Raw genomic sequence first — 57,671 nt, forward strand, 5'->3', positions numbered from 1 at the left:
AAATATTAATCTGTGTTCTAAAAACTATTTTAAACCTGAGAAAATAGTATTAACTATCTCTAAATTAATTCAACCCAAACATAAAGTTTCTTTAATTATAAAGGCTTGTGTCCAAGACTCTGAAATAATTTATCAGGCTGTAAAACACATTACTAAACAAATTGCTTCGCCTAATATCTTTGATGAAAAAATTATTACATTAGATAATCGAGAATCAAATTTTTTAAGAGAATACAATAATCATAATACTTGGAATGACTTAATTACAGAGGTTACAAAATTAAAAAAGCAAGGAATTATAGATGATTACATTATTCCAAATAATGAATCTACTACAGAGACTAATGAAAAGTATTTCGATCTAAAATCTTATGCCTCACACACCTACAAAGGTGTTCCTGTTACTTCCCAATTATATGCTTTCGAAATTGCTAAAAATGATTATATACTTCAGTTAGATTGCGATGCTATTATTGGAAGGTTAGACAAAAAGCATTCTTTTTTAGAAGATATGATTTCTGAAATAGAGACTAATGAAAATGTGGTTTCAGTAGGTTTTAATATCTATAAAGGCAAATCCACAGGTTTTACACCTTACTTTGGTTTTGAAAACGGTGGTTTTGTTCCAGAAGTTAGGTTTTGCCTATTAAACAGAGAACGTTTACATAAAACATTACCACTACCAAATGAAATTTTTCAGAACAACCTTAAATTTAGTTGGTATCGCTCTTTAGAATTGAAACAAAAAGAGACAAACGTATGCTCTATTAGAGGAGGTTCTTCGAAATCTTTTTTTATTCATCCTCCAAATTTTAAGAAAAAAGATAAAGATGTTTGGTTCACCAAAATAGATAGAACAGAACAACTAGAAATCCCTAAAACACAAATTAATCAATTTGATCTAATAGATTCTTATTATGATTGGACTAGTCCTAAACGTAATGAAAAATTAGTAATTGTGTCTTCTTTCAGAGATATTAGTTTATCTCGATTTCTAAGATATTGGTATTCTTTAGTGAGCCAATCTTACCAAGATTGGGGACTTATATTAATAGATGACCAATCTGAAAATGGTATTTCTTATTTTATTAAAGAACTTATTAAGCCTTATAAAAATAGAATCACTTTTATCAATAATAAGTTCCAAATGGGAGTTGCACATAATACTTATAAAGCGATTCATTACTTTATGAGTAATCAAGACTCTATTGTTACTATAATTGATGCAGATGATTCATTAATTGGAAAAAATGCGTTAAAAAACCTTTATGAAAAGTACAATTATAATAATGCAGATGTAGTAGTTGGTAAAATGTATAGAACTGATAAGTTACATGCGCATTACAAGTACACTCCTAATTTCACCAACCCTAGATTGTATGGTGGCAATGTTTGGCAACATATTAGAAGCTTTAAAAAGTATTTATATGATTCCTTAGGTTTTGAAGACCTAAAAATTAAAAATCAAAAACATCAATTAGATGATATTTTATTATCTAAAAGATTTAGTCAAAAAATGGTATTTCCAGAACATTGTACAGATTATACGTATATGGTTCCAATAGTAGAGATGTCTTCTAATCCAATATGGATTAATCATTTTAATATTTTACATGATAGAACTACAATAAATACACCAAAAGTTAAAAAGAGAAAAAATGAAATTATTAATGAGGTACTTTCAAAAAAAGCAAAATCACCTCAAGATGTTTTCTTTGGTAGAAAAACGTTTTTACCAAACCTAAAAAAGATTGAAATTGACATTACTTATGAGTGTAATTTAAAATGTATAAACTGTAATAGATCTTCAACGCAAGCTCCCATAAAAGAAGGAATGTCTTTAATTCAAATTCAAGAATTTATACAAGAATCTACTACATTAAATAAAAAATGGGAACTTATTAATCTATTAGGCGGAGAGCCAACTATTCATAGAGATTTCATTGAAATTGTAAATTCAATTTTAAATAATTATATAATTCCCTATTCACCAGAAACTATTCTTCAAGTGACTAGTAATGGGTTTGGAGATATTGTTCAAGCTAAGTTAAAACAACTACCTCAGCATAAAAACCTAATAATTGACTATGCTTCGTTTAAGGATGAAAGAGTAGTTCCTTACTTCTCTCCATTTAATGATGCTCCAATAGACAATAAGAGCTTGTCTTATCAAGAATATAGTAAAGGTTGCTGGGTTACTTCATATTGTGGTATTGGACTAAATCAGCTAGGTTATTATCCTTGTGGTGTAGCAGGTGGAATAGACCGAGTTTTTGAAAAAAATCTAGGTGTAAAAAAATTAGTAGAAGTTGATGAATCAATATATAAACTATTAAATGATTTTTGTAAATACTGTGGAAACTTCACTGATTATGGCGTAAATCAAGGGAATTTTATTCCTAGACATGAAAAGGCGTCCGTAAGTAAACCCGAAATTTCTACTACTTGGAAAAATCAATACAAAAAATATAATGCAAAAAAATAAAGTAATCTTATTGTTAAGTGGTGGTATTGACTCAACTACTCTATTAGCTAAGTTAAAAGCAGAAGGAAAAGAGGTTATTGCTATTAGTTTTTTTTATGAACAAAAACATGCAATAGAACTTGAATATGCTAAGGAAAATGCAAAAAAGTATAATGTACTCGAACATAGAACAATTCAACTAGACAGTCAACTATTTTCCAGTTCCGCTCTTGTAAATAACAATGAGAAATTATCTACTTATGAAAATGGAATAAAACCTGAAGGACAGGAAAATGCTTATGTTCCCTATAGAAATTTAGTCTTTTTAAGTTTAGCACTTAGCTTAGCTGAAACTAAAAACATTAATGATATTTACGTTGCTTTTAATAATGATGATTCTATTAATTTTTGGGATTGTACTTCTACGTTTTTATCACAAATAAATACTATTTCAGGCACTTCAAAAACTAAAATACATGCTCCACTAATCAATCTTTCTAAAAAAGAAGTAGTTCGTTTAGCAAAAAAAATTAATGTTAATCTTGAAGAAACAATTAGTTGTTACCAACCTACGGACAATAATGAGTGTGGTAAATGCCTAAGTTGTTTAGTTAAGAATGACGCTTTAAATAGACAATAGGTCTTTAACTGAATACAACCCTATGTTAAACAATTAAAATTCTAATCAAGTATATCTTTGCTCGAAACAGATTTAATTAATTTTAAAAAACAAACCCAAGATCTAAATAAAATAGAGATTGGCTTCTATTCAAATCAAAAAACAACAATGTTTAGAATCACCATTAATAGCATTTACTAAACCTTGAGCAAAATCAAAGGTATGTGAACTTTCTTAATAGAAAAGAGTCAATATAAGAGCTCTTACTAGCTCCCTTAAACAAATTATATACCTTCCAAAAATTAATATCTCGTACTTGTTTGGACAAAAGCTATCATTTAAATAATAGACCTTGGTTATTATAAAAATATGTCCATCATTAAGAATTAATTCTAGAATTAGAGTCTTTTCTTCTTTAGGGAAAAAAGTTAGATAACCGAGCTCTACCTATAAGCTTAATAAATTCCTTTTTCATTAAATTATGTTCAGGTAGTTGCTTTATTTATTGCAAAGCAAATAGTTTTTTTCACCCTATAACATCCCATGTATCTCGTTAGAACAACAAAGGTGAGTCATTGGTTAAGTCTTTAAATAGAATGAACCAACATTTGGAAGCAGCTCGTTATTTCACTAACAAATTAAAGTGTAGAACCGTCCAAAAATGACACGACTCCTGTAATACATTTCGTAAAACAAAAATCCAAATGATTATTCAACTAAAAGCATTACATTTATAAATAAATTAGAAGCAATAGGTTATATCTTAATGTTGTGCATAATTATGAAAACAGTACTAAAATCAATCTTTCTGCTAATAATAAGCTTCTCGTGTTTTAGCCAAAACAGCGGAAAAGAAAACTTGAATTTGGTCTTTTATGATGACTGCTCAAACCAAATAATTAAACCTGAATTTGAGGTATTATATATGCCACATTCGACTTACGACCTCATAACAGTTTTTAAGGAAATAGAGGATTGGACACTTCAATTCTCAACTACTTTAAAAACAAAAAATGACACGATACGAATTCCGAAAATTCTGTTCGCTGGAGGAAATGAATTACATTCAAAACGTTGGACTTACCTAAATTGCGAAAAAGTATGCGACGGAAAAGAAACGGATTTTTATGCAAATGGAAATAAGCGGACTCAAGGAACATACGAAAACGGAAAACCAATTGAAATCAAAGAGTTTCGCAAGAACGGAACTTTGCGAGCTCAATATTTTTATAAAAATCTGACATTAAATTACGAAAGAGTTGATTATTATGATGAAAATGAAAATCTCGAGGAATATGAGATTTATAAGAACAAAAAAAGGAAAACAATAATCAAAACTTTTGACAAGAATGGCAAGCTGACTAATAGAAAAACTGAAAAACATTATATTGAACGGAATAAATAACTATGCACAACACCGTATATAATTTATTGCTGGCTTATCGCTTACTTACGAAAATCCTCGCGGATTTCCTATTTGGTTTATATTTGCTAAATTAGGTACTTAATCACGCAACAAACCATATACAAACACGTTACCCAACATTAAAAACACAACTATAAAATAATGAGTACAGGAAAAATTTTAGGAGGAATATTAGTCGGAGTTGGAGCAATAGCTGCTGCACCATTTACAGGTGGTGGTTCTTTATTTGCAGCTGGAGTATCATTATCAGCAGCTCTTGGAGGAACTGCAGCCGCAGCCGCTGTTGGAGCAGGAATTGCCGGTGGAACAGCTGGAGCTGTAATTGCTAATAAGGAAAAAAAAGAAAAAGAACAGGCTAATAAAAACCATTTCAATGAGGGTGTTAAATCTGGCGAGAATAAAGCAAAACAAAAATTCAATACCATTCTAAAAACACAAAAAGAAAGAGATGAATTAATGTTGATTTCTATAAAAATAGGTGTTTATGTTAGCAAAGTTGATGGTGTCATCGATAAAAATGAATTAGAAGAACTGAATAAATTATGCCTTTTTATTAATCAAAACCCAACAACACCTCAATTTATAAAAGAAGAGGTAAATAGAATAATAAACTCCAATATAACTTATTCAGAATTAAATATTGAAATCGATAAATTTTTGGAAACAAAATCTGAAAATTACAAATCACAAACAATTATCTTTTTTGATAAATTAATAGCAACAATTATTAACGCAGACAAATATGAACACACAAAAGAATCTGAGTTTTTAAAGAATTGGAGAAAAAAATATCAAAATTAAACTTATGCAGAATAGTTTAGATAAATACTATGACATATCATTAAACAACAAAGATATTAAAGAGTTAAACAAAACTCAATTTGAAAACAGTAAAAAAGTAACTTCACAATACGAACTTGATAATGTAGAAAAAATAATTTGCTGGATAACAGGACTTTCTGCAGGTTTAGTAGATGCCTTTTTTGTAACAAACTATAAAAACCTTAGTACAGAAAATGTAACTAAAATTAAAGATAATTTACACTTAAAAGATACTGGAAGTATTAATAATGCTGTTGACAATAGAATTAAAAATTTATTTTCACAAGCTAAGATTTCAGAACTAGAACAAAAATTTAAAGTTCCATACGATGCATCTTCAAGTAAAAATTTAAGTGACTATGTGAGTGGTTTAAATCCTAAAACACATAGAATTCAATCTTTAGGGCACGATCCTATTTTAGGGTTTTATTATGGTATTAGAGATATTTTAAGTGGTCAATTTACTGCAATTGATAATGCAGGAGATTTAATTACTCAAAGTATTACAGGTAATAATGCTATTGGCATGAATTTATTTAAAGCAATTGCTTTACAATTTGGACATTTATGCTCTGACATTTCTACTCCTGCTGGACTTCCTATACCTTTTATGTCTCAACTATTAAGATTAAAAGAAGGAAATGTTGAGGGTTTTTCTTACAATAGGTTAATTAAAAATATGTACGCAAAAGGTTATAATTTTAATCACTTATTATCAATGAGTGTACCTGCTTTAATTATAGAAGTTTTAACCAGATTATCTTATTTTGTTTATTCCTTATCTAAAGGTTTAAGTTTTAAAGAATCAATCCCAATCAATAAAGTTAAACTAGATAAATTACTTTTCAATTCTTACTTAATCGCATCTGGTTGTAATGGTGTTAAAATGATAGCTACCAACGGAAATATATTTGCTTTTAATCCAGTTCTTTGGGCTGGAACTTTAAGATATGGTTTTACCGAATTTAAAAGGTATTTAAAAAATGAAAAAGAAGTCGAAAGACACAAATATGTATTTGAAATTTACAAACAGAACGAAGCTGAATTAGACGTTTCAATTGAAGAGAATATTAAGTACTATAAACAAAATAACGTTGGGTAACACCGTATATAATTAATGGCTGGTTCTTGCTTGTTCACAAAAATCCTCGAAGATTTTCTATTCGGTTTTTATTTGCTAAATTAGATCCTTAACCGCGCAACTAACCATACACAAACACATTATATGCAAGCTAAAAACGCCAACCAAAAACCAACTTTTAGAATAAATGAATTATATAATAGAAATATGCGTAGCGATTGATATTGCGATTTTGGGTATTGCCTACCCAATATTAATCGACAAAATCTCTAACATAGGACAAAAATATAACTCTGAATATTTACCAAACGTCTTTGATTTTGAGTATCCTGACAACAAAATAATTGGTAAGATTTCTTTCTTTCAATTTATTCTTATTCTAGCACTATTAAGTTTCATTTTTAAAATATTTCCGTTAGAACCTATTGAATATTTTAAAGGTAATAATTTAATCGAAAATTCAGCCGACATTTTAGTTTTTACACTAACATTAATATTGACAATATCGTTTTTTTATTGGGTTAATAAAATTATGCTGTTTCAAGGTAAGGCATCTGAATTATTAAAATACTTGATAAGCAAATACGATAATAAAAAAGAAGATGACCAATCAAAAACCTACCTTTTAAAAACAATTAATGAGTTTGCAATATTCGCAATTGAAAATCAAGATATTCATATACAAGAATCTTTATTAGACTTTTATTTTAAACAATTTCGTCGCTTTAAAGAAAATTTCAAGGAAGATATAGGTCCTGAATTTCCTATTGATTTATACAATGTCACTAATGAAATAATTGAAACATCAATAAGTAATCAAAATAAGAAACTAAAAGCATTAGAGCATCGAGCTTCTTCTGGAACTTGGCTTTTCGGAGAAAGCTTCAAATTTGCTAAAATTTCTAAATCTACTTATGTTTGGCTTTGGCGTAATTTGATTACTTCAAGCGAACACAAAACTTTAATATCTAATTATTGGTCGTCAGCATCTCAATATTTCAACTATAGCCTATCTGGAATAACACCTGAATATGATGACAACGGAATAACTAATCAATCTGAAATAGATAAAGTAGAGATAGAAAGAAAGCGTTTTTTAGAATTTAATTATGCTCTTGGTGGTCTACTCTACTATAAAGATGAGTATAATACTCTGAAGTATATTCTTTCATTTTCTCAATCACAACCACCAAGTTATCCTTTGTTGCCACAAACAATGGATGAAATTTTCTATTGGTTTGACCAATTTAGCAATGAATTTAAATCACGAGCTGAACCAATAGAATATAAATATTTTTTCCCTGAAATAGATAATTTAGGTATTAGTAGAAATGTTTCTCATAACATATGTTTATATATCTCACTACTATTTGTTCGACAGTTTACTCAACAGACCATATATGTTTATCAGAACTTTAAAATATTTCACAGGCTTACGGATGACCTTCAAGAATTATATTCTTACAACGATAGATTACCATATTTTAAAAACTGTATTGAGACAATTCTATCCAATAAAATACTTCTAGACACTTTAAATTATAAAGTTGAAATAGAAGAAGTAATTAAAACTTTTGATGATTTAGATAAGAAAATTAAGGAAAAGATTGATATAACAAAACTGAACGCAAATTTATCTACAGATAAGATTCAGACTTTCAAAAATTCAACAAAACAAAATATTAAAGACGCATTAGATAAATATAAAATAATTGAAAATAAAAACGATTTTAGCAATGTAGACGATAGTATTGTCACATCTATTAATGGAGAATTAATCGTTTCATCAAAATCATCTTTCACGGATAATGACATCCCAAATATGAATTTTGATTCTGTCTATTCACAACATATTGCAAATAATAAAATCAAATATTTTTTACCCAACAGCTTCTTATTAGCTAGAACGGAAAAATATCTAATTGAAAGAAAACAGTTAATAGCAGGTTTTGAAAGAATAATAAAAGATTTTAAGGATAAGATTATCGTTGCTATCGGACTAGGTTATGAGTCAAATCAATTAATTACTGCATCAAAATTTAAAGATATATTAGTAGAGATACCATCTACAAATAATAGTTTAAGCGACACATTTTTCATTTTAGATAAAAAGGATTTGCCAAAATTTGAATCAAAAGATTTACCTCAAAAGGAAATTGACAAATTCGACTTAACACTTCTAGATAAAAATTATAAATTATATTCAAATGTTATTGATATCAATTTACCAAAAAACAGTTCTTTAAAAGAAGAATATAGCACCAAAGACGAAAAGGAATTAAAGGTATTAATACTAATTTCATTCATATTGTTGATTAAATGGAAAAAGGATAGAAAAATAACTATGTTAAGTTTAACAAGTCCTTTCCAAGAAAGAGGTATCGTTAATGAATTAGACGATTTGAAAGAATTAAAAGCCAGCACATAGCACCGTATATAATTTATTGCTGGCTTCTCGCCTACTTACGAAAGTCCTCGCGGACTTTCTTGGTCAGTAATTATTTACTAAATTAGTACTTAAACCACGCAACTAACCATACACAAACACGTTAGCCATACAGCAAAACCACCTTCATAAAAGTTGAACCATAAATTTATAATAAAACTAAAAGAGCGCAAAATAACATCTTAATTGCGTTAGCCTTTTGTTCTCTTATCCTTATCGTATTATCAGTTATTATATCCTTCTATTCAGGCCTATACCTCATTGGAATTTTAACCTTTGCAATAAGCCTTTCTATAATTGCACCTTTCTTCGATATGCCTTCCTTAAAGAAAAGTGGAAAACTCATTTATTATTCACCTTTATTCATTGCCGAGAAACCTAAAAACGGACTTATCAAAATTCACGGCGGAACATTATTTGATTACTATTTTGTAATTGACAAAACAATGAATGGCAAACAAAGAACCGATTTTATCATCCAACAGTATTTGGATGGACTATTGCGCCTTATCGAAAAGTACGAAAAGGCCCCCAGCATGACGATTAGAGGAACAAGCTATATCTTAAATAAAAGAACAGCAGAAAAAATGGGGTTTGAAATTGTGGAAACTGACGTGTTGCAAAAAATAATCTTAATCTATAACTACTTCAATATTCTGATTTCAACTTCAATCGCTAAAAATAAATTAGCCTTTCCGAAATTAAATAATACCAAAACATTTGAAGCGGATGTGCGTCAACTACTTAAACGAAAAGAATATATTGAGACCTTAAACAAGGCCTTAAAAAACACTAGGACTAACAACACATACAGTTAACTAATGGATTCAATTAGAAACTGAATACGAAATGATCCTGGCAAACCTCAAATGAAAATTCAGTAAGGTTTATTTAATTCCAAGTAGTCTGTTAAAGGCTTTTAATTCACACTGGTAAAATTGCATCCATTTTTGTTTAAATGATCTTAACAAATTTTTCATAGCTTAAGGTATTTACGTTTAATTGTAAGACGTTAAAATATTGAATTTGTTACAAGTACCTTCTGAATGATATATCAGAATCAAATTGCTTTTGCATTTAGTATGCTTAAAAATTTCACCCTTATTCCGAATTGCTTCTATTTTGAACTACCCCGTTGCTAACTATGGACTAAATTACATAACACCTCCTATCCAAACACCTCAGCTAGAATCTTCAAAAAAATTCTTCTGAATAAAGTTTGTAACGTTTATGACTAAAAGCCTACAAATAGTATTAGAATCCGTATAAACCTGATTCTTTATTCAGACTCCACCTCAAAAAACGTAAATAATTAAAATCTTTATGAAGAAAAAAAACAAATTAGCTCGTGGAATTGCCATCGGAATTGCAATTGGAACCGCTGTTGGAGTTGCCACTGGAAACCTAGGCTTATGGCTCAGTGTTGGAATAGCCCTTGGAGTTGGAATTGGAACCACACTCGATAAAAAAAATAATTCAGAAGAAAATGATAAACCTTAATCGCGTTTCAAATAACTAGAGCTAACAAGGTCTAAAATGAATGACGAGGTTCAAGCCTAATACCTACAATTCTTACAGAATTTTACGGGTTTAAAAGGACTTGAACAGGTTTGTTACCATAGCTATAACACCAGCCAATGACCCCAACACCAAAGCTTGGCACCAAGTTAAAACCACAAGGCGTTAGGAATATTTCTCTACGACTAAATCTCCCCAATCCGCTATAGATTGAATTAAGGGAATCAAAGTTTTTCCGAAATCTGTGAGAGAATATTCAACTTTTAAAGGTGGTTTTGAGGTATACACCTTTCTTTTTAGCAATCCATCTTCTTCTAAAGCTTTTAGCTGTAAGCTTAATGTTCTTTCGGTAACCGTTGGCATGGCTTTTCTCAATTCGTTATATCTCAATTTTTCATGCATCAAGTGAAAGAGAATAACAGTTTTCCACTTCCCCCCTATTAATCCCATGGTTAAACTTGCACAGCAAGGATATTCTTGACCTCTAAATTTGAGCATTTTTGGTTGTTCTGATTCCATATATTTTATACTATCATTTTTGACCGTTATTGCAAAGGTATAAAACTATACTTATTTTTGCTACTATAATTAATATAGTATAATAAAACAGCTAAAAAATGAACTTAAAAGAAACACTAAACTGGAGGTACACGACTAAGGAATTTGACCCAAGTAAAACAATATCGGATTCCGATATGAATGAAGTTAAAAACTTATTGAGAATGAGTCCATCTAGCGTAAACCTACAACCTTGGCATTTCATTATAGCCGAATCAAAAGAAGGTAAAGAAAGAATAGCAAAAGGAACGCAAGGTTTTTTTCATTTTAATGAACCCAAAGTATTAAACGCTTCTGCAGTGGTCGTTTTTTGTTCAAAAATTGATGCTGATAAAACGTATTATCAACATATTGCCGATACAGAAGATGAAAGCGGAAGATTTCCGAATAAAGATATTAAAAATAGATTTTTAGGGGCTGTAAAAGCCTTTTCTGAAATTCATAAATTTGATTTGAAAGACTTGAATCATTGGATGGAAAAACAAGTTTACTTAAACCTTGGAAGTTTTTTATTAGGTGTGGCAAGTCTAGGAATCGATGCGACACCAATGGAAGGTATTGATGTAAAAGCCTTAGATGAAGAATTTGGACTAAGAGAAAAAGGTTACACGTCTTTAGTCGCTGTTTCTTTAGGTTATAGAGCAACTTCTGATTTTAATTCTACCGACAAAACACCAAAATCTAGATTAGCCGAAGGTGAAATACTCACCATAATCTAAACATAGACATCCTAAAAAAGTATTCTATATTTATCAGTTTGACCTCCGTGAACACGTGCAACCGTTGAACATGAGACCATAGAAAAACAGCAAATACAATTTAGGATCGTATAGAGTATTCAACGATTAAACGGATTTAAGCTGAGAAATAAAATTTGTAAAAAGTTCTTCTTCTACATCGCACAGTTATAAGTCAACTATAAAACTATTTTGATGAAAAGGAATTTCAATCATCAGGATGTAGATGAAGAACCTATACGGTTGGTATTAGGTCATTTTTGGAGACAACCCGAAGGCGAATTCTTAAGCCGTGTATAATTCGTTGCTAGTTATAGCCTACTTACGAAAGTACTCGCAGACTTTCTATCTGTGATTTATTTACTAACTTTAGAGCTTAAACACACAACAAACCATATACAAACACGTTGTCGTGTATGTGATAAAATCCTGAAATATGATAAGAGACTATTGGAATGAAGACTGGAAAGTTATTGAATTTGACGATGGAATTGCCGAAAATGAAAAATTTAAAATCTCCAATTATGGGCGAATTTTAAATTGTAAGGGCGAAACCGAATTTGAAGTTAATAAATCATACATTAACGGTTACCAAAATCTTCCACTGAAACAAAAAAGCGGAAAATTGACAAGCAGATACGTTCATAAACTTGTGGCTGAACATTTCCTCGAACAGAATGATGGGATTTATGTAATCCACCTGAATTACGATAAAACCGACAATCGAGTGGAAAACTTAAAATGGGCAACCAAAAGAGAAAAGGAACTACATCAATTTAATAATCCGAATTGGGAAAAAATTGTAGAAAAAAGAAGTAAAAAAATCGGAAAATTAAATGAGGGAAAAGTTAAAATCATTAAGCGGCAATTGAAAAACAAAAAGAACAGAATTAATATGATTGCGAAGCGTTTCGGAGTTTCGAACACGCAAATTAATAGAATAAAAAAAGGTGAAAATTGGAGTCATGTAAGCGAATAAAAAAATGCACTACAACGCCGGGTATATTTAATTGCTCGGTTCTTCCCTACCTGCGAATATTCCTGCGGAATATTCGCAGGTTCGTTACTGCGTACTAACTTAGTTGTCCAACCACGCATCTAACCATACACAAACACGTTGTACAACATTAAGAAAAAACTCAAATGCTGAACTTATTTAGAAAACAAAAAAAAGAAATCCCATCATTTGAAATTTTACAAAATTCAGAGTTTAAAGATAAATACTTTAGTCGTTTATCTCCTTGGGATTGGATGGATAATAAAATGATTCATGTCTTTGATAAAAATTCGCCAAGAGTTGTTACAATGGATCCTTGGCCTCAATTAATATATTTAGAAGCTACTGGACAAATTACTGTTTCTGAATTTGTTTATAAAATGGCTTCAAGTTATAATCGTAAAACACCAATTCCAAAAGAATTAGATACTACAATCATTTCTGTTCTAAACGATTTAATTGAAGATAATTTGATAGAATTAACTCTTGAAAAGCAAAATCTCACTAACGATATTCAATATCCAAAATCTGAACAATAATTTGTTTTACAACATTAAAGAAAATGAAACTCGATTAATAATTTTGCTGATATTAATATCATTTCTTTCATGCAAAGAAAAATCCGAATTCTTTACTAACTGCGAATGCAAAAAAATTGATATCAAAAATGGAATTAAAGTGACTGATAATTTAGATAGATTTAAAGTTACTTATCCTGACGAAAGTTGGGAACCTAATTTACATACTGACAATCTAGGAAATGGAATTATCGGTGTTTTACTTGATGGAGAAAGTTTTAAGTCTTTCGGAGTAACTGAATTAACTAAAGCTGAAAATTGGATGAATAAAAAAGAGCAACAAACTGATATTGAGTCAAAGTATAATGTTATAGAATCTGGTATAACGAAAATAAACGGAATAGAATCTTTATGGAATTTAGTTGATTTTGATACTGATTCAATTCCATCGTTAACATTTTATGTAACTACTGAGCATCCAACAAAAAATCTCTTTTACACTATAAATTTATCTGTTAGTAAAGACAAATATGGAAAACAAGATATTTGTGAATTGGAAAGCCTAATGAAAACTTTCAAAACACATTAAACGTTGTACAACAACGTTTATAATTAATTGCTAGTTCTAGCCTACTTACGAATATTCCTGCGGAATATTCTATCTGTGTTTTATTTGCTAAATTAGTTGCTTAAACAACGCATCTAACCATACACAAACACGTTATGTGCAATTTTGAAGCAACATTGTAACATATCGTATAATCATTCTACTAATCAATCAAAACAAACAGAAACTCCGAACATTAATGAAACTCAATTATAAAGTCTTTTTAGTATGTACACAACTACTTTTTTTTATTACTAACTTAAAAGCTCAAAATAATTTAAACTACAGTTTCGATGTAAATAAAATATCGGATAAAATCGATAGTCTTTTAATGGACTACAATAGCAAAGAAGCTGGAATGTCCATTGGAATTGTTATCAACAATAAATTAGTCATTCAAAAACAATTAGGTCTTGCCAATTTAGAACACCAAATTCCAATCACAAGAGAAACATCATTTCACGTAGCGTCTGTTTCCAAACAATTTACCGCATTTGCAATTTTACAACTCGAAAATGAGGGTAAACTTTCATTGCATGATGATATTAGAAAATACGTACCTGAACTAAACGAATTTGAGAATAAGATAACTATAAACAATCTTTTAAACCATACCAGCGGAATTAAAGACCAATGGAACTTATTGAGACTTTCTGGATGGCGCTTAAATGATTTCATAGACAATAACCACGTTCTCAATATTCTCTACAATCAAACTTCATTGAATTTTGAGCCTAACAAAGACTTTATGTACAGTAATTCTGGCTACACTTTATTAGCAGAAATTGTTACACGAGTTTCGGGTATGCAATTTTCAGAGTACACAGAAAAATACATTTTTAAGCCATTGAAAATGCATAACACGCAATTCGTAGATAAAGAAGGTCAAATAATCAAAAATAAAGCTAATTCATACTATAAAGATGGCGAGTACTATATCGAAGATGTATTCAATAACACCAGCTATGGAGCGACAAATTTGTCAACTACCATCGAAGACTTAAGTAAATGGATAATAAATTTCAACAAAAAAGAGGTTGGCGATAGTAGTTTGTTTGATAAAATGCATTCCCAAGAAAAGTTGAGCAATGGGAATACTTATGGATACGCAAATGGTCAATTTATCAATGAGTACAAGGGAATAAAAAGAATTTCACATAGTGGACAAGATGCAAGTTATCAAGCCTACATTGGCAGATTTCCAGATTTAGACATTAGCATAATTTTCTTTAACAATAATTCTGAAATAAATGGTGGTAAAGTTGTAGATCAATTAACTGAAATATGTTTATCAGAGTTTTTGGAAACCGAAAATTATAAACCAAGGTCAAAAACTTTACTCAGCAAAAAAGCAACAATTATTAAAGCAGTAAAATCACTAAAGAATTATGAGGGTTATTATTGGGACGACAAAGACAGATATTCACGTCAATTGAAAATTCAAAATGATACCTTACAGTATATCAGAAATGACGGTGATAAAACAGCATTAATTCCTGTTGGCGAAAATGAATTTGAAATGGCAATTGATGAGTATGTCTCTGTATCATTGCAATCTAATCAAATGGTTTTAACATTTAGTGATGGCTATCAGATTACTTTGGATAAATACATTCCCGCTGATTATAATTCAAGTTCTTTAAAACAGTATAAGGGTAAATATTACAGTTCGGAATTAAACACTTTCTACACTATTTCGGTAGAGGATAATATTTTAATTGCGAATCATACAAGACTTGGAAATTTTAAACTAAAAGCAATTGAAAAAGACTTTTTCATAGGAAATAAAGGTTCGATTCAGAAGGTTGTATTTTTAAGAAATGAATTTGGAAAAATTGTTGAACTCCATATATCAAGCAGTAGAGCTAAAAATGTTAAATTTAATAAATTGAGTGAATAAAAAACTGCACATAACAATGGCTAAAAGTAATTGCTTGTTCTCGCCTACTTTGGAAATTCCTGCAGAATTTCTAACTTGGCGTCTACTTGAAAAGTTAAGTGCCAAACCACACAACTACTCATAGCGGAGACCGTTAAAGTTAATTTTAAAAAACACTTCATCCTTGAAAAAATACAGTTCGGAAATAGAAAATTTCGAAATTAAACAAGGATATTTAGATTTGAGCAAACAAATTTAACTCAATGAACAAGACTTTTAGAATATTAAAAAAGGCAGTCTTATATACCTTCTCAATCCTTTTACTTCTTTCAGTTGCAGGTTACGTTTACCTCTATGTACTTCCAAAAGGACCTGAAATTACAGCAACCCAAAAAATCAATAATGGAATAGACTCTTTTGTGCTATACGCTTATGAAGGTAGTGAGCGAAAATCGATTAAAGTGTGGACTTATAAACCTGAAAATTGGAATGACAAAGACAAAATAGTTTTTGTAATGCACGGCGGAGGACGAAATGCAGATGACTATCTAAATGCTTGGGTTAAATTAGCCGACAGTAATAATCTACTTATAGTGGCACCTGAATTTGAAAATAAGTTCTCAAAATATACAACGAACGATTATCAAGAGGGAAATCTATTTACCTTTTTTGGAACTAAAAATCCAAAAAGCGAATGGGCATTCACGGTAGTTGAAAACATATTTGACCATATCAAATCGGTTAACGGCATTACAAACGAGCAATACGATATTTTTGGACATTCAGCTGGGGGACAGTTTGTACATCGAATGGTAATGCTAATGCCCGAATCGAGAATTGGAACAGCTATCTCTGCAAATTCTGGATTTTATAGTCTACCAGACGAGAAACTTGAATTTCCGTATGGCATTAAAAATACAGGAATAGATTTGCAAAAATCTTACAATAAAAGATTGATTATTCTATTGGGAGAATTAGATAATGACCCTAGTTTAGGAACTTTTAGAACAACGGATTTGGCGATGGAACAAGGAGCTCATAGACTGGAACGTGGAACAAATTTCTTCAATGCGAATAAGGAATTAAAAAACAAAAATAATTGGACTTTTAATTGGGAAATTTACACGATTAAAGATGTAGGTCACGACTATAAAAAAATGTCTAAAAGTGCAATTGAGTGGATAAAAAACGAACTCTAACACCATGTATAATTAATGGCTACTTCTTTCGTACTTTCAAAAATTCCTGCGGAATTTTCACGGGTTCGTAAAAGTTAGCTAATTTAGTTGCTCAACCACGTAACTAACCATATAAAATTAAGTTAAAGGAATTTATGACCCGTCCTGAAATAAGGCTACATAATTTTAAACATTATGTACAAAAATGACAAAGTAATTAGACGGTATTCAGAACCTTTTAAACTGAAAATTTTAGCCGAACTTACAACCGGTAAACACACAAAGAGCGAACTTTGTAAACTCTACTCTATCGCACCTACGACGGTAAATGTGTGGATTAAAAAGTATAATCGTAAAGACTTAATGAATACCAGAGTGAAAGTGGAAACAAAAGACGAAATATCTAGAATTAAAGCACTTCAAAAAGAGGTTGAACAGCTTAAAAAGCTACTACTTAAAAAGGATCTTGATGCTATGGTACAAGATTGTTATCTTGAAGTAGCAGCTGAAGATCTCGGCTATAAATCAGTTAATGAACTAAAAAAAAAGCTAAGTATAAAGCCTTAATTAAAGCTAAAAAGAGATCTAAGGGATTTGCTTCTTTGACAACGATAACTCATTGTTTTGGACTTAAACGCAATGCTTATTACAAGCATAAAAATAGAGCTGATAAGCGTTTAAACCTAGAACAACAGATTATAGATATTGTTAGTAAAAGACGCAAATCCCTTCCTAGAGAAGGCGTACGTAAACTTATTAGGTCTCTAAATAAAGAATTTGTTAATGCTAATATTAAAGTTGGGAGAGACACTTTATTTAAAGTACTTAGAAAGCATAACATGCTTACACTTAGAAAGAATACAAGTGCTAGAACCACCAACTCTTATCATCGTTTTTATAAATATAATAACATCATAAAAGACTTAGAAGTTTCTAGAGCTAACCAAGTTTGGGTATCTGATATCACATACATTAGAACCGTAAAAGGTTTTTGTTATCTGGCTTTAATAACAGATATGTATTCACGAAAAATAGTGGGTTATGATATTAGTGACAGCTTGGAACTTAAAGGATGTGTAAGAGCCCTAAATAAGGCTGTTTATCAAGCTAAAAACATTAAGCATCTCATTCATCATTCAGACAGAGGAATACAGTACTGCAGCAATCAATACACACAAATACTCAAAAGAAAAAAGATAGATATTAGTATGACAGAAGAAAATCATTGTTATGAAAACGCTATGGCTGAGCGTGTAAATGGTATCTTGAAAGATGAGTTTTATCTCGACCAAACCTTTGATAGCGTAGATCACGCTAAGAGAGCTGCAAAAAATGCAATTAATTTATACAACGAAATAAGATTACATTTATCTTTAGACTATAAAACACCTAATATGGTTCACAAATTATCAGCGTAAAACCAATTTTAACCTGTAGCCGTATTTCAGGACTAGACATTATATAGAATATAGGGATATTGAGAGCAACCCTAAATATTTAATTAGAAAAGAGTAAAAACAAAAAAATTATAAGAAGACGGATTTCCCTTAATAGAATTGATAGTTTATGAAATGCAAAATATTGAAAAAAATTTTAACTCAAAACTTCATCACAAAAACAGATACAGCTCAAATTTCACTTTAGCCACTCCTCATGCCAAGATTAGCACACATATAGAATTCCTAGTCTCCGTAAGCCTATAATGCTCCTAAGTGCCTTAAAAAACGGCGTACGGATCTCATAGTCTTGTTTTGGGAATAAACCCGAAAAATCACCTTCTTTACAAAGATTTAAAAACGAATCTTCGCGTCTTCAACCATTTTTCTAAATGGATTGATACGACGTTTATAACGTGAATACAAATTAGCCTTTGAAGTTTATACTTTAATCACCATCGCTATACCAAAAGCTTGTCTTTTTAATTTTTGAGTTTTGGGATCACGATAAGAATACTACACCTACCAAGCTTTAGAAAGTGCTGCTTTTTGTTCAGACTTTTTAGTGAAGACCATTTAGAAACAACACCACCTGTGTATATTTTAGGAGCTGTGTAGGTTAATTTCATGGGAAATCGTGTACTGTATCGTGTACTGCACGTAAAAACACGAAAAATGAAGGCATAAAAAAACGGACTGTGAAACACAATCCGTTAGTTATAATGGCTTTCGCCTTGTAGCGGGAACTGGACTCGAACCAGTGACCTTCGGGTTATGAGCCCGACGAGCTACCTACTGCTCTATCCCGCGATGTTAATCAAAAAACAATATTCTTAGCTTTTAACTTTCGGTTCATAATGCCGACATATCGTTTAGCGACTGCAAAGATAACACTTATTTTCAATTACCAAAGCATAAATCAAAAAAAATGCTCATTTTTTTTTATTGAGCATTTTTAAAGATAGTTATCATGGCTAATAATTAATCTTCGTCGTCTTCAGTATCTAAGGTCGCTAATGCCCCTTTACTGTTTGTTTCATCTAAATCAAAGTGTACAATATTAGGAAGTTGCGACTTCAAAGCAGCAAAGTTTCCTTTAAATTGATTTTGACCTAATAGTAAGGTTTTTAAGTTGGTAAGCTGTGCCAATTCATTTGGGATTTCACCATAAAAGGCATTATTAGAAAGTACTAATTCTTCTAAAGCGGCTAAACCACCTATTGATGAAGGAATAGTTCCTAGTAAGCGATTGTCAAAAACACTTAAAACCTTAAGCGATTTTAAACCCGAAAGGCTCGCTGGTAATTTTCCTTGTAATTGATTGCTGCTTAATAATAAGTTTTCAAGTTGCGTAAGGTTCCCTAAACTTTCAGGAATCTCCCCATTGAAATCGTTGTTATACAACTCAAGCGATTTTAACTGTGATAAACGTCCTAAGCCTTCTGGAATTTCACCATTAAAACGATTCGAAAATAATTTGATTTCCTCCAAGCTCGTCATACTTGATAAGGCCTTTGGTAATTCGCCCTCTAATTGATTAAAGGCTAAATTTAAAATTCTTAGGCTGTTTAAATCTGAAATAGATTCTGGCAACTCGCCTTTTAAGTTATTAAAACTTAAATTAATGGCCACTACGGCATCTTGCTCTAAAGTAATGCCATGCCAAGTGCTTACCGGCTGATCTAAGTCCCATGATTGGTTCCAAGCCTCACCTTGCGTTGCTTTGTATAAATCTATTAGTGCTGATTTTTGACTTGGACTGACCTCTGCGAAGCAAAATACTGACATTAAACAGAATAACAGTGTGATCTTTAATGTTTTCATAAGTGTTGGTTTTTTGCGTGGAGGGACACAAATACACAACGAATATAGACGCAAATACTTTAAACGGCAAATTTTTTCGACGAACGGTAATATGTTTGTTAACATTTTACGCGTTTGTACAAAATCTTAAGCGCATTTATTGCTCTATATTATCGGCTTGAAAACTTAAGATATTTTGATTTTCGGTTTGAACCGAAATTTGAATGGGATTACAACAGATTTCACAGTCTTCAATATACCGCTGCGTTGTTTGGAACACATCAATAAGCATGGAGATGGTTTCCCAACAATAAGGACATTGAAAAAAATGTTCGTGCATCGCGGTGTTTTAAAATTGAACGTTTAAAAGCTCTCCACTAAGCTTGAGGACTTCTAACTCGGATAGCTTGGCTTCAAATTTTGCCGCATTTCTACTCAACTCCACACTTAATAAATTAAGTTGGGCTTGTCTGAACTCAATAGAATTAACTTGCCCTATTTTAAATTTCTCTTCGGTACGTTTAAAATTATTTTCAGCCGTTATAATATTCTTCTCCTGAATATTATAAATTTCTAGTTTGTTCATATAATTATCCCAGGCATTATTAAAATCGCGCTCAATACTTAAAAGAATGCTTTCCTTTTCTAATTTCTGAGTTTCTAAATTCACCTTAGCATTTCTAACCGCTATCATTGTAGAACCGCCATCAAACAAATCCCAACTTAAATTTAAGCCTCCAGAAAGTCCTGTATTGGTAGACACCGCCACAAAGGACGCAGCGTTATTGTTACTCTTATTCCAGCCGTAAGTTCCCGTCAATCCAATGGTAGGCAGATAACCCGATTTGCCTGAACGAATATCTAACTCGCTAATGGCAATATTAGTTTCGGTTTGCAACAAGGCCGTATTACGAGCCTTTGCTTTTTCAAACAAACTATCTTTTTCTAATTGTATTAAAAAGTCCACCTCGGTTTCAACCTCATAATCCAAGGTATAGTTAGCGCCTAGAACCAGTTTTAAGTCGCGCTTTGCATTTTTAATATCTTGCTTAATATTAATGATGTTAATACTATCGTTATTGATATCAACTTCAGCATTTAAAACTTCTAATTTGGTATTTTGGCCGTAATCAAACTGATATTCGGCGCGTACCAATCTATCCTTAGTAATCCTTAAAGTCTCCTCTAAAGTGTTTAAGTTATCTGTGAGTTGTGCCACATTATAATAAACCGAAAAGAGTTGTAATATGGTATTCTCAATGGTTTCTCGGGCTTGTAGTTCGGATAATTTATAGGCTTCCTTTAAACGCTTATAATTATAATGTCTACCTAAACCATCAAACAAAGTGTAGTTTACATTAATACTAGCGTTGTAATTAGAACTCTCGGCGCCATCTAAAATCGTACTGGTCCCATCAGAAAATTCGGCCTCAGTATTATTAATATTATAGGTGGCCCCCGCATTACCTGTTACGGTAGGTAAAAACCCCGTATTTAAAATACTGGTATTATTCTCTGCAACTGTTACGGCATTTTTGGCAATTTTAACCCCATAATTGTGCTCTAAAGCTAAAGCTACAGCTTCGTCTTTTGTTAAAACCTCTTGTGCATGGATACTAAAACCATAGCACAGACATAGCGTAATGAATTTAAATTTAGTGCTCATTTTCTTCTTGTTGTTCTTTTATTGCACGTTCTACCTCTTCTTTAGTCACCGAATTTCCAGTGGCTAACCATTTTGCGTTCTTCTTTATAGTGTTACTAAAAGAGAGAAATAATGGTAAAACCAATAAGGTTAGTATGGTGGCGTAAGCAATTCCGAAGGAAATAGAAATCGCCATTGGTTTTAAAAATTGGGCTTGTCTACTTTTTTCTAATAATAAGGGTGCTAATCCTGCTATTGTGGTTAACGATGTTAAAAAGATCGCTCTAAATCTCGATTTCCCTGCTTCAGATATAGCCAAATCAAACGCCATACCTTCTTTTAGATTACTGTTGAATTTGCCAATTAAAACTAAACCGTCATTAACCATAATCCCAATTAAAGCAATTATACCTAATAGACTCAACACATTAACCTGAAAATCTAATAACCAATGTCCCCAAGCCACAGCCGTCATACTAAACGGAATAAGCAGTAATAATAAGAAGGGTTGTGAATAACTTCTAAATGTAAAGGCAATAGTAATATAGATTAAAATCAAGATAATTGGCCCGGCCACACTCAGCGAACTAGTAAGCTTAGAAGCCTCTCTATTCTGACCTTCGTACGAGGTATTTATAGTTGGGTATTTGGATTGTAACTGCGGAATAAAATCTGTTTTAATATCTTCAATGATATCCGTAGCACTAGAACTTGGGTCTTTTAAATCGGCATACACCTGAATTTCACGTTTTCCTTCTAAGTGATTAATAGCCACATCTCCCCTAACGATGGAATATTGCGCAATGTCGTTTAAAGTAACGCGTTCTCCTGTTGGCGTTACAATACGCATGGCATCTAAATCGTTAATAGAACTTCGATTATTTTTATCGTAACGAACCCACACTTTAATTTCATCTTGTCCTCTTTGAAAACGTTGGGCTTGAGCTCCAAAAAATCCTGAACGTATCTGAGCCATTACCGTTTGTAAATCTAAACCTAGTAAATACGCACTTTCTTTAAGTTCTAAACGAATTTCTTTAATCCCCGCCGGATCATTATCTCCAATATCTTTTAATAAAGGATTGGTTTCCATATATTTTTTAAGCTCTAATTTTGACGCTTTTAATTCTTCAATATTATTACTCAATAAGGAAACAGACACCGGACTTCCCCCAAAGTTTCCTCCTGATCCATAAATAAGACGTTCGGTACCTATCACCGGCCCTACTAATTCTTCTAAACGGTCTGTAATTAAATTGGCTTTAATTTCATCTGGACGCTCTTCTCCGGGTAGCAAATTAATTCGTAATCGCGCACTAGAGCTACTATTGATCTCAACAATCGTGTTTTCAAACAATTCTTTTCCTGTGCCTTTAAGGTATTTTTCAGTAAGCTCTTTATTGACAATAAAGGACTTCTCTTCAATCATAGAAATGATAGAATCTGTAATCTTTACATTGGTCCCTGCCGGCATTACGAGTTCAATATTAGCAGCATCACTTGCAATTCTAGGAAAAATAGTAATACCAATAATCCCACCTAATAAAGAACCAAAGGTTAAAACCAACAAGGCCACAAATACCCCCAATGAGAATATTTTAAATCTTAAAACCAGATCTAAAAGTGGCGTATACACTCTGTCTCTTAAAAAAGACATCAGCTTATCACCTCCTTTATTAATAAACCTCATAAAGGAGAAGAAGCGTTTTATTTTAGAAGGATTTTCATCTTTCTTCTGAACGCGTAAGGCTTTAGAATGGGCTAAATGCGCTGGTAAAATGATAAGGGCTTCTATTAAGGATACAATTAAAGTTAGAATAACAATCACCGCCACTTCACTAAAGAATTCCCCGATTCTACTATCTAAAAAGAAGAATAGAGAAAAGGCTAAAAGGGTTGTGATAATGGCAGACACTACCGGCGGAATCACTTCAATGGTACCATCAATAGCCGCACGTATTGGGCTTTTCCCTTTTTCGTAGTGTTGATAAATATTTTCAGCAATTACAATACCGTCATCCACAAGAATTCCGATTACGATAATCATTCCAAACAGGGATAATACGTTTATTGTAACATCAAACTGTGCCGCAAACATAAACATTCCTAAAAATGAAATCGGTAAGCCAAAAGCCACCCACACTGCTAAACGGGTATTTAAAAAGATAGACAGAAAAATTAAAACCAATAGCATTCCTACAATGGCATTTTCTGTTAATAATTGGGTACGTTGTTTTAAGGTTACAGATAGATCACGGACGACATCTAAACGAATGTTAGCGTGCTTCTGATTGTAAGCCTCCATATAGTCATTAACCTTATCTGCTGAACTAATAAGATCTTCATTATTAGTACTGGTAATGGCAATGTTAACTGCTAATTCTTCGTTAAAATAAGTGGCATTTGGTGTTTCTGAGAAACGATCTCTTATGGTCGCCACATCTTTTAGTCGCACCACTTTTCCGTCTGAAGATGCTCTAACCACAATATTAGATAATTCACTACCATAATATTGTTTGTTATTGGCACGGATTAAATATTCTTCAGCCTCGGTTTTTACATTTCCACCTGTAACTAAGATATTAGCGCGGCTCACCGCAGCTGCCACCTCACTAAAGGTGATATTGTAAGCTAACAAATCAATTTCATGAACAGCAATCTCTATTTCTTCATCGGGGAACCCGGATAATTCAATTTGAGAAATCCCATCAATAGCTCTTAAATCGGTTTCAACTTGTCGTGCTAATTGTTTTAAGGTAACTAAAGGAATGTCCTTTCCACTAATGGCGAATGAAATGGTTTCCCGTACAATTTCCTGTTTAGAGACCACCAAAGGCTCCATCCCTGTTGGGAAGGTAGGCACCCGATCTACAGCGTTTTTAACTTCAAGAAGCATGAAATCAATATTCTCTCCTTTTTCTATTTCTACGGTAATAGAACCGCTATTTTCTTGTGATGTGGACGTGACACGGTCTACGCCTTTAAGGCCTTTTAAATTGTCTTCAATTTGAAGCACAATCCCTTCTTCTATTTCCTGTGGTGATGCCCCAGGATAAGCAATAGAAATATTAATGATTTTGGTTTCGGTTAAGGGGAAATATGACGACTTCAATGAAAAAAGCCCTATAAAACCGAAAATTACAAATGCAACAATAAGAACGTTTACCGCAACATGATACCTAATAAAATACTCAATTAACTTCCTCATTATTGTACAGCTTCAGGGGTTTCAGAAGTATTGGCAGCTTTTACATGCATTCCGGCATAAGCTCCAGGTACAGGCTTTTTTAAGATCACAGTACCGTTAGGGACGTTTTTTAAAACCACCTTTTCATCAGAAAAATGCACGGGCTTCACGCTAATCACATCGAGTAAGCTGTCTTTAATAACATATATTTCCTCGCTATCTAATAATAAGTTTCTATCCACTTCAATGGCATTTTCAACCTTTTCAGCATCGAGTTGCGCTTCAAGATACATACCTTCTTTAAGATCCTCATGTTTCACTTCAATATAAACCGTAATGGTCTGTGTTGTGGCATCTATACTTCCGTTAATACGGGAAACTTTCCCTTGGTAGTCTTTTAAATTATCTAAACTGGTTAAACGAACCGCTTCACCTTCCTTTAAAACATCTGCGAAAGATTTACTTATGGCCACTTCCATTTCATACACAGAAGGATTAATAAACTCACCTAATTTCTGACCACTTCTTACTAGAGATCCTTCAGTAACTAAAGCTTCGGTAAGAATACCGTTAAAGGGGGCTGAAATTCTATATTTCCCTAAACGTTGTTCTAAATTCTTTACGTTATAATAGGCACTAACAATACCACGACCGGTAATAAAATAGTTTTCTTTTTCTGCTGAAATTTCAGGAAGTTTCGGGGTGGTTTTATTTAAATCGAAACTATTAAGGTAGGTTTGCCATTTCTGATAAACTTCTGGAAAGTCTAAACGTAGGTCAGGCATAATAGCCGCAATACTATTGTACAAATCACTTTTGGCAGATTGTACACTGGCATAGTATTCTGAAGCATCTAGACGAATTAAGGTTTCGCCTCTATTAAATTTTTGCCCTGGTTTAAATAATTTAGAACCCCTTTTAAAAATACCTTGAACTTCAGAGTACAACTCTACACGTTCTTTGGCTACCAAATTACCATTAGCCGCAATGACCAAAGGAACGGTGGTATTTTGCACATTTTGAACCAAAACTGTTTTTACCACTTTGGGCACTACAGGCTTTGGTTTATGCTTATTAGCAATTAAATAATTAGCTACTAAAAAGGCCCCTAAAATTAGGGCGACTCCTAAAACGGATAAAATTATTTTTCTCAACATAAGGCAGTTAATCGTAAGTAATTTACAAAACTAACCTTATAGCGAAGTGAATGCGTTAAAAAAATCTTAATATAAACTAAGAAAGCCGGTCTAAATCTTCTTGTACCACTTCCCAGTCGCTCATAAGCTGTTCTAATTTTTTCTTCTTCCCTTGGTACTCATCAAAAAACTTAGGGTCTGAGGCCGTCTTATCGTAGTCCGTTGCCAACTTAACATCATCAGCCTTAAGCTCTTTTTCTAACTGATTAATTTTAGACTCTATATTACTGAGTTTATTATTTAAAGACTTTAATTTCTTTTGGTCTTCATAACTCTGCTTGTTGCTCTCCTTAGGTTTATCAGCAATCACTGTGCGTTTTTCAGCTTCTCTTAGGTTTTCTAGATTACGCTGCTCTAAATAAAAATCGATATCGCCTAAATACTGTTTGATATTCTGATCTTTAAATTCATAAACCGTATCGGTAAGCCCTTGAAGGAAATCCCTATCGTGAGAAACTAAAATTAGCGTCCCTTCAAATTTAATTAAAGCCTCTTTTAAAACGTTCTTAGATTTAATATCAAGGTGGTTGGTAGGCTCATCCATTATTAAAACATTTAACGGCTGTAATAATAATTTCGCTAAGGCTAAACGGTTACGTTCCCCTCCTGAAAGTACTTTAACATACTTCTCTACTTCTTCTCCTCGGAATAAAAACGATCCTAAAATATCACGTACTTTACTTCTATTAGTTTCATTGGCCGCATCAATCATGGTATCTAACACGGTTTTATTACCGTCTAAATACTCTGCCTGATTTTGTGCGAAATACCCAATTTGAACATTATGCCCAAGGGTTAATTGCCCTTCATGCTCTAAATCGCCTACTATAATTTTAGCCAACGTCGATTTTCCTTGACCATTCTGTCCTACAAAAGCAGTTTTTACATCGCGGGCTACAGATAAATTCACATTATGTAAAACTTGAAGATCCCCGTATTTTTTAGACACATTTTCCATTTCGACCACCACTTTTCCTGGCGTAATAGAAACCGGAAAGTTTAAGGTCATAACACTATTATCATCTTCATCGACCTCAATACGATCAATCTTGTCTAACTTTTTAATTAGGGATTGCGCCATGGTAGCTTTAGAAGCTTTTGCTCTAAACTTTTCAATAAGCTTTTCGGTTTGCTGAATTTGCTTTTCTTGGTTTTTCTGTGCCGCCAGCTGCTGGGTTTTCATCTCCTTACGCAATACCAAAAATTGCGAATAGGGTTTATTATAGTCATAAATACGCCCTAAAGAAATTTCAATGGTACGGTTGGTTACATTATCTAAAAACATTTTATCGTGAGATACGATAACTACAGCACCGCTATACCCTTTTAAAAAGTTTTCTAACCAAATGATAGATTCGATATCTAAGTGGTTGGTAGGCTCATCTAAAAGTAGTAAATCATTATTCTGCAATAATAATTTCGCCAATTCTATACGCATACGCCATCCGCCGGAAAAGGTATCGGTGAGTTTATTAAAATCTTCTCGTTTAAACCCTAGACCTTGTAAAATCTTCTCAGTTTCACCTTGATAGTTATAACCGCCTAATATTTCGTATTGATGTTGTACATCATTTAAGTCTACCATAAGTTGATGGTAGGTGTCACTTTCGTAATCGGTACGTTCTGCTAATTGAATGTTGATATCTTCCAGTTGCGCTTCACAAGCCTTAATTTCTTTAAAAGCTTCGTAAGATTCTTCTAAGACCGTTTTTCCGAAGTCAAAATCAATATCTTGCTTTAAGAATCCAATTTTTAAACTCTTATCCGCAGCAATCTGACCCGTATCGGGTTCTTGCTCTTTAGAAAGAATTCTTAGCATGGTGGATTTCCCCGCGCCATTTTTACCAATTAAACCAATACGATCGCCAGGACCTAGTTTAAATGTTATTTCTTCAAAGAGGTATTCGCCTTGAAAGGATATAGAAAGATTGTGGATGTTTAACATAGATATTATAAATATGACAAAAGTCTTTAGGTGACAATTGTTACAATGGATCGGCAATAAAGTTTTATCTTTACTGCGTCTTAAAAAACGTAAAAATAAAGGTTTTAGTTATGATTAGAAAAGGAATGAAACTTTATAGTATTCTTTTTGGTGTTTGCCCAAAATGTCATCAAGAATCCATGTACGTCACCAAGAACCCTTATGTCCTTTCTGATGTGATTAAAATGAAAGAGAAATGTTCGCATTGTCATACCAAATATGAGATTGAACCTTCTTTTTTCTATGGTTCAATGTACGTAAGTTATGCGGTAGCGGTTGCGTTTGCGGTTGCTGCTTTCATCATTACTTTTGTAATTTTAAACTTTTCTTTGACCGTTGCTTTTGTGGCCATTGTGCTCACCTTAATCGGTTTTATGCCTATTATTATGCGTTTATCTCGTAATATTTGGATTAACTTCTTTATGAGTTACAACAAAGATTTGGTGGCGAAAAGTAAAACCGAAAAAGACCTCGCTAAGAAAAGCGCTTAATATCAATTTCAGGATTTAAAGCCTCTCCAAATTCAATATATCTAAATAATTGTTGTGCCACATACGGTGCAATCATAACCCCACGGGTCCCTAAGCCATTTAACACATAGAGTTGTTGATGTGTCTCATGCTGCCCAACTAAAGGTCTACGATCTTTTACCGTAGGTCTTACGCCTGCCACATGATCTACAATCTCAAAATCGCAGGTAACAAAGCTTTTTAATTTTGAAATTAATTGGGCTTTAGCCGCTTCTGTAGGGGTATTGGTTTTGTCCTCGTTATTATAAGTCGCCCCTACATGATACAAGTCGTCACCTAATGGAATGACAAATACGGACGATTTAAGCGCTTTGTCTAACTTTAATTCTGGCACTTTAATGGTGAGTATTTCCCCTTTAGATCCGGCTAAAGGAATGGTTTTAAAATAAGGATTATGCTTTACCCCAAAGCCTTCCGCAAAAATAATCTGTTTTGTACTTATGCTTTCATAGCCCAAAGTTTCACCTTCAAATTGAATAAGATCATGCTTAAAAGTCGCTTCTATAAGCCGATCTTGTTGCTTTAATGAAGCCTTGTAGTTCGCTATAAGCGTTTCGGTATCAATCCGACCAGCGTGGAGCACTTCTCCAAATCCAAAAGGAGCGTCTACAGAAGGGTTGTTGTTCTTAACTAATGAAGTCGATAGATAAGGCTCTAAAAGTGGCTTATCTGAAGCCGTAAACCATTTGTTCTGTTCTTCAATAGACGTAAAGCGTCTTAAGATAGGCAGTTTATAATCGAAGTGACTTTGGGTCTCTGCTTCAATCTTCTCATAAAGCGGTGCGGCTAAAGCGAGTTGTTCCTTGGCTTTCCAAACGGCTGAAAATCGTTTTAAGATTACCGGATTATAGAGTCCGGCAGCCACCTTAGACGACCGTTGAGATTCATCATCAAATACCACAAAACTTTTATCATTAGCCTTTAACATTTCGCAAAACGAAATGCTTGCTAAGCCACAACCTACAACAATATAATCGACATTTTTCATGCTTACAAAGGTAAATAAATGTTTGCCAAGATTCTTGTGATAGGCGCCCTAATCTTTAGGATATAAAGGAGATCTCTTTTAAAATAAGACCAAAAAAAACGCCCACTTAAAAAGTGAGCGTTTATATGATTTATGTCTTAGCTAATTAGTAGCTCCACATATCTTGTTCAAAGTTTCTGATTTTGTCTTTGATTTGTTCTGACTCTAATAATTGCATTAGAGAGTTTTCAGCAACGTAATCTTTAACTTCTCTATCACCGTAAACGTTAGCTTCTTTATAAATAACAGAGCTAAAACGTCTGCTGTTTAACAAGTGATCAAAAGATAATGGCACTGCGCTATTCTTATTATTAAACGCTTTAGCATCATGAAGAATATCTCTTATTTCTGGAAAAAAGATCCAGAATAATCCGATAGGTTCTTTATTAGCTTCGTCATCAGAATCAATAAAGTTCACATCTGGAGCTGCAGGTGCAATTCCTAAAATACGATACTTTAATTCCCCTTGACGCTTATCAAAATACCAAAGTCCTTTAACTAAATAAGAGTTGATATCAGCTGGTCCAATTTCTCTACGGATTACGTACTCTTCAGGAATTAAAGACGTGTCAGAAACCCCTTCGGCGTTCATCCAGTCAATCCCTTCATCCATAATTTCCTCTTTTCTTAACGTCGGTAATAAATCCTCCATAGTACGCTCTTCTGTAAAATAAGAATCTGCATATACTTTTGGAATATTTCCATTGTTAACATTTTCCATGATAACCATATATAAAGACTTTCTGTCTTCACCTAAGTTATCTTCGATAGGGAAATATAATGGGAAGTTTGCACGCTCATCTAAAACAATCTTTTCCCAAGTCATTTTAGAAAATAAGATATCTCTATCACCAACATATCCATATTCTAAAGGCTTGTCGTTATCTAGAAGTAACTGTGCTTCAGTTTTCATACCAATTTCTTCTGGTATTTTGGCATTAAGGATATTAGCTTGAGCAAACATAGTGTTTGCGGCCAATACACCTATTCCTACACATAAAAAGCTTTTTAAATTCATCTTATCTTTTATTATAATTTGGGATTTTGTTTTAAGGACAATAGCTAATTTAATTCTTAGTTTGTTACCTCAACCGTTACAGGGTTCACACCTTTTAAACGGTAAGAGCTATTTCCTTTAATTTTCGCTTGAATATCAAAGATTGTTACAACATCTCCAGAACGTGCTCTGTTGATTGCTGATTTTGCTTGACTATTCATTTTAGTTCCAGCTACAACTACTGTAGGCTGCCCAGGTACTTTTACTTTAAATGACGTTACGTTGATTGGTAAATCAAAAACAAAGTCATCTAACTTAGCACCAACAGTACCAATTGATAAGTTACGTTTAGGTAATTTTACTAAACCATCTTTACCTGCAATTGTTCCTGTAGGCTTTGGAATATCTTTAATTCTAAAAGTTTGCTTATCGCCAACTTTTGAACCGTCATCTAATGTTGCAGTAACACTAATAGTTACTTCTCTACCAGAACCAGGATTCATAGTGTATTTACCAATACCTGAAGCTTTAGATAAACCAGCTCCTGAAGCATTTACTTTATTATCTGGAACACCAGCAAAAGAAATGGTCATTGGGTTAGCAACACCACGATAAACAACATTCATCTTGTCTGCAGAGATGGTAGCAGATTTTGGTCTTGGTACAACAACGTATTGTCCGTTAAAATCGATTGGTAAATCTTGCCCCTTCTCAGAGAACGTAAATTGACCATTAATATCATGCTCACCAACATTACCAACTTTAAATTCAATACGAGCAGCACCTGTAGAATCAATTGCTCCTTCTCTATTTAAATCTAATTCATTCTCTCCTACTTTTAACTTTGTAGGTGTAACGTTAGCATACTTACCAAGTACAACTCTACCTGTAAAAGTTTCTCCTGCGAAAAATGCATTTTTGTCTGGAATAACGATTGCTGTATAGTTCTTCAATGAAGTCACTTCATCAACTGTATTCCCTAAAAATACATTGTAAAGGTTAGCCTCAGTAGCTTTAATATCATTTTGCATAGCCGTAAGCTTAGTATATGATGCTACAGCTGGAAAAGCTTTAAAGTTATATTCTAACCAACTCTGACTTTTACCTTCTTTGTTTGTCATTTCAGCCGTTGTGAAACGGTTTTCCAAAGTTTCTTTAGCTGGGTTAAAAGCAACGTCATCTCCTAATACCTCTCTAATATCAGACTTATATTTTTCAATTCTTGCTACAAACGCTTCTCCTGTTTTTGTTAAACGATCACCTGTAAACCAAGCTTCGTCTAATACAGTACCTTTATCCATCTTTTCAGCTGGTAAAAGTCCATTTTCTTTGTACTCTTCTGCGTATCCACCTTTATCAAGGATCATTTTCTTTTGCGTCTCTAAAAATGCATAGAACTCATCTGATAATGAACTGATTTTTTTAGCATTAGCATAAGTTGTACCAAATTCATTTGGTTTCTCTTCTGCTTGCTTTTCTAAACCTTTTAATAAAGTTGTATTTGAATTTACCGCTAATTCGTTTGCATTTTCAAATTTCTTATCAAACAGACTAAACGCTGATAATATTTCTTTACTTGCTGTCATTGCAATCATAGCAATGAATACCAAATACATCAGGTTAATCATTTTTTGCCTTGCGGACTGTTTTCCTCCTGCCATTCTAATTCGTTTTTATTTATTAATTAATAGTGATTATAAAAAAAAACTAATTAGTTCTTGTTCATTGCAGATAACATACCTCCGTAAACACCGTTTAAAGATGATAAGTTAGATGCTAATGATTGCATTTGTTCTTTTAACTTAGTTGCGTTTTCAACAGCTTCTTCGTTGATTGCTGCTTGACGGTTAGCAGACTCTACTTGGATTTTGTAAAGGCTATTTAAAGACTCCATTTGTGCTGCTGCTAAAGACATTTCTTCGCTATATTTCTTTTGAGATGCCATAGAATCTACAGTTGGAGAAATTCCTTTTGCTGCACCTTCAAAGTTTTTGATGCTATCACCTAAGCTTGCCATAAGTGCACCATCAATTTTAGCTTCTTTTAATAAGTTGTCTAATTTCTTAGATAACATACCTTCAGCATCTTTAGGCTCTTCAATAGCTTTTGCTGATTTTTTATTCCCTACAGATTGTCCTCCTGCTAATTCTGGGTAGACTAAAGACCAATCTAAGTCATCACCTTGCTTTTCAAAAGCAGAGATTGTAAATACAAGTGCTTCAACAACCATTCCTATAGTAAGGATAGCAGATCCACCCGGCCAGTGTTGGATCTTGAATAATGCTCCAACAATTACAATTGCAGCTCCTAGTCCATAGACCATATTCATTGTTGATAATTTCTTTTTTGCCATGATTTTAAGTTTTTTAGTTTAAATGAGCTTGGTTAGTTAACACTCATTTTAGGATTAATATTTAAGTTTAAGTTAATTAATTTAATTTGTAGCAGCATTTTTAGTTACCTCAGTACCCATATAATCTTGTACTGTTCTGAACCCAATGTAACTTCTTGCTGAATCTGCATATTCGTAATCTCTAGAACTTACTTGTAAATAATAAGCAACATCTTTCCAAGATCCACCTCTAACGACTTTACGTGCGTTATCTGGATCATTTACGTTAGGATTAATTGATGAAGCGTACTCATATGAAGCTGGGTCATAAGAACCGTTTACCCATTCTGAAACGTTACCAGCCATATTGTATAAGTTAAAATCGTTAGGATCGTAAGAATCGGCTTCTACGGTATATAAAGCTTGATCGGCAGCATAATCACCTCTTAAAGGCTTAAAGTTTGCCATAAAACATCCTCTATCGTTTTTAGTGTAAGGTCCACCCCAAGGGTATGTTGCACCTTGTAAACCACCTCTTGCAGCATATTCCCATTCTGCTTCAGAAGGTAATCTGTAAGAGTTAACAGGTTGTCTTCCTCTTTTCTTTCTATCTGAATTGTGGTATAAAGTTCTCCACTGACAGAACGCTTGTGCTTGTTTCCATGACACACCAACTACTGGGTAATCACCGTAAGCATCGTGCCAAAAATAATCGTTGTGCATTGGTTCGTTATAAGAGTATGCGAAATCTCTAATCCAAGCTGTTGTATCTGGATAAATCTCAACTTCTTGTTGCACTACAACTTCAGAACGCTTTAACCCTCTATCTTTTGCCGCTTTTTGGATATCCATATAGGTATACTGGAATTTAAATTGTTTTACATCCCAAGTACGTTGCCCATTGTAAGATTCCTCTAAAGGCAAGTACATACCGTCCATAACCTCAGCATAAAGCTCGTCTGGATATTCGCTAGTATCGAAAATTAATTCAACATCACGGTTAATTTTTCTTTGCTCGTTACCATAAGTATTTAACATGTAGCTTTCGTAAGCATTAAGATTCTCAGGATCAGAATCTACATAAGCGAACTCTCCGATATCTCCACTCCCAGGAGTTTTACCTTCTAAGTCTGCCATCTCAGCTAATTTTAATCGAAGCGTAGAATCTCTTACCCATTCTACAAACTGACGGTACTCACTGTTGGTGATTTCTGTCTCATCCATGTAAAATGCACGAACGGTTGCGGTTTTGGTTGGGGCATCTTGTACGCCTGCTAAATCATCATCTGATTTACCCATAATAAATGCTCCTCCTGGCACCAATGTCATTCCATAGGGCTTCTCTGGGTGCCACTGCTTACCTTGAACACCTACCAGTTGTCCTCGGTCTCCAGAATTACAACTGGCTACCATTGCTAGTACTGCGGTTAGTAAAATAAACTTCTTAATATTCATAGTAACTCTAGGTTAAATTAGTCCTTATTATTTTTGAGGTCGTAAACATATTTATATATTTCCGAATAAACAACTTTTTTTAATTTTTTTTTACACTTCACCCTAAAAATTAGCATTTCATCGATTAAAAAAGTGTTAAAATCGGATAAACGGCTAAATTTAAAAGCTATTCTTCCTGTAAGCTTTATACCAACGTTCTGGGATTTCTCCGCGAGTGGCGTCAATATAATCGGAATGCATGCATGGTAATAACGTATGCTTTTTTAATTTATTATTAACATTTGGTAAAAATGGAATCTCTATCCACCAACGCCCTGTTTTTAGGCTTTTGAAAAATATCAATTCATCTTCTTCCACTAAAACGTTAAATTTTTGGTAATGGTTTTCGTTATGAAAATCGTCATCCTTAACACGGCAATTAACACCTTCTATAAAATACCACACCATTTGTGCAATTAACATGGAAGTTGCACTATCATTTGTAGAGGCATTGTATTCGTAGATCCCAAATGAAGAGACCTTATTACTAATCCCCGCATAACGACTAATAGCACAGATTTCTTTTCCTGAAAACCCATTTGGCGAATATTTCTGACTTTCGCTCACTTCGGAAGCGCGTACGGATTTTAAATCTACAGAGACAATATGGGCATCCCGCATTAAAGGTTCTACCCTACTGACATTTCCTGAAATCTCTCCTAAACGATACGCTTCAAAATACAGTTTTTCTAAAAGGTCGATTTCTTCTTGAGAATTGAAGTAAGTCTGATAACCAATGGTGGTGTAGTTAAAAAGATTGTAAGGCTCTTCAACAATTACCTTCCCTACATAACTATTGTTTCTTATCGGTAAGTTAGCGTCGCCTAAATCAAAATTAGTATCCACACTCACTACATTTACCATAGGCAGTAGCCCATCGTAAGCGCGATAATTAGCGTATGTTAAATCTTGGCTTCCGCCTAAGATAATTGGAATGATTTGTTTTTCTACAAGTCCGGTAATTGCGGTACGGATTGCAAAATAGGTATCATCAACCGTTTCCCCGGGTTGTATATCCCCTAAATCGGCCACCGTAGTGTGCCAATTTCCAGGAAACAAGGTATAAATGGTTTTTCTTACCGCATCAAAATTTACAGGAGCGCCCACGTAGTTGACGTCGTTTCTGTTTTCGAGCACCCCTATGATTGCCATTTGCACGCCTTCTAAGTCAGGCATTCCATCTTGGCGAGAATGGATCTTTATTTTTTTTCCTAGCGCTTGTTGTGCGGTTAAATCGTTATGAGCGATAACGGCATCAGATACTGGCGTAAGAAAAGTAAAATTCATATTCAATTACTTCTTTTTTGTCGTTGTTTTCTTTTTAGCCGCGGTCTTCTTCGTCGCGGTCTTTTTAACGGCCTTCTTTTTGGTCGTTTTCTTTTTAGGCGCATTCTTTTCAAGTAAAGCCATGGCCTTCTTCAATGTCATCTTACTCACATCGACCGTTTTGGCTAACTCTACTTTTTGTTTGCCTTTGATAATATTATGCCTACCCCAACGTGCTTTTTCTACACGAACACCTTCTTCTTCCCAGTTATGGATAACCTTATCAATTTCTTTTTGAATCTTATCTTCAATTAGGGTTACAATATCCTCATCAGATAAATTGTCCCAATCGTATTTTTTATTCACGTTAATAAACATGTTGTTCCACTTAATAAAGGGTCCGAAACGGCCTTTCCCTTTAATAACATCCATGCCTTTGTACTCGTAAATAGGAGCGTCTGCTAATTCTTTTTCCTTAATATACACTAAGGCTTCATCCATCTCTACACTTAAAGGATCTACACCTTTTGGAAGCGACACAAATTTATCCCCGAATCTTACATATGGTCCAAAACGTCCATTATTAACCTCAACATCTTCATCTTTATAAGTTCCTAAAGCTTTAGGCAACTTAAACAGATCCATAGCTTCTTCAAACGTAATAGAATTTAACTGTTGGTCTGGCGATAAACTCGCAAACTTAGGTTTATCCTCATCATCCATCGTTCCAATTTGCACCATAGGTCCAAACTTCCCTAAACGTACGCTAACCTGACGTCCGGTTTTAGGATCTGTCCCTAAAACACGCTCTCCAGATTCGCGATCTGCATTTTCTTGCACGTCTTTAACATGCGGATGAAAACCGGTATAGAAATCTTTCATCATTGCTCTCCAGTCTTCTTTACCTTCTGCAATATCATCAAATCGATCTTCTACCTTAGCTGTAAAATTGTAATCTAAAATACTTTCAAAATGATTGACCAAGAAATCAGTAACAATCATCCCAATATCTGTAGGGACCAGTTTCCCTTTATTAGAACCGGTTTGTTCGGTGAGGCTATTTTCTTTGATTTTCTGTCCTTCAAAAACCAATTGCTTATAGCTTCTCTCATCCCCTTCATGCGTTCCTTTTTCTACATAATTTCTATTCTGAATGGTAGAAATTGTTGGCGCATAAGTAGACGGACGTCCAATTCCAAGTTCTTCTAATTGCTTCACTAAAGAAGCTTCTGTAAATCTTGCTGGCGGACGTGTAAAACGTTCCGTTGCGGTGATGTATTTATTCTGAAGGGCTTCACCAACTTTTAAATCTGGTAAAATACCTTCTTGTTCTGCATCTTCATCATCCGTTCCTTCTAAATAAACTTTTAAAAAGCCTTCAAAAGTGATGATTTCTCCATTAGCTGTAAATTGCTCGCTAATTTGATGTTCAGAATTAATTTGAATCTTAAGATTGGTACGCTCTAATTTGGCATCACTCATTTGAGACGCAATAGCACGTTTCCAAATTAAATCATATAATCGGGCCTGATCGCGTTCTGCATTTACCGTATGGTTTGCAAAATCGGTTGGTCGTATTGCTTCGTGAGCTTCTTGTGCCCCTTTTGTTTTTCCTTTGTAATTTTTAGGATTGCTAAATTCAGCACCATAAGCTGAAACAATTTCTTTCTCAGCACCTTTTTTTGCTTCGTCAGATAAGTTAACACTATCCGTTCTCATATAGGTAATAAGACCGGCTTCATACAAACGTTGTGCATTGGTCATCGTTCTACTCACGGAGTAGCCTAACTTACGTGAAGCTTCTTGTTGTAATGTTGACGTGGTGAACGGTGCTGCTGGTGATTTTTTCGCAGGTTTCTTTTGTAAGTCTGCTACCTCATAAGAGGCTCCTATATTATGTTCTAAAAAGGCTAAAGCTTCTTTTTCAGAATTAAAATTCTTAGGAAGTTTGGCTTTAAATGAATTGCCATTCTCGTTTGTAAATTCTGCATCAATACGGTAAGATGCCTTCGCTTTAAACGCTTGCACATCGCGCTCACGTTCTACAATTAAACGTACCGATACCGATTGTACACGACCTGCAGATAACCCGCCTTTTACTTTTCGCCATAATACCGGAGAAAGTTCATAACCAACAATACGGTCTAAAACACGTCTTGCTTGTTGCGCATCGACTAAGTTATAATCAATACTACGTGGGTTTTCAATAGCCTTGTTAATAGCGGTCTTAGTAATCTCGTGGAAAACAATACGTTTCGTCTTTTCTTTATCTAGCTTTAACGTTTCCGCTAAATGCCATGCTATCGCCTCTCCCTCGCGATCCTCATCACTAGCGAGCCATACAACATCTGCTTTCTTTGCTAAATCCTTTAGCTTTTTAACGACATCCTTTTTATCTTTAGACACTTGATATTTCGGCATAAAATCGCCTTCTACATCAACGCCTAATTCTTTGGAAGGCAGATCTGCAATGTGTCCAAAACTGGACTCCACCTTATAATCTTTTCCTAAAAATTTCTCAATGGTTTTTGCCTTTGCAGGGGACTCAACGATAACAAGATTCTTCGACATTCTTAACATTTTACGTTTACAAATGTATATGAATTTTAAGATACAATCCTAATTTGATAATAAATAGAATGCATTTTATCGATAATAAATAAGCGATGCAAGAGCATTTAAGCTATACCAAGAGCCGACTTATAAGGTTAATAAAAATTAATAAGTTTGAAGATTTTGTCTAAAAACTGTCCCTTCCTTTATAATAAGGCCTACATAAATGCATGCCTTTGGCGTTTACTACTCCAACTTCGTTTTATAAACAAGGCTATGCGTGTTAGAAAATAAAATCTGTCCTTATTATATAGACCTTTTAAAACTGAAGACCGTCCTAAACCTCTTCCTGTATAAAAGCAAGTCCTAGCTTTAAACCCTACGGACTATAAAACAACCTTCATAAATTATAACTGCCACTTTGTCACAATCTATAAAATAGTATTATCTTTGTAACCTTAAATACGAATTAAAAAAGGAGCTATTCCGGTTTTACGGAACACTAAAGATGGAGAAAATTATAGACGAAAATAAGCAAGGTGAATCCTTAATATTAGACAATAAAGAAGGAAATCAACGTAAACTATTTATTGAAAGCTACGGCTGTGCAATGAATTTTAGCGATAGTGAAATTGTAGCTTCAATCTTATCTGAGCAAGGTTTTAATACCACACAAACCTTAGAAGAAGCTGATCTTGTTTTAGTAAATACTTGTTCTATTAGAGATAAAGCAGAACAAACCGTTAGAAAACGTTTACAAGAATACAATGCTGTAAAACGTATTAACCCAAAAATGAAAGTGGGTGTTTTAGGCTGTATGGCAGAACGTTTAAAGACAAAGTTTTTAGACGAAGAAAAGATAGTTGATTTAGTTGTTGGGCCTGATGCTTATAAAGACTTACCAAATCTTCTTTCTGAAGTCGATGAAGGACGAGACGCCATAAACGTTATCTTATCTAAAGAAGAAACTTACGGTGATGTTTCACCTGTAAGATTAAACAGTAACGGTATCACCGCTTTTGTTTCTATTACCCGTGGCTGTGATAATATGTGTACCTTCTGTGTGGTTCCTTTTACAAGAGGAAGAGAGCGTAGTAGAGATCCGCAAAGTATTATTGAAGAAGTAAACGACCTTTGGAACAAAGGGTTTAGAGAAATTACACTCTTAGGACAGAATGTAGATAGTTATTTATGGTATGGTGGCGGCCTGAAAAAAGATTTTGCAAATGCCTCTGACTTACAAAAAGCGACTGCTGTTAATTTTGCCAAACTCTTAGAACTTTGTGCAAAAGCACAACCGAAGATGCGTATTCGTTTTTCAACGTCTAATCCACAAGATTTCACTTTAGACGTGATTGAAACCATGGCAAAATACGATAACATCTGTAAGCATATTCACCTTCCGGTACAAAGTGGAAGTAACCGAATATTAAAAGAGATGAATCGACTACATACTCGCGAAGAGTATTTTGAGCTTATTGATAATATTAAACGTATTATCCCTGATTGCTCTATTAGTGTCGATTTAATTGCCGGATTCCCAACAGAAACCGAAGAAGACCATCAAGACACCTTATCGTTAATGCAGTATGTAAAATATAATTTTGGTTATATGTTTACCTATTCAGAACGCCCAGGAACACTTGCCGGTCGTAAAATGGAAGATGATGTTCCTGAAAAAGTTAAGAAACGACGCCTTAGTGAAATTATTAAATTAGAGCGTGAACATAGTGCCATGAATACCCGTGCGCACCTTAATAAAACGGTTGAAATTTTAATTGAAAAGGCTTCGAAAAAATCAGATGAACAATGGTCAGGGAGAACCTCTGATAATACCGTAGCCGTGTTCCCAAAAGAACATTATAAAGTGGGCGATTTAGTAGATGTCCTTATTACCGACTGCACAAGCGCTACGCTTATAGGAAAAGCCGTTGGATATTCAAAAAACAACTAATCAACAACATATATGAAAAAATTAGTTTTAATCGCATTTGCACTTAGTCTAGTCACAGCTTGTAACACAGAACCTTTAGATCCAGAATTAACCTCTGGAGGTGGAGATACTGGTGGTGGTAGCGGAAGTGAAAGTGCCGACTTAACGCTTTCTTCTTACGAATTGGATACCGATTTATTTGTGAGCTTTTTAGGCCTTCCTATAGAGACCACGACCAACTCGCAATTTAACATCAGTAATAATATTGTTGTTGGAGGCACCAATCAAATCTCGGCAAACCAAGGTCCTTTTGAAACGGAAAATCAAAGCATTACCCGAAACAGTTCAGGACAAATCATAAGCTTTAGCTCTGTAAACGCACAAGGGACGACCACAAATGAAACGTTGGTCACTTATACCAATGGTGTAATTTCTCAGATTTCTTATGATTATTACGAAAACGAGGAGGACGATTATGTTTACAACTTCACCTACGACGGAAATACCATCACCAGAACTGAAGAAAACACGACCATCTCTACTGTTTTTACCGTAGATAGTGCAGACCGTATCATTAAAAAGGAGTCTTTTGACGGGAATTTTGTATTACAAACTGAAACGATTGCCTATACCGCTAATGGTAACATTAGCAGTAGTACAACTACAGGCGATATTGAAAGTAATACTACTTATCAGTTTGATGATCAAGAAAATCCTTTGAAAGTCGTTTTTGAAGACAATTACTTGTTACAATTTTTAGAAGACGATTACAGCGAAGAGTTAGGACCACAAATCGCGCAATTTCTATCTACTAACAATTGGAATGCCGCTAGTTTTAACGGTAGTGCTTTTACCTTCGATTTAGATTATAATACCGCTGGCCGTATTTCAAGCCGTGTTATTGCCTATGATTTTGGGCCAGAATTTGCCTTTGAGTTTAATGAAAGATTTAATTACGTTAACTAAGCAATGGAATCTATTCAAGCCATAAAACAACGTTTTGGGATTATAGGAAACGACCCTAAACTTAATCGCTCTATAGAAAAAGCGATTCAGGTTTCCCCTACAGATATTTCTGTATTGGTCACTGGAGAAAGTGGTGTGGGGAAAGAAAGTATTCCTAAAATCATACATCAATTATCACACAGAAAGCACGGGAAGTATATTGCCGTAAACTGTGGTGCTATTCCAGAAGGAACTATTGACAGTGAATTATTTGGACACGAAAAAGGAGCTTTTACAGGCGCTACCTCTACCCGATCGGGTTATTTTGAAGTCGCTAATGAAGGTACCATTTTTTTAGATGAAGTTGGGGAATTACCTTTAACGACCCAGGTGCGTTTACTTCGTGTTTTAGAAAATGGCGAATTTATAAAAGTAGGATCTAGTAAGGTTCAAAAAACCAATGTTAGAATTGTAGCTGCTACAAACGTCAATATGTTTGAGGCCATAAAAAAGGAAAAATTCAGAGAAGATCTCTACTACAGATTAAGTACGGTAGAAATTAACCTACCACCACTTAGAGATCGTAAAGAAGACATCCACCTATTATTTAGAAAATTTGCGAGTGATTTTGCGTTAAAGTATAAAATGCCTACGGTAAAACTTACCGATGAAGCTGTGGTGTTATTATTAAAATACCGTTGGAATGGTAACATCCGTCAGTTGCGTAACGTGGCAGAACAGGTGTCTGTTTTAGAACAGAACCGTACTATAAATGCAAATACACTTCAGAATTATTTGCCTAATACAGGGAGTAACTTACCTGCCGTTGTGAATAACGCTAAGTCTGAAAGTGATTTTAGCAGTGAACGTGAAATTTTGTATAAAGTTCTATTTGATATGAAGAGTGATCTTAATGATCTTAAAAAGCTCACCATGGAACTGATGAAAAAAGATAGCGATACCGATGTACAAAAAGACAACGCGCATTTAATTCAAAAAATTTACGGCGACGAGAAAGACGAAGCCTTTGAAGCCGCCGTTGAAGATTTAGAAGTGCTTTCTATACCAGAACACACCAAAGAAACTTCCGAAGAAACCTTATCGCATCTTACCGACAAGTATGATTTTGCTGAAGAAATTGAGGAAGAAGAAACTTTATCGCTCCACGATAAAGAACTTGAATTAATTAAGAAATCATTAGAACGTCATGGCGGAAAACGTAAATTAGCCGCTGCAGAATTGGGAATTAGCGAACGTACACTGTACCGTAAAATTAAACAATTCGATCTTTAATATCTTGTTTTAAATTTTGCACCCTCTAAAGAATGTGTATTATTGTAACGTCCTATAACCACTAATTAATGTGTTAATGAAAACATTTAAATATACCTTAATCCTGGCCATTTGTTTTGTTTGTTATGGCTGTAAAGTCAATTATTCCTTTACCGGAATTACAGATATGCCAGAATCGTTTCAGGTTAATTTCTTTCAAAATACAGCCGATATTATTGAGCCTGGTTTAGACCAACTCTTTACCAACACGCTTCAAGATCTTATCGTTAATCAAACCAGTGCAGAATTGGTAACCTCGGGTGCCGAAGTTATTTACGAAGGCGAAATTGTAGAATATCGTATTTCTCCAATGACCGCAACTTCAGAAAATACCGCAGCGCAAAACAGACTGACTATCAGTGTGAATGTTCGTTATATCAACACCAAAGATTCTGAAAAAGATTTTGAACGTCGTTTTTCATTTTATTACGACTACCCTGCAGAAGATCAACTTACAGGGAGCATTAAAGCAACGGCCTTTGACGAAATTTTAGAACGTCTTACCCAAGATATTCTTAATGCATCTTTAGCGGATTGGTAGCCTTATGCAACTTCAAGATTTAACATATTTATTAAAAGAACCTCAGGCGGTTAGTACATCTGAAGTGGATACTCTTGCTGCGGCCATTAAGCAGTATCCGTACTTTCAACCCTTAAGAGCGCTCTATTTAAAAGCCTTGAAGCAAAAGGAAAGCTATAAATACAACAACACCTTAAAGACCACTGCGGCCTATACCACAGATCGTAGTGTTTTGTTTGACTTTATCACCTCTGATGTTTTTAATCAGAACGCGATTTCAGAACATATTAAACAAAATTTGGAAGCCATAAATGCTATTGAAGTCAATGCCATTGATGACATTACGGTTCAGAAAAGTGTGACTCTAGATGATGCCCTAAAAGCACAAATTAAAGCCACCGAAGGCGTCTTAGACCCTGATCTTTTTGAAGCTAAAGCTACAGAAGCGCAAACTCCAGAAGAAGAACATAAGGCTCCGGAAACAACGGAAGGCCCAATCATTGCTATAGATGTGGACCAGATTACACCTGAAAAACAACTTAAAATAGGAAGCCCTTTAACCTTTGATAAGTCAGAAAATCATTCGTTTACACAGTGGTTAAAAATTACTAGTTTTAAACCTATTGAGCGCGAAGAAGCAACAGAGGCTCCAGAAGAAATAGCTAAACCCGAAGCTGAAAAAGCAGAAATTAAGACACCATTACAGAGTAAATTAGCCATTATTGATAAGTTTATTAGCGATAATCCTAAGATTAAACCCGTGTCTAAAACAGCCCCAAAACCGAAGCTTGTAGATAATGATAGTGACATTTCGGACCGCTTAATGACAGAAACTTTAGCGCGAATTTATCTCGAGCAAAAAAACTATGATAAAGCAATTCAATCTTACAAAATTTTAAGTTTGAAATATCCAGAAAAAAGTAGTTTCTTTGCACACCAAATAAAATTGGTAAAAGAATTAAAAGATAATAATACAATATAACAATGAGTGCATTTACAATATTTTTAGTCCTGATCGTAATCGTTGCTTTTTTACTTGTCGTAGTAATTATGGTACAAAACCCTAAAGGCGGAGGATTATCGTCGTCATTTGGTGGCGGAGGTACCCAACAATTAGGAGGCGTTAAAAAAACAGGAGACTTTTTAGACAAGAGTACTTGGTTTTTAGCCACTGCATTAATTGTTTTAATCTTAGCATCAAACTTAACCATTGGTTCTGGTGGTGGTTCTGAATCTAAAGCTTTAGATACTAATGAAACTACAGAGATGCCTGCAACACCTGCAGCTCCTGCTACAGATACCAATACTGCAGAATAATAAAGATTACATATCATCATAACAAAAAGCCAACTTTTAAGAGTTGGCTTTTTTTATACCCCTAAACCAGATTTAAAATCTGAAACTTTGTCAGCTATTCTCTATTGGCATAATTTTCGAACATACCCGATTATCAAACTAATAATTAACAAAAAACATATAAGTAATGAGTTTAAACATTAAACCTTTAGCAGACCGCGTTCTTGTAGAACCTATGCAAGCTGAAACTAAGACAGCTTCAGGAATTATCATTCCTGATAACGCAAAAGAAAAGCCACAAAAAGGAACTGTTGTTGCCGTTGGTAATGGAACTAAAGATGAGCCTTTAACTGTAAAAGTTGGTGATACTGTACTTTACGGAAAATATGGTGGAACGGATCTTAAATTAGAAGGCAAAGACTACTTAATGATGCGTGAGAGCGATATTTTAGCGATCATATAATTGTTTTAATGTAATTTCTGTCATTCCGCCCTTTTATGCGGAATCGAAAATGTAAAATAAACTAATTAGACGCCTGCTGTAGCAGGACAAACAAAAACATAACAAAATGGCAAAAGATATTAAATTTGATATAGAAGCACGCGACGGTTTAAAACGCGGTGTAGATGCTTTAGCTAATGCAGTAAAAGTAACTTTAGGACCAAAAGGTCGTAACGTAATCATCGGAAAATCATTTGGTGCTCCACAAGTCACTAAAGATGGAGTTTCTGTAGCAAAAGAGATTGAATTAGAAGATGAGCTTGAAAACATGGGAGCTCAAATGGTTAAAGAAGTGGCTTCTAAAACCAACGATTTAGCAGGTGATGGTACCACAACAGCGACCGTTTTAGCACAAGCTATCGTAAAAGAAGGTCTTAAAAATGTTGCCGCTGGTGCAAATCCAATGGATTTAAAACGTGGTATTGATAAGGCTGTAGAAGAAATTATTAAAGACTTAGAACAACAAACTGAAAAAGTAGGAAGCGACTCTGACAAAATTAAGCAGGTTGCCGCTATTTCTGCAAATAACGATGACACTATTGGTGAATTAATCGCTAAAGCTTTCGGTAAAGTTGGAAAAGAAGGTGTCATCACTGTTGAGGAAGCTAAGGGAATGGAAACTTATGTTGATGTTGTTGAAGGTATGCAGTTTGACAGAGGTTATTTATCACCATATTTTGTAACCGACTCTGATAAAATGATTGCTGATTTAGAAAATCCATACATTTTATTATTTGACAAGAAGATCTCTAACTTACAAGAAATTCTTCCAATTTTAGAGCCTGTAGCACAATCTGGACGTCCATTATTAATTATTGCTGAAGATGTAGAAGGACAAGCTCTTGCTACATTAGTTGTAAACAAATTACGTGGTGGATTAAAAATTGCAGCTGTTAAAGCGCCAGGATTTGGTGACAGACGTAAAGCAATGTTAGAAGATATCGCCATCTTAACAGGAGGTGTTGTCATCTCAGAAGAAAGAGGATTCTCTTTAGAGAACGCTGACCTTTCTATGTTAGGAACTGCAGAAACAGTAACCATTGACAAAGACAATACAACCATTGTAAATGGTGAAGGTAATGCTGAAGATATCAAAGCTAGAGTAAACCAAATTAAAGCTCAGATTGAAACAACGACTTCTGATTACGATAAAGAAAAACTTCAAGAACGTCTAGCAAAATTAGCTGGTGGAGTTGCCGTACTTTATGTAGGTGCTGCTTCTGAAGTAGAAATGAAAGAAAAGAAAGATCGTGTTGACGATGCTTTACATGCCACACGTGCTGCGGTTGAAGAAGGTATTGTTGCCGGTGGTGGTGTTGCTTTAGTGCGCGCTAAAAAAGTCTTAGAAAAAATTACAACAGCAAACTTAGACGAAACAACAGGAGTACAAATTGTAAATAGAGCGATTGAAGCTCCTTTACGTACTATTGTTGAAAATGCTGGTGGAGAAGGTTCTGTAGTAATCAACAAAGTTTTAGAAGGTAAGAAAGACTTTGGATACGATGCCAAGTCAGAAACTTACGTAGACATGCTTAAAGTTGGTATTATCGATCCTAAGAAAGTAACACGTATTGCATTAGAAAATGCGGCTTCAGTTGCTGGAATGATCTTAACCACAGAATGTGCGTTAGTAGATATTAAAGAGGATGCTCCTGCAATGCCTATGGGCGGCGGAGGCGGAATGCCTGGCATGATGTAAGCACCACTTACAGAATAACATGCTTTTATATAATAAAGCAGACCTTAAAAGCCTTTGATACAAATCAAAGGCTTTTATTATATTTGCACCTATTAAACCCCTAGCCCTTATGATGACAGCAGCTATGAAAAAAATTACAATTCTCTGTTTACTTTCATTAGTCTCAGTGTCTCTTTTTTCTCAAACCGACTCTACAACCATTTCTAAACCGAGTAAGATTTGGGATAATTTTAAATACGATACTAAAGTAACCTTACGCAGTGTAGGGAATTCTTTCACCCAACCTTTACGTTGGAAAGGTGATGATTTTGCAACCGCCGGAGGTATCTTAGCCGGAACCACCTTATTATACCTCAGCGATAATGAGGCTAACCGTATCTTTGCTAAACAAGCCGTTGGTGCCCCACAAATTCTTAAGGATTTTGGTTGGTATTTTGGAAGTCCACAAAACTTCTTTATGGTCTCTACAGGTATCTATGGTTTTGGATTATTAACTGATAATGAAAAAGTAAGACATACCGGAATCTTAATTTTTTCTTCAGCGATTACCACAGGACTCATTCAATCCATTTCAAAAACCGTAGTCGGAAGAGCGAGACCTAATAGCGGAGACTATAACGAATTTGAACCGTTTAGTAACAAACCTGGCTTCCACTCTTTTCCTTCAGGACACAGTGTTTTATCCTTTACTATGGCACACGCTATTGCCAAACAATTTAATAGTTTTTGGGCTAAAGCAGGAATTTACGCCGTGGGATCTATTGCCCCTATTTCACGTTTATGGGAAGAGGCTCACTGGTTAAGTGATGTTGGTTTAGGTATGGCCTTAAGCGTCGTGGTGGTAGATGGTATTGAAAACTTTATGAATAAGAACAAATTCTACGCAGACGCTAAACCTAAAACGATCAGTTGGCGTGTAAGTGCTGGTGTAGGAACCGTAGGCGTTGTTGGAACTTTTTAGACCTGCAACGAAAACGCTTAGTTTATAATAAGCTTGCCCTTTAATACTGCCTCCTGATTTAATTAAGGATGTAAACCAATGAAAAAATTGAGATAAAAATCCACAGTACTGAGGCGAGAACTAAAGGTCGCATCCCAAAAGATTTTAATTCTTTTACCGAAATCGTAGACCCTACTAAAAATAGGGTAACAATTAATAAACGTTTTGATAAGGTAACGATACCACTTGTTAAAACTTCAGGAAGCACCTGAGCACTATTTAAAACAATAGCTCCGATAAATAATAAGATAAAATAAGGAATCTTAAGTTTTTCGCCTTTAGTCTTAAATAAAAACATTGAGAAAATTGACAATGGAATAATCCATAAGGTCCGCGATAATTTTACTGTAGTTGCAATTCGCAAGGCTTCATCACCATAACCAATGCTCGCCCCTACCACCGAACTGGTGTCATGTATAGCGACCGCACACCATAAACCAAATTCTTCTTGATTTAAATGAAGCCCATGCCCTATAACAGGGAAAACAAATAAGGCGATAGAATTAAGAAGAAAAACAATCCCTAACGCCATACTTATAACCCCACTTTTAGCTTTAATAACTGGTGCAATAGCGGCAATGGCACTTCCACCACAAATTGCAGTTCCGGAGGCTATGAGGTAGCCCAATTTTAAATCTAATTTTAATAGGCGCACCAATAATAAACCTAAGCCTAGCGTTAAACCAATAGTAAACGCCGTTAGGCCTAAGCCTTCTTGACTAGTTTGAAGGGTTTCTTTTACAAACATTCCAAAACCCAAGCCCACCACCGAAATTTTTAAAAAATAAGGAATGACCTTATGGCTACACCCTATAAAAGGAGGATTAAAAATCAGCGTACAAATAAATCCTAATACTAAGGCGGTTGGACTGTTTATAACCCCCAAAAGGGCTAAAACAATACAGAGCGAATAACTTATTAACGCCAAAATAACTTTCATGTCCTTAATATTTTACACAAAAGTAAACCTTAGATATAACTTAACAGCAAATCATTTTATTATCTACAATAACTAAAAGTTATAATTAGTTCTGATGAAGTTTTCAAAAAATTCAAGATTCTGAGACTGAAACCCTGTACGCTTCACAAAATAAAACCAGCGTTCTACACTTAAATCAGTGATATCAATAATTTTCAATTTATTCGTCACTAAATCATTATGAATTGCATGTACAGACAGCAAGGCATAATGATCCGAATGGTATAAATAATTTTTTATAGCTTCCGTACTACTTAAAGAGACCACTGTATGCAGTGCTTTAATACCGTTTTCTTTTAAAAATTGATCAATAATAGCTTTGGTCCCTGAGCCCTTTTCACGCTCAATCATAGGAATAGTTTTTAAGGTCTCTAAATCTATACTTCCCTTTTTAAAGCTGTTATTATTAACGTTGGTCACCAAGACAATTTCATCTTTAATAAACTTTTCAAAATGTAATTTTGAATTGTTAAAACGGCCTTCAGTAATCCCGAAATCAATCTCTTCATTCAGAATTAAATCCTCTATACTGAAAGAATTATCACTAATAATTTCAAATTTAGTTTGCGGAAATTGAGCTCTAAACTTAGCGATGCTCTTAGGAATAATATAATTAGATAATGTGGTACTAACCCCAAACCGAATCAACTCTGGAAACCTTTCTTTTTTATGCAAAAACTGTTCTTCCATTTCCGTATAAATGGCCAAAATTCTATTAACATAGAGTAAAAAGGACTTCCCGTCTTCGGTGAGCTCTATAGAATTCCGCTTCCTTACAAAAAGCGTGGTTTTATAATCTTCTTCTAAGGTTTTAATAGATTTAGAAACGGCAGGCTGAGAGATAAACAACTGTTCCGCCGCCTTCGTAAAACTAAGATGCTTGGCAACAATTTTAAAGATATGTAACTTGGTTTTCATAAGCTCAATATACTAAAGAACAAAGCTATTACTTTACATTTCATCCCATAAAAAAACCCGCATTATGATGCGGGCTTTAATTTACTAGCGTTTGTCTTGACCTTTATTTTCTGCTTCATGATCTTTCTGTACCGCTTCATCACGATACCTACAACAAGGATGCACGGTATTATACTGGGCTTCTGTAGCTTTAATCACTTTGGTGTCATGCCCTGCGGCAGCAACTTTTTTAGAAATTGCTGAGACATCTGTTTTACGCGCGTCGTAGATCAGTTTTAACTCGTGCGTATCTACCGCCCAAACTGCAGATTTTACGCCTTTAGTTCTAATGGCTGCTTTTTCAATACGTTCTTTACACATTACACATACGCCGTCAACTTCTATACTCGCCTTAGCGTTTTTATCTTGTGCCCATGTAAGACTCGTTATTAATACGGTTACTAAAAAAATAATTTGTTTCATATCTATTTCATGTTTTATGCTGCGCTATGGCCAGCGTTAATTGTTTTTATTTTATTTCATTCGGAAACGCAATCCGGCGTAATATAAACTGCCGTAAATAGGTCCGTACACAAAGTTACTATCAAAATTTGAACCAAACGGATTATCCGCACTAATTACAGGACGGTCTTGGCGTACATTGGTAACGTTTTCTCCTCCTAAATATAATTCAAATTGTGGAGAAAACACCTTCGTCATTTGCAAGTTTAGAGTACCTATAGTTGGCGATCTATCGGACAACTGATATTCCGCCGCACTTAAATCTGTGCTAGGAAGACGTTGAGAACTTAACCAGTTGTAAGTGGCATCAAACTTCCATTGCGCACCGTTGTCTTTTACGGCGGTTTCATACGACGCATTAGCAAATAAACGGTGTTTAGGCACTAATGGTTTTTCTAAGCTGCCAGAATTATAATCGGTTTTAATATCGTAGTACTTATAAGCCAAACGCATATCAAAATGCTCAAAGGCATTGTAATTAAATTCAAACTGGAAACTATTGGCATAGCTATCACCTTCAAGATTATAGAAGTTAACTTCAAAAGGATTCTCCCAATCTACAACCACTTGATTTTGAAAATCGGTTCTATAAAAATCGAACGTTACATCGGCTTTTCTTCCAAAGAGATTGAAACCCTGTAAGTAACTCACCCCATAATTCCATGCTATTTCAGGATCTAAACCGTAAACTTTTCCATCGGAATTAAGGATATTAATTTGTCGCGCACTAGAAAACATGTTTTGATTTTCTGCAAAAATATTAGCGCTACGCTTCCCTCTACCAATTGAGGCGCGTAAAGCAGATTTCTCCCAAGGTGTGTAACGCACATGGAAACGCGGTGTTACAAAAAAGCCTAATCGGTTGTGTTGGTCTACTCTTAAACCGGCCGTCATGGTAAGCTTATCTAAATTATCATAAGCATACTCAAAGAAACCACCCACAGAATTTTCTGTACGCTCGTAAGTCGTATTATTCACCAACTCGTCGTAATGATCATAGGTAAAACTTAAACCTGTTTTTACTTTATGTCTAGAATCTGAAATGATGGTATTATAAACCAGATTAGAATAAAAACTACTATGCTTTATATCGTATAAATTTAAGCCGAAATACGAATCTTGTTCATGATGACTAAACGCGGTTTGAAACCCTAGACTTTGGTAAGGAATTTCAGGATTAACATAACCTAATTTTGTAGTGACTTCAAAGCGTTCGGTCTCAATATCACTTCCCCAATAATTGGTTGTTCCTTGATCGCGTTCCGGATCAAAATTAACCTGTCCCCCTTGCTTTTCATCATTTAAATATTTTAAATTAATGAAGCTCACCACACCTTTCTCAGGATTGGTATATTGCCAACGGTTCATAAGGTTTATTTGATTATAAAGTGGCATATCTAAAAAGCCATCATCATTGGTATCGTGTTTTTCTTGGTGGGTATTACCGTGAATGTACACGCCGGTGCTCCATTTGTCCGATACTGCAGTATTAAAGTGGGTATTTAACTCTAAACGCTCACTAGATGCGCCATACAAATTGACAAACAACTTATCATCAGTGGTCGGTTTTACCAACTCGGTATTAATTTGGCCTGCAATACTTTCAAACCCATTGACCACACTTCCGGTACCTTTGGTAATCTGAATACTTTCTACCCACGTTCCTGGAATAAAACTTAAACCATAGGCTTGAGAAGCACCACGAATAGCAGGAATGTTTTCCGTAGCAATTAAGATATATGGCGATGTAAGCCCCAACATTTTAATCTGTCGTGTCCCTGAAACCGCATCCGCAAAATTGACATCGATAGATGGATTGGTTTCAAAACTTTCAGCCAGATTACAACACGCTGCTTTTAACAACTCATCACTCGTTACCGTAAACGTATTAGAGGCTTTAAGGTAAGATTTTTGTGTGGCTTGTTTACGGGTAGAAATTTCTACCGCATCTAACTCTTCACTTGCTTGAAGAACATGCCTTATGGGTTTATTTTCATTTACGGTTAAGGTATCGGTTTTAAAACCCACATAACTAACAACCAACTGATTGTAAGAAAATTTATAAGGTATACTAAATGTCCCATCTGCAGAAGTAATGGCCCCAATAGAGGACCCTAACCAATACACATTGGCTCCGGGTAAAGGTAATTCTTTGGTACTACTAGTCTCTAGTATGGTACCGGTTAATTCTTCTTGCGCTACGGCCACATAAGACAGTAGGGCAAAACTTATTAAAAAATATATTTGCTTCATTGTATTTAATTTGAATGTATAACGTTAAGCAACAAAAGCGTGCTTTTTATAAACGAGGCGTTATAATTCTATCAAATAAGGTAAGATTCATGCAACACATGAATATCTTGGGTAATGAGAGGTGGAGAATAATTTCGGTGCGGAACTACAGCTTGCGAGAGTTCGTTAAAAAGCTGTTGATAAGTATAGCTGTAGGTGAATAACACCAATTGTTGTAAGTCGTCTAGATCATCAAACGAATTGCTGACCAATTGATCAATACCACTAACAACTTCTTTCTCGTTTTTACAACAAGAGTTTTTTATACGATTACCATGGTCTTCATCTGGGCTTTGAGAACCACACATATCTGTCTTGGTAAATACAGCAACATCTATTAAAGTGTCCCCACAAAAATGCTTCTCTATAGTTAATGATAAAGTTGAAAACAATACCAAGAACGATAGTAAAAAAGAAAATGTTTTATGTGTCCAATTTAATTTCACGATGCAAAGTTACAAAATAAAAAAAAACAAGGGTCTAAATAGTGCTTTTTAACGGTTTAGTTTATAATAATAAAATGCCGGCAACAACAGTAAGATTCCTATAGGCTGAATAAGAAAACGGCGAATATTAAAAAACAGATAATAATCTTCTTGTCGTGGATTAATTACAAAATATAAAAACGGAATAAGCAGTAAGACATAAGCAATACCATATATAAGGCTAGAAAACTTAATAACACTTTTATCTTTAAAGACTACATATAAAATCCCTAATGAAATGGCCGTATTTAGAACATACCTTAAAGAAGTATAAAAAACAAGTTTAGCAATTTCACGTCTAGGACTGTCTACATATAGATAGTCATTTTCAAAAAACGTTAAATACGGATCGTAAAATAAGAGGTCTTCAAAGGCTCGTATTAATACGAGTAAGAGGACCAGCGCCGAAAACAAAAGAAACTTAATAACCTTACGCATTTCTATTTTTTAAGTTTCGCAAACTGATTAACCCAAACCATCCAAAGTATAAAAACAGTCCCATAAATAAGTAATGGGAAAATAATTTCATGTAAAAATTCTTGTCGCCATGGATAATGATAAAGCGCCAGATCTAAAATTACAATGCGTATTAAATTAAACGCATAAATGATTACACTACCAGCCAAACTATACCATAATGTGGTTTTTAAGGGGCCGGAAAAAGCAGCAATAAAGGATAAAAATAAAATAATAATACTTAGACTATTACAGCCTTCAATAATACGCGCCACATACTTTCCGTTGATAATCACTTTTACAGATGCCTCATTAGGATGTGGTATAGCCTGTGCATTATAACCTAAACTGTTAACTATAGCATCTGTCTGATGGGCCACCAAGTGGGTAAAGTAATCGGGATAATATTGCGTACCATCAGAAAATTTGAGATACAAACTGTAAGCAAAAATTAAAACGCCATATACCGATAGAAAGGTAATGATAAAGCGAATGACAGATTTATATTTTTTAAACAATGCTTTCAAAATTACCGCGTTATTAGTTTGGTGTTAAAATTATAAAAACAGACATTCAAAATAGTGTATTTTAAATACTTTTACAAAAAGTTTTTAAGACGATGAATTTAGAAGAATTAAAACCTGAAATAAAAGCAATAATTGCCAAAACGGACCAAAGCGTAAATGACCGTTTATTAAAAATTTGCGAAATCCTAGAAGAAAACATCAGCTACTACAATTGGGTTGGGTTTTACTTTAAGAATGGTGATAAGAACGAATTAAAGTTAGGCCCTTACGTTGGCGAACCTACCGACCATGTGATAATTCCTTTTGGTAAAGGCATTTGCGGGCAGGTAGCCGTAAGCAATGAAAATTTTGTGGTGCCTGATGTTGCGGCTCAAGACAATTATATTGCTTGTAGCATTTCTGTAAAAGCAGAAATTGTGATTCCTATTTTTGTAAACGGAGAGAACGTTGGTCAAATTGATATTGACTCAGGAACTCCAGATCCTTTTACGGAAGCAGATGAACGTTTCTTAGAATTTATATGTAAAGAGGTTGCCGGTATAATTGCCTAAGGTCTACTACAAAATTATCTTACATTCCTGTTCTAATCGCTTCCACAGGATCTAATCGTGAAGCTCTTAGTGCAGGAATTACCCCTGAAATCAACCCGATTACAGAGGAAATAAAGAATCCTAAAAACATATTTTGAGGCGACAATACAAATTCAAAATCTTCGGTAAGATTACTTCCTATTAGAGTACCAATCCAGACGAGAAATAAGCCCACAAGGCCACCAACTACGGCAAGAATTACGGCTTCAAACAAAAACTGAAAGAGAATAAATTTATTCTTAGCCCCTAAAGATTTCTGAATTCCTATAAGGTTGGTACGTTCCTTAACGCTCACAAACATAATATTAGCAATTCCGAAGCCACCAACCAAGAGTGAAAACCCACTGATTACCCAACCGATTAAATTTAAACTTCCAATAATCGTATCAATAACATCTTGAAATCCAGAAATCGTACTGATAAAAAAAGTATCTATTTCATCGGGCTTTAACCCTCTTTTAGTTCGCATAAATTGTGTAAGTTCTGCTTTTAATCCTTCGATATCGGCATCTTGCTTTGGTCTTAAGACCACAATATATTTCATATACGGGTTATTATCCCCATAACGGTTTCTAACATAATTGGCAGGAATAAAAATAGAGATATCGTTACTGTCTCCAAACAATCCGGAGCCTTCCTTTTTAACCACACCGATAACGGTAAATTTCTGTCCGTAAAGGCGTACTTTTTTACCAATAGGATCAAGTTCACCAAATAAGGATTCGGCAATTTCAGAACCAATCACCACAACGGGACGTCCAGAATTGGATTCCGATTCATTATAGAAACGTCCTTTTTCAAACTCCATTACCTGGATATCAATAAACTCGTGCGATACCACAACCGTATTCACGCTACTCACCAATTCCGACTCGTACCGAATATTTTCGCGTTTTACAAACAGTTGTAAAGCGGCATATTCAACATCATTTATGGCCGATTTTATACTTTTAAATTCATTATAAGAAATCTCATCAAAGGTTTCGCGCTGCCAACGTGGCACTTCCGTAGGACCAAAAGAAAAATTAGCCAAATACATGGTATTACTATCCAATGAGCTTAGTTGCGACTTAATAGTACGGTCTAAAGAATCTACAGCAGCCAAAACAGCAATGATGGAAAAGATCCCCACGGTAACCCCTAAAAGCGAAAGGAAGGTCCTCAGTTTATTGGTTCGCAAAGCATTTAAAGCAAATGAAAAACTCTCTTTTAGTAATCGTAAATAGACCAGCATGCAGGGTTGATTTTAGAATATTTTCAATATAAATTCATCTATTTCTTACAAAATAATTGAACTTCATTATTGATCATTTTAAATATAGGACGTTTTCAACAATTTATTGTTACAAAAATCTAAAAGAAACTCTATTTTGGGCAAAACTATAACTCTGAATATACGTATTTTTGCGCCATTAAATTTACAACACAACATACAACACAAAATTATGAGTAACAAAACCATTTCATCGGCACTTATTTCAGTATTTAGTAAAGATGGATTAGCACCTATCGTTAAAAAATTAAATGACCTTAACGTCACTATTTATTCTACAGGTGGAACCGAAAAATTTATCAAAGATTTAGGCATTGATGTCGTTCCTGTTGAGGATGTAACCTCTTACCCTTCAATTCTTGGTGGACGCGTTAAAACACTTCACCCTAAAGTTTTCGGTGGAATTTTAAACCGTCAGGATCATGAAGGTGATGTTGCCGAATTAAAAGAATTTGACATTCCTCAAATCGATGTGGTCATTGTAGATTTATATCCTTTTGAAAAAACGGTCGCTTCAGGGGCAAGCAACCAAGATATTATAGAAAAGATTGATATTGGAGGGATTTCTTTAATTAGAGCCGCAGCTAAAAATTACGCTGATGTTACCTGTGTATCTTCAGTTGATGATTATGCGGAATTCTTAGAGTTATTAGAAACAAAAAATGGAGAAACTTCAGAAGAAGACAGAAAGCAGTTTGCTGCTAAAGCCTTTAACGTTTCTTCGCATTATGATTCTGCGATCTTTAATTACTTCAACAAAAACCAAGAAATTCCATCACTGAAAATTTCAGAAAACAATGGTAAAGTCTTAAGATATGGTGAAAACCCACATCAAAAAGGATTTTTCTTCGGTGATTTTGACGAAATCTTTACAAAATTACATGGTAAGGAATTAAGCTACAACAACCTTTTAGATGTTGATGCGGCTGTAAACTTAATGTTAGAGTTTAAAAATGACGCGCCTACATTTGCCGTTTTAAAACATAACAACGCTTGTGGTTTAGCACAACGCGATACTTTACACCAAGCTTATGTAGATGCTTTAGCTGGAGATCCTGTATCGGCCTTTGGAGGTGTTTTAATTAGTAATTCTGAAATTGATTTGGCTACTGCTGAAGAAATTCACAAATTATTCTGTGAAGTTGTTATTGCCCCTTCTTTTTCTGAAGACGCTTTAGCCATTTTAAAAGGAAAGAAAAATAGAATTCTTTTAATTTTGAATGATATTGAAATGCCACAAACCAACGTAAGAAGTTGTTTAAACGGGGTTTTAGTTCAAGACAGAAATAATGTTACGGATATGCTTGAAGGTTTAAAAGCCGTTACCAATACTACAGCTAGCACTGCAGAATTAGACGATTTAATTTTTGCTTCAAAAATTTGTAAGCACACCAAATCAAACACTATTGTTTTAGCCAAAAACAAACAATTATGTGCTAGTGGAACCGGACAAACAAGTCGTGTAGACGCCTTAAACCAAGCCATTCATAAAGCAAAGAGTTTTAACTTTGATTTAAATGGAGCAGTGATGGCAAGTGATGCCTTTTTCCCGTTCCCTGACTGTGTAGAAATTGCTGATAAAGCAGGAATCACAGCTGTCATTCAACCAGGAGGTTCTATTAAAGACCAATTGAGTATTGATTATTGTAATGACAACAAATTGGCTATGGTATTTACAGGTACCCGTCACTTTAAGCATTAATATTTTACCTTGTAATTACAAGACAATGAGAACCTAGAGTTAAGCAGATCTACTCTAGGTTCTTTTTAGATTAAACTACTCAATCTAGCCTATAGGACCTGCTTTTTATTTTTTATTCTCATAAAAGCAAAAAAAGCACAGCATTAAACGTCTATTATCATATAAATATCGTATAATTTATTACATTTACAGATAGTCTCATTATTAAGACACAAACAACCCAAATAATTTAGAATAGCACATGGGATTTTTTGATTTCCTTACGGAAGAAATAGCCATAGATTTAGGAACCGCAAATACATTAATCATCCACAATGATAAAGTTGTTGTTGATAATCCATCAATAGTCGCCAGAGACCGCATTAGTGGTAAAATTATTGCTGTTGGTAAGGAAGCCAACATGATGCAAGGAAAGACACAC

The 57,671-nt window shown here is 34.2% G+C and carries 52 protein-coding genes and 1 tRNA gene (2 of these 53 cut by a window edge); 29 read left to right on the top strand and 24 right to left on the bottom strand.

Going from position 1 to position 57,671, the window contains the following annotated elements:
- Nucleotides 1–2,485, top strand: the 3' portion of a protein-coding gene (locus ACFQ13_RS09715) for a glycosyltransferase (protein WP_386116743.1). It extends 815 nt beyond the left edge of the window; only the last 2,485 of its 3,300 coding nucleotides appear in the window; the start codon falls outside the window, past its left edge; its stop codon occupies nt 2,483–2,485.
- Complete coding sequence (queC, locus tag ACFQ13_RS09720) at nt 2,472–3,104, top strand: 7-cyano-7-deazaguanine synthase QueC (RefSeq protein WP_386116746.1); 633 nt, start codon at nt 2,472–2,474, stop codon at nt 3,102–3,104. The genes ACFQ13_RS09715 and queC overlap by 14 nt, the downstream gene beginning before the upstream one ends.
- Nucleotides 3,105–3,297: 193 nt before the next feature.
- On the opposite strand, the gene ACFQ13_RS09725 is transcribed toward queC, so the two are convergent.
- Entirely contained in the window at nt 3,298–3,411 is a 114-nt protein-coding gene (locus ACFQ13_RS09725; RefSeq protein ID WP_386116749.1) for a DUF3871 family protein, read from the bottom strand.
- A gap of 453 nt (nt 3,412–3,864) precedes the next feature.
- Between ACFQ13_RS09725 and ACFQ13_RS09730 the strand changes: the two genes are divergently transcribed.
- The 6 genes from ACFQ13_RS09730 (at nt 3,865) to ACFQ13_RS09755 (ending at nt 10,358) form a co-directional block, all read left to right on the top strand.
- Nucleotides 3,865–4,488 (top strand): toxin-antitoxin system YwqK family antitoxin, encoded by a 624-nt coding sequence (locus ACFQ13_RS09730; RefSeq protein ID WP_386116752.1) that lies wholly within the window; start codon nt 3,865–3,867, stop codon nt 4,486–4,488.
- A 162-nt stretch (nt 4,489–4,650) separates the two neighbouring features.
- Nucleotides 4,651–5,310: a hypothetical protein gene (locus ACFQ13_RS09735; RefSeq protein WP_386116754.1), complete on the top strand. Its 660-nt coding sequence runs from the start codon at nt 4,651–4,653 to the stop codon at nt 5,308–5,310.
- Nucleotides 5,311–5,314: 4 nt separating this feature from the next.
- The gene (locus ACFQ13_RS09740) at nt 5,315–6,433 is read left to right on the top strand and encodes a hypothetical protein (RefSeq protein WP_386116757.1); all 1,119 of its coding nucleotides are present in this window, start codon (nt 5,315–5,317) and stop codon (nt 6,431–6,433) included.
- 166 nt (nt 6,434–6,599) lie between these two features.
- Nucleotides 6,600–8,840 carry a hypothetical protein gene (locus ACFQ13_RS09745; RefSeq protein ID WP_386116760.1) on the top strand — a complete coding sequence of 747 codons (2,241 nt, stop codon included), beginning with the start codon at nt 6,600–6,602 and terminating at the stop codon, nt 8,838–8,840.
- A 332-nt stretch (nt 8,841–9,172) separates the two neighbouring features.
- Nucleotides 9,173–9,676 carry a hypothetical protein gene (locus ACFQ13_RS09750; protein ID WP_386116763.1) on the top strand — a complete coding sequence of 168 codons (504 nt, stop codon included), beginning with the start codon at nt 9,173–9,175 and terminating at the stop codon, nt 9,674–9,676.
- A gap of 505 nt (nt 9,677–10,181) precedes the next feature.
- A complete protein-coding gene (locus tag ACFQ13_RS09755; RefSeq protein WP_386116766.1) occupies nt 10,182–10,358 on the top strand; it encodes a hypothetical protein in 177 nt (58 codons plus the stop codon).
- 183 nt (nt 10,359–10,541) lie between these two features.
- Here ACFQ13_RS09755 and ACFQ13_RS09760 read toward each other — a convergent pair whose 3' ends face one another.
- Nucleotides 10,542–10,895 carry a winged helix-turn-helix transcriptional regulator gene (locus ACFQ13_RS09760; RefSeq protein ID WP_386116769.1) on the bottom strand — a complete coding sequence of 118 codons (354 nt, stop codon included), beginning with the start codon at nt 10,893–10,895 and terminating at the stop codon, nt 10,542–10,544.
- A 98-nt stretch (nt 10,896–10,993) separates the two neighbouring features.
- Between ACFQ13_RS09760 and nfsB the strand changes: the two genes are divergently transcribed.
- From nfsB to ACFQ13_RS09800, 8 genes are all read left to right on the top strand, one after another.
- Nucleotides 10,994–11,653: an oxygen-insensitive NAD(P)H nitroreductase gene (nfsB, locus tag ACFQ13_RS09765; RefSeq protein WP_386116772.1), complete on the top strand. Its 660-nt coding sequence runs from the start codon at nt 10,994–10,996 to the stop codon at nt 11,651–11,653.
- Between the two features lie 454 nt (nt 11,654–12,107).
- Nucleotides 12,108–12,650, top strand: a complete 543-nt coding sequence (locus ACFQ13_RS09770) for an HNH endonuclease (RefSeq protein ID WP_386116774.1) — start codon at nt 12,108–12,110, stop codon at nt 12,648–12,650.
- 164 nt (nt 12,651–12,814) lie between these two features.
- Complete coding sequence (locus tag ACFQ13_RS09775; RefSeq protein ID WP_386116777.1) at nt 12,815–13,207, top strand: hypothetical protein; 393 nt, start codon at nt 12,815–12,817, stop codon at nt 13,205–13,207.
- 139 nt (nt 13,208–13,346) lie between these two features.
- Nucleotides 13,347–13,775, top strand: a complete 429-nt coding sequence (locus ACFQ13_RS09780; protein WP_386116780.1) for a hypothetical protein — start codon at nt 13,347–13,349, stop codon at nt 13,773–13,775.
- Between the two features lie 217 nt (nt 13,776–13,992).
- Nucleotides 13,993–15,693 carry a serine hydrolase domain-containing protein gene (locus ACFQ13_RS09785; RefSeq protein ID WP_386116783.1) on the top strand — a complete coding sequence of 567 codons (1,701 nt, stop codon included), beginning with the start codon at nt 13,993–13,995 and terminating at the stop codon, nt 15,691–15,693.
- Nucleotides 15,694–15,935: 242 nt separating this feature from the next.
- Entirely contained in the window at nt 15,936–16,871 is a 936-nt protein-coding gene (locus ACFQ13_RS09790) for a hypothetical protein (protein ID WP_386116786.1), read from the top strand.
- Between the two features lie 174 nt (nt 16,872–17,045).
- Nucleotides 17,046–17,417, top strand: coding sequence for a transposase (locus ACFQ13_RS09795; protein WP_386116789.1), 372 nt, complete (start codon nt 17,046–17,048; stop codon nt 17,415–17,417).
- 35 nt (nt 17,418–17,452) lie between these two features.
- Nucleotides 17,453–18,268 carry an IS3 family transposase gene (locus tag ACFQ13_RS09800; protein ID WP_386116792.1) on the top strand — a complete coding sequence of 272 codons (816 nt, stop codon included), beginning with the start codon at nt 17,453–17,455 and terminating at the stop codon, nt 18,266–18,268.
- Between the two features lie 755 nt (nt 18,269–19,023).
- Here the strand turns inward: ACFQ13_RS09800 and ACFQ13_RS09805 are convergent.
- The 7 genes from ACFQ13_RS09805 to ACFQ13_RS09835 all read right to left on the bottom strand — a co-directional run bounded on the left by ACFQ13_RS09805 (nt 19,024) and on the right by ACFQ13_RS09835 (nt 28,062).
- Nucleotides 19,024–19,096, bottom strand: a tRNA-Met gene (locus ACFQ13_RS09805).
- 171 nt (nt 19,097–19,267) lie between these two features.
- On the bottom strand, nt 19,268–20,110 hold the full coding sequence (locus ACFQ13_RS09810) for a leucine-rich repeat domain-containing protein (protein WP_386116795.1): 843 nt from the start codon (nt 20,108–20,110) through the stop codon (nt 19,268–19,270).
- Nucleotides 20,111–20,246: 136 nt separating this feature from the next.
- A complete protein-coding gene (locus ACFQ13_RS09815; protein WP_386116797.1) occupies nt 20,247–20,429 on the bottom strand; it encodes a CPXCG motif-containing cysteine-rich protein in 183 nt (60 codons plus the stop codon).
- Nucleotides 20,430–20,438: 9 nt separating this feature from the next.
- On the bottom strand, nt 20,439–21,755 hold the full coding sequence (locus ACFQ13_RS09820; RefSeq protein WP_386116800.1) for a TolC family protein: 1,317 nt from the start codon (nt 21,753–21,755) through the stop codon (nt 20,439–20,441).
- Nucleotides 21,745–24,942: an efflux RND transporter permease subunit gene (locus ACFQ13_RS09825; protein WP_386116802.1), complete on the bottom strand. Its 3,198-nt coding sequence runs from the start codon at nt 24,940–24,942 to the stop codon at nt 21,745–21,747. The genes ACFQ13_RS09820 and ACFQ13_RS09825 overlap by 11 nt, the downstream gene beginning before the upstream one ends.
- The gene (locus ACFQ13_RS09830) at nt 24,942–26,075 is read right to left on the bottom strand and encodes an efflux RND transporter periplasmic adaptor subunit (RefSeq protein ID WP_386119412.1); all 1,134 of its coding nucleotides are present in this window, start codon (nt 26,073–26,075) and stop codon (nt 24,942–24,944) included. Before ACFQ13_RS09830 ends, ACFQ13_RS09825 begins: the two co-directional genes overlap by 1 nt.
- A gap of 79 nt (nt 26,076–26,154) precedes the next feature.
- Complete coding sequence (locus tag ACFQ13_RS09835) at nt 26,155–28,062, bottom strand: ABC-F family ATP-binding cassette domain-containing protein (protein WP_386116805.1); 1,908 nt, start codon at nt 28,060–28,062, stop codon at nt 26,155–26,157.
- Nucleotides 28,063–28,172: 110 nt separating this feature from the next.
- Here ACFQ13_RS09835 and ACFQ13_RS09840 point away from each other — a divergent pair, with 110 nt between their 5' ends.
- The gene (locus tag ACFQ13_RS09840; RefSeq protein ID WP_386116808.1) at nt 28,173–28,592 is read left to right on the top strand and encodes a DUF983 domain-containing protein; all 420 of its coding nucleotides are present in this window, start codon (nt 28,173–28,175) and stop codon (nt 28,590–28,592) included.
- On the opposite strand, the gene ACFQ13_RS09845 is transcribed toward ACFQ13_RS09840, so the two are convergent.
- The 7 genes from ACFQ13_RS09845 to topA form a co-directional block, all read right to left on the bottom strand.
- On the bottom strand, nt 28,576–29,619 hold the full coding sequence (locus ACFQ13_RS09845) for an NAD(P)/FAD-dependent oxidoreductase (protein WP_386116811.1): 1,044 nt from the start codon (nt 29,617–29,619) through the stop codon (nt 28,576–28,578). The genes ACFQ13_RS09840 and ACFQ13_RS09845 overlap by 17 nt on opposite strands.
- Nucleotides 29,620–29,764: 145 nt before the next feature.
- Nucleotides 29,765–30,676: a type IX secretion system ring subunit PorN/GldN gene (gene porN / locus ACFQ13_RS09850; RefSeq protein ID WP_386116813.1), complete on the bottom strand. Its 912-nt coding sequence runs from the start codon at nt 30,674–30,676 to the stop codon at nt 29,765–29,767.
- A gap of 56 nt (nt 30,677–30,732) precedes the next feature.
- Nucleotides 30,733–32,316: a type IX secretion system motor protein PorM/GldM gene (gene porM / locus ACFQ13_RS09855; RefSeq protein WP_386116816.1), complete on the bottom strand. Its 1,584-nt coding sequence runs from the start codon at nt 32,314–32,316 to the stop codon at nt 30,733–30,735.
- A 50-nt stretch (nt 32,317–32,366) separates the two neighbouring features.
- Complete coding sequence (gene porL / locus ACFQ13_RS09860; RefSeq protein WP_386116819.1) at nt 32,367–33,008, bottom strand: type IX secretion system motor protein PorL/GldL; 642 nt, start codon at nt 33,006–33,008, stop codon at nt 32,367–32,369.
- Between the two features lie 81 nt (nt 33,009–33,089).
- Nucleotides 33,090–34,436, bottom strand: coding sequence for a type IX secretion system lipoprotein PorK/GldK (gene porK, locus ACFQ13_RS09865; RefSeq protein WP_449361600.1), 1,347 nt, complete (start codon nt 34,434–34,436; stop codon nt 33,090–33,092).
- Nucleotides 34,437–34,601: 165 nt separating this feature from the next.
- Nucleotides 34,602–35,768 carry a formimidoylglutamase gene (locus ACFQ13_RS09870; RefSeq protein WP_386116825.1) on the bottom strand — a complete coding sequence of 389 codons (1,167 nt, stop codon included), beginning with the start codon at nt 35,766–35,768 and terminating at the stop codon, nt 34,602–34,604.
- 6 nt (nt 35,769–35,774) lie between these two features.
- Nucleotides 35,775–38,318 (bottom strand): type I DNA topoisomerase, encoded by a 2,544-nt coding sequence (gene topA / locus ACFQ13_RS09875; RefSeq protein ID WP_386116828.1) that lies wholly within the window; start codon nt 38,316–38,318, stop codon nt 35,775–35,777.
- 490 nt (nt 38,319–38,808) lie between these two features.
- On the opposite strand from topA, the gene miaB reads away from it, so the two are divergent.
- The 9 genes from miaB to ACFQ13_RS09920 all read left to right on the top strand — a co-directional run bounded on the left by miaB (nt 38,809) and on the right by ACFQ13_RS09920 (nt 47,488).
- The gene (gene miaB, locus ACFQ13_RS09880) at nt 38,809–40,254 is read left to right on the top strand and encodes a tRNA (N6-isopentenyl adenosine(37)-C2)-methylthiotransferase MiaB (protein WP_114310539.1); all 1,446 of its coding nucleotides are present in this window, start codon (nt 38,809–38,811) and stop codon (nt 40,252–40,254) included.
- Nucleotides 40,255–40,266: 12 nt separating this feature from the next.
- Entirely contained in the window at nt 40,267–41,199 is a 933-nt protein-coding gene (locus tag ACFQ13_RS09885; protein ID WP_386116832.1) for a hypothetical protein, read from the top strand.
- 3 nt (nt 41,200–41,202) lie between these two features.
- Nucleotides 41,203–42,471, top strand: coding sequence for a sigma-54 interaction domain-containing protein (locus tag ACFQ13_RS09890; RefSeq protein WP_386116835.1), 1,269 nt, complete (start codon nt 41,203–41,205; stop codon nt 42,469–42,471).
- Nucleotides 42,472–42,547: 76 nt separating this feature from the next.
- Complete coding sequence (locus ACFQ13_RS09895) at nt 42,548–43,051, top strand: LptE family protein (RefSeq protein WP_114310542.1); 504 nt, start codon at nt 42,548–42,550, stop codon at nt 43,049–43,051.
- 4 nt (nt 43,052–43,055) lie between these two features.
- Nucleotides 43,056–44,012 carry a hypothetical protein gene (locus ACFQ13_RS09900; protein WP_386116837.1) on the top strand — a complete coding sequence of 319 codons (957 nt, stop codon included), beginning with the start codon at nt 43,056–43,058 and terminating at the stop codon, nt 44,010–44,012.
- 2 nt (nt 44,013–44,014) lie between these two features.
- Nucleotides 44,015–44,347 (top strand): preprotein translocase subunit SecG, encoded by a 333-nt coding sequence (gene secG, locus ACFQ13_RS09905; protein ID WP_386116839.1) that lies wholly within the window; start codon nt 44,015–44,017, stop codon nt 44,345–44,347.
- A 166-nt stretch (nt 44,348–44,513) separates the two neighbouring features.
- On the top strand, nt 44,514–44,789 hold the full coding sequence (locus ACFQ13_RS09910) for a co-chaperone GroES (protein ID WP_114310545.1): 276 nt from the start codon (nt 44,514–44,516) through the stop codon (nt 44,787–44,789).
- A 106-nt stretch (nt 44,790–44,895) separates the two neighbouring features.
- Complete coding sequence (groL, locus tag ACFQ13_RS09915) at nt 44,896–46,527, top strand: chaperonin GroEL (RefSeq protein ID WP_386116841.1); 1,632 nt, start codon at nt 44,896–44,898, stop codon at nt 46,525–46,527.
- A gap of 109 nt (nt 46,528–46,636) precedes the next feature.
- Nucleotides 46,637–47,488: a phosphatase PAP2 family protein gene (locus ACFQ13_RS09920; protein ID WP_386116844.1), complete on the top strand. Its 852-nt coding sequence runs from the start codon at nt 46,637–46,639 to the stop codon at nt 47,486–47,488.
- 58 nt (nt 47,489–47,546) lie between these two features.
- Here the strand turns inward: ACFQ13_RS09920 and ACFQ13_RS09925 are convergent, their stop codons facing one another.
- The 7 genes from ACFQ13_RS09925 to xrtF all read right to left on the bottom strand — a co-directional run bounded on the left by ACFQ13_RS09925 (nt 47,547) and on the right by xrtF (nt 53,685).
- A complete protein-coding gene (locus ACFQ13_RS09925) occupies nt 47,547–48,467 on the bottom strand; it encodes a YeiH family protein (RefSeq protein ID WP_386116847.1) in 921 nt (306 codons plus the stop codon).
- A 72-nt stretch (nt 48,468–48,539) separates the two neighbouring features.
- Nucleotides 48,540–49,424: a LysR substrate-binding domain-containing protein gene (locus tag ACFQ13_RS09930; protein ID WP_386116850.1), complete on the bottom strand. Its 885-nt coding sequence runs from the start codon at nt 49,422–49,424 to the stop codon at nt 48,540–48,542.
- A gap of 84 nt (nt 49,425–49,508) precedes the next feature.
- Nucleotides 49,509–49,886: a heavy-metal-associated domain-containing protein gene (locus ACFQ13_RS09935; RefSeq protein ID WP_386116853.1), complete on the bottom strand. Its 378-nt coding sequence runs from the start codon at nt 49,884–49,886 to the stop codon at nt 49,509–49,511.
- Nucleotides 49,887–49,937: 51 nt separating this feature from the next.
- A complete protein-coding gene (locus ACFQ13_RS09940; protein ID WP_386116856.1) occupies nt 49,938–52,178 on the bottom strand; it encodes a TonB-dependent receptor in 2,241 nt (746 codons plus the stop codon).
- A 71-nt stretch (nt 52,179–52,249) separates the two neighbouring features.
- A complete protein-coding gene (locus ACFQ13_RS09945; RefSeq protein WP_386116859.1) occupies nt 52,250–52,663 on the bottom strand; it encodes an HYC_CC_PP family protein in 414 nt (137 codons plus the stop codon).
- Between the two features lie 48 nt (nt 52,664–52,711).
- Nucleotides 52,712–53,140, bottom strand: coding sequence for an exosortase F system-associated membrane protein (locus ACFQ13_RS09950; protein ID WP_386116862.1), 429 nt, complete (start codon nt 53,138–53,140; stop codon nt 52,712–52,714).
- Between the two features lie 2 nt (nt 53,141–53,142).
- On the bottom strand, nt 53,143–53,685 hold the full coding sequence (xrtF, locus tag ACFQ13_RS09955; RefSeq protein WP_386116865.1) for an exosortase family protein XrtF: 543 nt from the start codon (nt 53,683–53,685) through the stop codon (nt 53,143–53,145).
- A 92-nt stretch (nt 53,686–53,777) separates the two neighbouring features.
- Between xrtF and ACFQ13_RS09960 the strand changes: the two genes are divergently transcribed.
- Entirely contained in the window at nt 53,778–54,236 is a 459-nt protein-coding gene (locus tag ACFQ13_RS09960) for a GAF domain-containing protein (protein WP_386116867.1), read from the top strand.
- 19 nt (nt 54,237–54,255) lie between these two features.
- Here ACFQ13_RS09960 and ACFQ13_RS09965 read toward each other — a convergent pair whose 3' ends face one another.
- Complete coding sequence (locus ACFQ13_RS09965; protein ID WP_386116868.1) at nt 54,256–55,509, bottom strand: ABC transporter permease; 1,254 nt, start codon at nt 55,507–55,509, stop codon at nt 54,256–54,258.
- A 211-nt stretch (nt 55,510–55,720) separates the two neighbouring features.
- On the opposite strand from ACFQ13_RS09965, the gene purH reads away from it, so the two are divergent.
- Both purH and ACFQ13_RS09975 read left to right on the top strand, forming a co-directional pair.
- Nucleotides 55,721–57,250 carry a bifunctional phosphoribosylaminoimidazolecarboxamide formyltransferase/IMP cyclohydrolase gene (purH, locus tag ACFQ13_RS09970; RefSeq protein ID WP_386116870.1) on the top strand — a complete coding sequence of 510 codons (1,530 nt, stop codon included), beginning with the start codon at nt 55,721–55,723 and terminating at the stop codon, nt 57,248–57,250.
- A 241-nt stretch (nt 57,251–57,491) separates the two neighbouring features.
- Nucleotides 57,492–57,671: the beginning of a rod shape-determining protein gene (locus ACFQ13_RS09975; protein ID WP_114310558.1), read on the top strand. It continues 849 nt past the right edge of the window; 180 of the gene's 1,029 nt are visible here — the first part of the coding sequence; it begins with the start codon at nt 57,492–57,494; the stop codon falls past the right edge of the window.

The sequence above is a fragment of the Winogradskyella rapida genome (genome assembly GCF_042675845.1).
In the GTDB taxonomy this organism is placed as follows: domain Bacteria; phylum Bacteroidota; class Bacteroidia; order Flavobacteriales; family Flavobacteriaceae; genus Winogradskyella; species Winogradskyella rapida.

Coding starts and splice junctions, on each gene's coding strand:
- queC (WP_386116746.1), top strand. CDS start 2,472: ATGCAAAAAAATAAAGTAATCTTATTGTTAAGTGGTGGTATTGACTCA.
- ACFQ13_RS09730 (WP_386116752.1), top strand. CDS start 3,865: ATGAAAACAGTACTAAAATCAATCTTTCTGCTAATAATAAGCTTCTCG.
- ACFQ13_RS09735 (WP_386116754.1), top strand. CDS start 4,651: ATGAGTACAGGAAAAATTTTAGGAGGAATATTAGTCGGAGTTGGAGCA.
- ACFQ13_RS09740 (WP_386116757.1), top strand. CDS start 5,315: ATGCAGAATAGTTTAGATAAATACTATGACATATCATTAAACAACAAA.
- ACFQ13_RS09745 (WP_386116760.1), top strand. CDS start 6,600: ATGAATTATATAATAGAAATATGCGTAGCGATTGATATTGCGATTTTG.
- ACFQ13_RS09750 (WP_386116763.1), top strand. CDS start 9,173: ATGCCTTCCTTAAAGAAAAGTGGAAAACTCATTTATTATTCACCTTTA.
- ACFQ13_RS09755 (WP_386116766.1), top strand. CDS start 10,182: ATGAAGAAAAAAAACAAATTAGCTCGTGGAATTGCCATCGGAATTGCA.
- ACFQ13_RS09760 (WP_386116769.1), bottom strand. CDS start 10,895: ATGGAATCAGAACAACCAAAAATGCTCAAATTTAGAGGTCAAGAATAT.
- nfsB (WP_386116772.1), top strand. CDS start 10,994: ATGAACTTAAAAGAAACACTAAACTGGAGGTACACGACTAAGGAATTT.
- ACFQ13_RS09770 (WP_386116774.1), top strand. CDS start 12,108: ATGATAAGAGACTATTGGAATGAAGACTGGAAAGTTATTGAATTTGAC.
- ACFQ13_RS09775 (WP_386116777.1), top strand. CDS start 12,815: ATGCTGAACTTATTTAGAAAACAAAAAAAAGAAATCCCATCATTTGAA.
- ACFQ13_RS09785 (WP_386116783.1), top strand. CDS start 13,993: ATGAAACTCAATTATAAAGTCTTTTTAGTATGTACACAACTACTTTTT.
- ACFQ13_RS09790 (WP_386116786.1), top strand. CDS start 15,936: ATGAACAAGACTTTTAGAATATTAAAAAAGGCAGTCTTATATACCTTC.
- ACFQ13_RS09795 (WP_386116789.1), top strand. CDS start 17,046: ATGTACAAAAATGACAAAGTAATTAGACGGTATTCAGAACCTTTTAAA.
- ACFQ13_RS09810 (WP_386116795.1), bottom strand. CDS start 20,110: ATGAAAACATTAAAGATCACACTGTTATTCTGTTTAATGTCAGTATTT.
- ACFQ13_RS09815 (WP_386116797.1), bottom strand. CDS start 20,429: ATGCACGAACATTTTTTTCAATGTCCTTATTGTTGGGAAACCATCTCC.
- ACFQ13_RS09820 (WP_386116800.1), bottom strand. CDS start 21,755: ATGAGCACTAAATTTAAATTCATTACGCTATGTCTGTGCTATGGTTTT.
- ACFQ13_RS09825 (WP_386116802.1), bottom strand. CDS start 24,942: ATGAGGAAGTTAATTGAGTATTTTATTAGGTATCATGTTGCGGTAAAC.
- ACFQ13_RS09835 (WP_386116805.1), bottom strand. CDS start 28,062: ATGTTAAACATCCACAATCTTTCTATATCCTTTCAAGGCGAATACCTC.
- ACFQ13_RS09840 (WP_386116808.1), top strand. CDS start 28,173: ATGATTAGAAAAGGAATGAAACTTTATAGTATTCTTTTTGGTGTTTGC.
- ACFQ13_RS09845 (WP_386116811.1), bottom strand. CDS start 29,619: ATGAAAAATGTCGATTATATTGTTGTAGGTTGTGGCTTAGCAAGCATT.
- porN (WP_386116813.1), bottom strand. CDS start 30,676: ATGAATTTAAAAAGCTTTTTATGTGTAGGAATAGGTGTATTGGCCGCA.
- porM (WP_386116816.1), bottom strand. CDS start 32,316: ATGGCAGGAGGAAAACAGTCCGCAAGGCAAAAAATGATTAACCTGATG.
- porL (WP_386116819.1), bottom strand. CDS start 33,008: ATGGCAAAAAAGAAATTATCAACAATGAATATGGTCTATGGACTAGGA.
- ACFQ13_RS09870 (WP_386116825.1), bottom strand. CDS start 35,768: ATGAATTTTACTTTTCTTACGCCAGTATCTGATGCCGTTATCGCTCAT.
- topA (WP_386116828.1), bottom strand. CDS start 38,318: ATGTCGAAGAATCTTGTTATCGTTGAGTCCCCTGCAAAGGCAAAAACC.
- miaB (WP_114310539.1), top strand. CDS start 38,809: ATGGAGAAAATTATAGACGAAAATAAGCAAGGTGAATCCTTAATATTA.
- ACFQ13_RS09885 (WP_386116832.1), top strand. CDS start 40,267: ATGAAAAAATTAGTTTTAATCGCATTTGCACTTAGTCTAGTCACAGCT.
- ACFQ13_RS09890 (WP_386116835.1), top strand. CDS start 41,203: ATGGAATCTATTCAAGCCATAAAACAACGTTTTGGGATTATAGGAAAC.
- ACFQ13_RS09895 (WP_114310542.1), top strand. CDS start 42,548: ATGAAAACATTTAAATATACCTTAATCCTGGCCATTTGTTTTGTTTGT.
- ACFQ13_RS09900 (WP_386116837.1), top strand. CDS start 43,056: ATGCAACTTCAAGATTTAACATATTTATTAAAAGAACCTCAGGCGGTT.
- secG (WP_386116839.1), top strand. CDS start 44,015: ATGAGTGCATTTACAATATTTTTAGTCCTGATCGTAATCGTTGCTTTT.
- ACFQ13_RS09910 (WP_114310545.1), top strand. CDS start 44,514: ATGAGTTTAAACATTAAACCTTTAGCAGACCGCGTTCTTGTAGAACCT.
- groL (WP_386116841.1), top strand. CDS start 44,896: ATGGCAAAAGATATTAAATTTGATATAGAAGCACGCGACGGTTTAAAA.
- ACFQ13_RS09920 (WP_386116844.1), top strand. CDS start 46,637: ATGATGACAGCAGCTATGAAAAAAATTACAATTCTCTGTTTACTTTCA.
- ACFQ13_RS09925 (WP_386116847.1), bottom strand. CDS start 48,467: ATGAAAGTTATTTTGGCGTTAATAAGTTATTCGCTCTGTATTGTTTTA.
- ACFQ13_RS09930 (WP_386116850.1), bottom strand. CDS start 49,424: ATGAAAACCAAGTTACATATCTTTAAAATTGTTGCCAAGCATCTTAGT.
- ACFQ13_RS09935 (WP_386116853.1), bottom strand. CDS start 49,886: ATGAAACAAATTATTTTTTTAGTAACCGTATTAATAACGAGTCTTACA.
- ACFQ13_RS09940 (WP_386116856.1), bottom strand. CDS start 52,178: ATGAAGCAAATATATTTTTTAATAAGTTTTGCCCTACTGTCTTATGTG.
- ACFQ13_RS09950 (WP_386116862.1), bottom strand. CDS start 53,140: ATGCGTAAGGTTATTAAGTTTCTTTTGTTTTCGGCGCTGGTCCTCTTA.
- ACFQ13_RS09960 (WP_386116867.1), top strand. CDS start 53,778: ATGAATTTAGAAGAATTAAAACCTGAAATAAAAGCAATAATTGCCAAA.
- ACFQ13_RS09965 (WP_386116868.1), bottom strand. CDS start 55,509: ATGCTGGTCTATTTACGATTACTAAAAGAGAGTTTTTCATTTGCTTTA.
- purH (WP_386116870.1), top strand. CDS start 55,721: ATGAGTAACAAAACCATTTCATCGGCACTTATTTCAGTATTTAGTAAA.